Origin of the sequence: Burkholderia sp. Ac-20344, assembly GCF_017104975.1 — a bacterium.
Taxonomy (GTDB): domain Bacteria; phylum Pseudomonadota; class Gammaproteobacteria; order Burkholderiales; family Burkholderiaceae; genus Burkholderia.
In genome coordinates, this window is record NZ_JAAGPP010000006.1 from 55,214 (window position 1) to 112,884 (window position 57,671).

General features: G+C 61.2%; 46 protein-coding genes and 6 pseudogenes (2 of these 52 running past the window's edge). 23 read left to right on the top strand and 29 right to left on the bottom strand.

Features of this window, described 5'->3' with window-relative positions:
* The 5 genes and pseudogenes from G3N64_RS03765 to G3N64_RS03785 all read left to right on the top strand — a co-directional run.
* On the top strand, positions 1-496 hold the final stretch of the coding sequence (locus tag G3N64_RS03765; RefSeq protein ID WP_205782457.1) for an NAD(P)-dependent alcohol dehydrogenase. It extends 539 nt beyond the left edge of the window; 496 of the gene's 1,035 nt are visible here — the last part of the coding sequence; its start codon lies beyond the left edge, outside the window; it ends in the stop codon at positions 494-496.
* A 3-nt stretch (positions 497-499) separates the two neighbouring features.
* Positions 500-1,693, top strand: coding sequence for a sn-glycerol-3-phosphate ABC transporter ATP-binding protein UgpC (gene ugpC, locus G3N64_RS03770; RefSeq protein WP_205782458.1), 1,194 nt, complete (start codon positions 500-502; stop codon positions 1,691-1,693).
* 33 nt (positions 1,694-1,726) lie between these two features.
* Positions 1,727-2,662, top strand: a complete 936-nt coding sequence (locus G3N64_RS03775; protein WP_205782459.1) for an AraC family transcriptional regulator — start codon at positions 1,727-1,729, stop codon at positions 2,660-2,662.
* On the top strand, positions 2,659-4,125 hold the full coding sequence (xylB, locus tag G3N64_RS03780) for a xylulokinase (protein WP_205782460.1): 1,467 nt from the start codon (positions 2,659-2,661) through the stop codon (positions 4,123-4,125). Before G3N64_RS03775 ends, xylB begins: the two co-directional genes overlap by 4 nt.
* A gap of 108 nt (positions 4,126-4,233) precedes the next feature.
* Positions 4,234-4,428: pseudogene (locus G3N64_RS03785) on the top strand (MerR family transcriptional regulator); the annotation flags it as partial.
* Between the two features lie 50 nt (positions 4,429-4,478).
* Here G3N64_RS03785 and G3N64_RS03790 read toward each other — a convergent pair.
* Positions 4,479-5,294 (bottom strand): alpha/beta fold hydrolase, encoded by an 816-nt coding sequence (locus G3N64_RS03790; protein WP_205782461.1) that lies wholly within the window; start codon positions 5,292-5,294, stop codon positions 4,479-4,481.
* A gap of 13 nt (positions 5,295-5,307) precedes the next feature.
* Positions 5,308-6,603, bottom strand: a complete 1,296-nt coding sequence (locus G3N64_RS03795) for an MASE1 domain-containing protein (protein ID WP_205782462.1) — start codon at positions 6,601-6,603, stop codon at positions 5,308-5,310.
* Positions 6,604-6,821: 218 nt separating this feature from the next.
* Here G3N64_RS03795 and G3N64_RS03800 point away from each other — a divergent pair.
* Positions 6,822-7,064, top strand: a pseudogene (locus G3N64_RS03800) (hypothetical protein); the annotation flags it as partial.
* Positions 7,065-7,150: 86 nt separating this feature from the next.
* The gene (locus G3N64_RS03805) at positions 7,151-7,588 is read left to right on the top strand and encodes a GNAT family N-acetyltransferase (RefSeq protein WP_205782463.1); all 438 of its coding nucleotides are present in this window, start codon (positions 7,151-7,153) and stop codon (positions 7,586-7,588) included.
* 25 nt (positions 7,589-7,613) lie between these two features.
* Here G3N64_RS03805 and G3N64_RS03810 read toward each other — a convergent pair whose 3' ends face one another.
* The 3 genes from G3N64_RS03810 to G3N64_RS03820 form a co-directional block, all read right to left on the bottom strand.
* Entirely contained in the window at positions 7,614-8,453 is an 840-nt protein-coding gene (locus tag G3N64_RS03810; protein ID WP_205782464.1) for a peptidyl-prolyl cis-trans isomerase, read from the bottom strand.
* A 354-nt stretch (positions 8,454-8,807) separates the two neighbouring features.
* The gene (locus tag G3N64_RS03815) at positions 8,808-10,742 is read right to left on the bottom strand and encodes an SMP-30/gluconolactonase/LRE family protein (RefSeq protein ID WP_205782465.1); all 1,935 of its coding nucleotides are present in this window, start codon (positions 10,740-10,742) and stop codon (positions 8,808-8,810) included.
* A 525-nt stretch (positions 10,743-11,267) separates the two neighbouring features.
* The gene (locus G3N64_RS03820) at positions 11,268-12,572 is read right to left on the bottom strand and encodes a dicarboxylate/amino acid:cation symporter (protein ID WP_205782466.1); all 1,305 of its coding nucleotides are present in this window, start codon (positions 12,570-12,572) and stop codon (positions 11,268-11,270) included.
* Between the two features lie 553 nt (positions 12,573-13,125).
* Between G3N64_RS03820 and G3N64_RS03825 the strand changes: the two genes are divergently transcribed.
* From G3N64_RS03825 to G3N64_RS03835, 3 genes are read left to right on the top strand one after another with little or no spacing between them, the layout of a single operon-like run.
* A complete protein-coding gene (locus G3N64_RS03825; RefSeq protein WP_205782467.1) occupies positions 13,126-14,271 on the top strand; it encodes a glycosyltransferase family 4 protein in 1,146 nt (381 codons plus the stop codon).
* Positions 14,271-14,837, top strand: coding sequence for a hypothetical protein (locus tag G3N64_RS03830; protein ID WP_241020760.1), 567 nt, complete (start codon positions 14,271-14,273; stop codon positions 14,835-14,837). Before G3N64_RS03825 ends, G3N64_RS03830 begins: the two co-directional genes overlap by 1 nt.
* Before the next feature lie 23 nt (positions 14,838-14,860).
* Positions 14,861-15,595, top strand: a complete 735-nt coding sequence (locus tag G3N64_RS03835; protein WP_205782468.1) for a polysaccharide deacetylase family protein — start codon at positions 14,861-14,863, stop codon at positions 15,593-15,595.
* Positions 15,596-15,622: 27 nt separating this feature from the next.
* Here the strand turns inward: G3N64_RS03835 and G3N64_RS03840 are convergent, their stop codons facing one another.
* The 4 genes from G3N64_RS03840 to G3N64_RS03855 are packed head-to-tail and all read right to left on the bottom strand — an operon-like array spanning position 15,623 to position 18,120.
* Positions 15,623-15,793, bottom strand: coding sequence for a hypothetical protein (locus G3N64_RS03840; protein WP_205782469.1), 171 nt, complete (start codon positions 15,791-15,793; stop codon positions 15,623-15,625).
* Positions 15,794-15,823: 30 nt separating this feature from the next.
* Positions 15,824-16,252: an alpha/beta hydrolase fold domain-containing protein gene (locus G3N64_RS40365; RefSeq protein WP_346778800.1), complete on the bottom strand. Its 429-nt coding sequence runs from the start codon at positions 16,250-16,252 to the stop codon at positions 15,824-15,826.
* On the bottom strand, positions 16,149-17,033 hold the full coding sequence (locus G3N64_RS03850; RefSeq protein WP_205782470.1) for an alpha/beta hydrolase: 885 nt from the start codon (positions 17,031-17,033) through the stop codon (positions 16,149-16,151). Before G3N64_RS03850 ends, G3N64_RS40365 begins: the two co-directional genes overlap by 104 nt.
* Positions 17,034-17,064: 31 nt before the next feature.
* Positions 17,065-18,120: a sugar phosphate isomerase/epimerase family protein gene (locus tag G3N64_RS03855; RefSeq protein WP_205782471.1), complete on the bottom strand. Its 1,056-nt coding sequence runs from the start codon at positions 18,118-18,120 to the stop codon at positions 17,065-17,067.
* A gap of 110 nt (positions 18,121-18,230) precedes the next feature.
* Between G3N64_RS03855 and G3N64_RS03860 the strand changes: the two genes are divergently transcribed.
* On the top strand, positions 18,231-18,836 hold the full coding sequence (locus G3N64_RS03860) for a TetR/AcrR family transcriptional regulator (protein ID WP_205782472.1): 606 nt from the start codon (positions 18,231-18,233) through the stop codon (positions 18,834-18,836).
* Between the two features lie 298 nt (positions 18,837-19,134).
* Here G3N64_RS03860 and G3N64_RS03865 read toward each other — a convergent pair whose 3' ends face one another.
* Positions 19,135-21,216, bottom strand: coding sequence for a hypothetical protein (locus G3N64_RS03865; protein ID WP_205782473.1), 2,082 nt, complete (start codon positions 21,214-21,216; stop codon positions 19,135-19,137).
* 236 nt (positions 21,217-21,452) lie between these two features.
* Between G3N64_RS03865 and G3N64_RS03870 the strand changes: the two genes are divergently transcribed.
* From G3N64_RS03870 to G3N64_RS39575, 5 genes and pseudogenes are all read left to right on the top strand, one after another.
* Positions 21,453-22,571 carry a helix-turn-helix transcriptional regulator gene (locus tag G3N64_RS03870; protein WP_205782474.1) on the top strand — a complete coding sequence of 373 codons (1,119 nt, stop codon included), beginning with the start codon at positions 21,453-21,455 and terminating at the stop codon, positions 22,569-22,571.
* An 811-nt stretch (positions 22,572-23,382) separates the two neighbouring features.
* Entirely contained in the window at positions 23,383-29,352 is a 5,970-nt protein-coding gene (gene tssI / locus G3N64_RS40370; RefSeq protein WP_205782475.1) for a type VI secretion system tip protein TssI/VgrG, read from the top strand.
* A 17-nt stretch (positions 29,353-29,369) separates the two neighbouring features.
* Positions 29,370-29,633, top strand: coding sequence for a hypothetical protein (locus G3N64_RS03880; RefSeq protein WP_124580319.1), 264 nt, complete (start codon positions 29,370-29,372; stop codon positions 29,631-29,633).
* 137 nt (positions 29,634-29,770) lie between these two features.
* Positions 29,771-29,965 carry a PAAR domain-containing protein gene (locus tag G3N64_RS03885; protein ID WP_241020768.1) on the top strand — a complete coding sequence of 65 codons (195 nt, stop codon included), beginning with the start codon at positions 29,771-29,773 and terminating at the stop codon, positions 29,963-29,965.
* 256 nt (positions 29,966-30,221) lie between these two features.
* Positions 30,222-30,425, top strand: a pseudogene (locus G3N64_RS39575) (DUF2384 domain-containing protein); the annotation flags it as partial.
* 44 nt (positions 30,426-30,469) lie between these two features.
* Here the strand turns inward: G3N64_RS39575 and G3N64_RS03890 are convergent.
* From G3N64_RS03890 to G3N64_RS03915, 6 genes are all read right to left on the bottom strand, one after another.
* Positions 30,470-31,666 carry an MFS transporter gene (locus tag G3N64_RS03890; RefSeq protein ID WP_205782476.1) on the bottom strand — a complete coding sequence of 399 codons (1,197 nt, stop codon included), beginning with the start codon at positions 31,664-31,666 and terminating at the stop codon, positions 30,470-30,472.
* On the bottom strand, positions 31,663-32,268 hold the full coding sequence (gene purN / locus G3N64_RS03895) for a phosphoribosylglycinamide formyltransferase (protein ID WP_205782477.1): 606 nt from the start codon (positions 32,266-32,268) through the stop codon (positions 31,663-31,665). Before purN ends, G3N64_RS03890 begins: the two co-directional genes overlap by 4 nt.
* The gene (locus G3N64_RS03900; RefSeq protein ID WP_205782478.1) at positions 32,265-33,557 is read right to left on the bottom strand and encodes an amidohydrolase family protein; all 1,293 of its coding nucleotides are present in this window, start codon (positions 33,555-33,557) and stop codon (positions 32,265-32,267) included. Before G3N64_RS03900 ends, purN begins: the two co-directional genes overlap by 4 nt.
* Entirely contained in the window at positions 33,554-34,117 is a 564-nt protein-coding gene (locus tag G3N64_RS03905; RefSeq protein WP_152855882.1) for an inosine/xanthosine triphosphatase, read from the bottom strand. Before G3N64_RS03905 ends, G3N64_RS03900 begins: the two co-directional genes overlap by 4 nt.
* Entirely contained in the window at positions 34,107-34,973 is an 867-nt protein-coding gene (locus G3N64_RS03910; RefSeq protein WP_152855881.1) for a thymidylate synthase, read from the bottom strand. Before G3N64_RS03910 ends, G3N64_RS03905 begins: the two co-directional genes overlap by 11 nt.
* 62 nt (positions 34,974-35,035) lie before the next feature.
* The gene (locus tag G3N64_RS03915; RefSeq protein WP_205782479.1) at positions 35,036-35,629 is read right to left on the bottom strand and encodes a TIGR00730 family Rossman fold protein; all 594 of its coding nucleotides are present in this window, start codon (positions 35,627-35,629) and stop codon (positions 35,036-35,038) included.
* Between the two features lie 503 nt (positions 35,630-36,132).
* Here G3N64_RS03915 and G3N64_RS03920 point away from each other — a divergent pair.
* Entirely contained in the window at positions 36,133-36,984 is an 852-nt protein-coding gene (locus G3N64_RS03920; RefSeq protein ID WP_152855879.1) for a helix-turn-helix domain-containing protein, read from the top strand.
* On the opposite strand, the gene G3N64_RS03925 is transcribed toward G3N64_RS03920, so the two are convergent.
* The 6 genes from G3N64_RS03925 to G3N64_RS03950 all read right to left on the bottom strand — a co-directional run bounded on the left by G3N64_RS03925 (position 36,974) and on the right by G3N64_RS03950 (position 46,331).
* Entirely contained in the window at positions 36,974-38,812 is a 1,839-nt protein-coding gene (locus G3N64_RS03925) for an ATP-binding protein (RefSeq protein ID WP_152855878.1), read from the bottom strand. The genes G3N64_RS03920 and G3N64_RS03925 overlap by 11 nt on opposite strands.
* On the bottom strand, positions 38,809-39,291 hold the full coding sequence (locus tag G3N64_RS03930) for a molybdopterin-dependent oxidoreductase (protein WP_205782480.1): 483 nt from the start codon (positions 39,289-39,291) through the stop codon (positions 38,809-38,811). The genes G3N64_RS03925 and G3N64_RS03930 overlap by 4 nt, the downstream gene beginning before the upstream one ends.
* A gap of 1,725 nt (positions 39,292-41,016) precedes the next feature.
* A complete protein-coding gene (locus tag G3N64_RS03935; protein WP_205782481.1) occupies positions 41,017-42,066 on the bottom strand; it encodes a glucokinase in 1,050 nt (349 codons plus the stop codon).
* Between the two features lie 55 nt (positions 42,067-42,121).
* On the bottom strand, positions 42,122-43,594 hold the full coding sequence (gene zwf / locus G3N64_RS03940; protein ID WP_205782482.1) for a glucose-6-phosphate dehydrogenase: 1,473 nt from the start codon (positions 43,592-43,594) through the stop codon (positions 42,122-42,124).
* A 184-nt stretch (positions 43,595-43,778) separates the two neighbouring features.
* Entirely contained in the window at positions 43,779-45,272 is a 1,494-nt protein-coding gene (gene argH, locus G3N64_RS03945) for an argininosuccinate lyase (RefSeq protein ID WP_060317506.1), read from the bottom strand.
* A gap of 123 nt (positions 45,273-45,395) precedes the next feature.
* The gene (locus tag G3N64_RS03950; RefSeq protein WP_241020761.1) at positions 45,396-46,331 is read right to left on the bottom strand and encodes an MFS transporter; all 936 of its coding nucleotides are present in this window, start codon (positions 46,329-46,331) and stop codon (positions 45,396-45,398) included.
* Between G3N64_RS03950 and G3N64_RS39580 the strand changes: the two genes are divergently transcribed.
* On the top strand, positions 46,264-46,461 hold the full coding sequence (locus G3N64_RS39580) for a hypothetical protein (RefSeq protein WP_241020769.1): 198 nt from the start codon (positions 46,264-46,266) through the stop codon (positions 46,459-46,461). The genes G3N64_RS03950 and G3N64_RS39580 overlap by 68 nt on opposite strands.
* A gap of 15 nt (positions 46,462-46,476) precedes the next feature.
* On the opposite strand, the gene istB is transcribed toward G3N64_RS39580, so the two are convergent.
* The gene (istB, locus tag G3N64_RS03955) at positions 46,477-47,244 is read right to left on the bottom strand and encodes an IS21-like element helper ATPase IstB (protein ID WP_175007400.1); all 768 of its coding nucleotides are present in this window, start codon (positions 47,242-47,244) and stop codon (positions 46,477-46,479) included.
* A 12-nt stretch (positions 47,245-47,256) separates the two neighbouring features.
* Positions 47,257-47,781 (bottom strand): annotated as a pseudogene (locus G3N64_RS03960) (IS21 family transposase); the annotation flags it as partial.
* Positions 47,782-48,117: 336 nt separating this feature from the next.
* Between G3N64_RS03960 and G3N64_RS03965 the strand changes: the two are divergent.
* From G3N64_RS03965 to G3N64_RS03975, 3 genes are read left to right on the top strand one after another with little or no spacing between them, the layout of a single operon-like run.
* Complete coding sequence (locus G3N64_RS03965) at positions 48,118-49,206, top strand: tyrosine-type recombinase/integrase (protein WP_205782483.1); 1,089 nt, start codon at positions 48,118-48,120, stop codon at positions 49,204-49,206.
* Positions 49,203-50,144: a tyrosine-type recombinase/integrase gene (locus G3N64_RS03970; RefSeq protein ID WP_205782484.1), complete on the top strand. Its 942-nt coding sequence runs from the start codon at positions 49,203-49,205 to the stop codon at positions 50,142-50,144. Before G3N64_RS03965 ends, G3N64_RS03970 begins: the two co-directional genes overlap by 4 nt.
* The gene (locus tag G3N64_RS03975; RefSeq protein WP_205782485.1) at positions 50,141-51,145 is read left to right on the top strand and encodes a tyrosine-type recombinase/integrase; all 1,005 of its coding nucleotides are present in this window, start codon (positions 50,141-50,143) and stop codon (positions 51,143-51,145) included. Before G3N64_RS03970 ends, G3N64_RS03975 begins: the two co-directional genes overlap by 4 nt.
* An 88-nt stretch (positions 51,146-51,233) precedes the next feature.
* Here G3N64_RS03975 and istA read toward each other — a convergent pair.
* The 3 genes and pseudogenes from istA to G3N64_RS03990 form a co-directional block, all read right to left on the bottom strand.
* Positions 51,234-52,235 (bottom strand): annotated as a pseudogene (gene istA / locus G3N64_RS03980) (IS21 family transposase); the annotation flags it as partial.
* A 45-nt stretch (positions 52,236-52,280) separates the two neighbouring features.
* Positions 52,281-52,766 carry an MFS transporter gene (locus tag G3N64_RS03985; RefSeq protein WP_205782486.1) on the bottom strand — a complete coding sequence of 162 codons (486 nt, stop codon included), beginning with the start codon at positions 52,764-52,766 and terminating at the stop codon, positions 52,281-52,283.
* A gap of 18 nt (positions 52,767-52,784) precedes the next feature.
* Positions 52,785-53,990, bottom strand: coding sequence for a porin (locus tag G3N64_RS03990; RefSeq protein ID WP_205782487.1), 1,206 nt, complete (start codon positions 53,988-53,990; stop codon positions 52,785-52,787).
* A gap of 591 nt (positions 53,991-54,581) precedes the next feature.
* On the opposite strand from G3N64_RS03990, the gene G3N64_RS03995 reads away from it, so the two are divergent.
* A complete protein-coding gene (locus tag G3N64_RS03995) occupies positions 54,582-55,616 on the top strand; it encodes a substrate-binding domain-containing protein (RefSeq protein ID WP_205782488.1) in 1,035 nt (344 codons plus the stop codon).
* A gap of 120 nt (positions 55,617-55,736) precedes the next feature.
* Positions 55,737-55,931: pseudogene (locus G3N64_RS39585) on the top strand (DUF2384 domain-containing protein); the annotation flags it as partial.
* A gap of 755 nt (positions 55,932-56,686) precedes the next feature.
* Here the strand turns inward: G3N64_RS39585 and G3N64_RS04000 are convergent.
* On the bottom strand, positions 56,687-57,622 hold the full coding sequence (locus tag G3N64_RS04000; protein WP_205782489.1) for an alpha/beta hydrolase: 936 nt from the start codon (positions 57,620-57,622) through the stop codon (positions 56,687-56,689).
* A gap of 31 nt (positions 57,623-57,653) precedes the next feature.
* Positions 57,654-57,671, bottom strand: partial view of a hypothetical protein gene (locus G3N64_RS04005; protein WP_205782490.1) — the final stretch only. It continues 549 nt past the right edge of the window; the window shows 18 of its 567 coding nt (coding positions 550-567); the start codon falls outside the window, past its right edge; the stop codon is at positions 57,654-57,656.

A 57,671-nucleotide genomic window follows, 5' to 3' on the forward strand; every position in this document is an offset into this window, starting at 1 on the left:
GACGGCGCTTGCCGCACTCGCCGGCGGCGCCGCGCGCGTGATCCTCGCCGACGTCGTGCCCGACAAGCTCGCGCTGTTCGCCGACAACCGCGCCGTCACGACCGTCGACGTGCGCACACAGTCGCTCGCCGACGCGGTGGCCGAGGCAACGGACGGCTGGGGCGCGGACGTCGTGTTCGAAGCGAGCGGCAGCGCGAACGCGTATGCGGGCCTCGTCGACCTGATGTGCCCGGGTGGCTGCGCGGTGCTGATCGGGATGCCGGTCGCCCCGGTGCCGCTCGACGTAGTCGCGCTGCAGGCGAAGGAAGGCCGCATCGAATCGGTGTTCCGCTACGCGAACATCTTTCCGCGCGCGCTCGCGCTGATCGCGTCCGGCGCGATCGACGTGAAGCCGTTCATCTCGCGCACGTTCCCGTTTTCCGAAGGCGTGCACGCGTTCGAGGAAGCGGCGAGCGGCCACCCGCGCGACGTCAAGATTCAGATCGAAATGGATTGAGCGATGGCCCAGATCACCTGCAAGGCTTTGTCGAAGCACTACGACGGCGGCCCCGCCGTGCTGCACCCGCTCGACCTCGAGATCGCCGACGGCGAATTCATCGTGCTGCTCGGCCCGTCCGGCTGCGGCAAGTCGACGATGCTGCGGATGATCGCGGGCCTCGAGGCGATCACCGGCGGCGAGCTCGTGATCGGCGATGCGGTCGTCAACGACCTGCCGTCGCGCGAGCGTAACGTCGCGATGGTGTTCCAGAACTACGCGCTGTACCCGCACATGACGGTGTACGACAACATCGCGTTCGGCCTGCGGCGCCTGAAGGTGCCGGCCGGCGAGATCGACCGCCGCGTGCGCGACGTCGCGCGCATCCTGAGCCTCGATGCGCTGCTCGACCGCCGCCCGCGCGCGATGTCGGGCGGCCAGCAGCAGCGCGCGGCGATCGCACGGGCAATGATCAAGACGCCCGCCGTGTTCCTGTTCGACGAGCCGTTGTCGAACCTCGACGCGAAGCTGCGCACGCAGTTGCGCGGCGACATCAAGCGGCTGCACCAGCGGCTGAAGACGACCACGCTGTACGTCACGCACGACCAACTGGAGGCGATGACGCTGGCCGACCGCGTCGTGCTGATGCGCGGCGGCCACATCGAGCAGATCGGCACGCCGGCCGAGCTGTACGGGCAGCCGCACACGGTGTTCGCCGCAGGCTTCGTCGGCACGCCGGCGATGAACTTCGCGGACGGCACGATCGAGCGCCTCGGCGCGAACGTGCTGCTCGACTGCAACGGCGCGCGCTGGCCGCTCGCGTCGCCGCGCTTCGCCCGGCTGCAGGACGGCCAGCAGGTGAAGGCCGCGATCCGCCCGAACCACCTGCGGCTCGTCACCGAACCGGATCCGACCCCGGGCACGCTCGCGCTGACCGGCACCGTGGAACTCGTCGAGCTGCTCGGCGCCGAGGCGCTCGTCACGCTGGACTGGCGCGGCCAGCCGTGCGCGGCCCTCGTGCCGGCCCCGATGGCCCCGGCGCCGGGGGCCGTGGTAGCGTTCCGCTTCGACGAAGAAGCCCTGCATCTGTTCGACGCCGGCACCGAGCGCAACGTCACGCTGCCGGACGCGAACCCGATCGCGCACGCGGCGCCGCCGGCGGCTGCGACGCGCGCCACGCCGCCTGCCGCGACAGGCTGGTCGATGTCCCGTTCGTAGCGCGCCGGCACGCCCCCCCCGACGGAGCACACGATGAACCCGGATCTCGAGATCGTTCCCACCCATCGCGACGAGTCGTTCCGCGCGTGGATCCACGACTATCCGCATTCGGTCGCGAAGTGGCACTTCCATCCCGAGTACGAGATCCATCTGATCCAGTCGTCGCACGGCAAGATGTTCGTCGGCGATCACATCGGCGATTTCGGCCCCGGCAACCTGATCGTCACCGGGCCGAACCTGCCGCACAACTGGGTCAGCGAGCTCGCCGACGGCGAACGCGTGCCGTCGCGCGACGTCGTGCTGCAGTTCTCGCGCGATGCGATCGAGAAGATGGTCGGCGCGTTCAGCGAGCTGCAGCCGGTGATCGACCTGATCGACGAAGCGGCACGCGGCGTGCAGTTTCCCGACCGCGTCGGCCGGGACGTCGCGCCGCTGATGCTCGAACTCGCGAACGCGCACGGGTGCCGGCGCGTCGAGATCCTGATGTCGCTGTTCGACCGGCTGTCGTCGTGCCGCGAGCGGCGCGTGCTCGCGGGCCCCGGCTACCGCAGCGATGCGCAGCACTACATGTCGTCGACCATCAACCAGGTGCTGTCGTACCTGCAGCAGAACCTGCCCGGCATGCTGCGCGAGACCGACGTCGCCGCGTTCGCCGGCATGAGCGTCAGCACCTTCACGCGCTTTTTCCGCCGCCATACCGGCTCGTCGTTCGTGCGCTACCTGAACCGGCTGCGCATCAACGAGGCCTGCGAACTGCTGATGTTTTCCGACCTGACGGTGACCGACATCTGCTACCGGGTTGGCTTCAACAACCTGTCGAATTTCAACCGTCAGTTTCTCGCGATGAAGCAGGTGCCGCCGTCGAGGTTCCGCGCGCTGCACCGGCTCAACGAACCGCACGGCCGCGACGACGCGCCGCCCCTTCGGCGTGCGCCGCCGCGCGCCCCAGACAGGATGCTTCACACGTGACATTTCTCGGCATCGATCTCGGCACGTCCGAGGTCAAGGTTCTCCTCACCGATTCCCGTTCGGTGCCCCTCGCGACCGGCTCGGCCGCGCTGTCGATCAGCCGCCCGCATCCGCACTGGTCGGAACAAAGCCCGCAGGCGTGGTGGCACGCGATGCTCGATGCGATCGCGGCGGTGCGCGACGCGCATCCGGCCGGCTTCGCCGCGCTGCGCGGCATCGCGCTGTCCGGGCAGATGCACGGCGCGACGCTGATCGATCGCGCGGACCAGGTGCTGCGCCCCGCGATCCTGTGGAACGACACGCGCGCCGGCACCGAGTGCGTCGAGCTCGAGGCGCTGGTGCCGGAATCGCGCGCGATCACCGGCAACATGGCGATGCCCGGCTTCACCGCGCCGAAGCTGCTGTGGCTCGCGAAATACGAGCCCGCCGTGTTCCGCGCGGTGCACAAGGTGCTGCTGCCGAAGGATTACCTGATCTGGCGCCTGTCCGGCGAATTCGTGTCCGAGATGTCCGATGCGTCGGGCACGCTGTGGCTCGACTGCGCGCGCCGCGACTGGTCCGACCGGATGCTCGCCGCAACCGAGCTGTCGCGCGCGCAGATGCCGCGCCTCGTCGAGGGCAACGCGCCCGCCGCACAGCTGCGCGACACGCTGCGGCGCGAATGGGGCATCGCGGGGCCTGTGACGATCGCCGGCGGCGCCGGCGACAACGCGGCATCGGCAATCGGCATGGGCGTCACGGGCGCCGGCAGCGGCTTCCTGTCGCTCGGCACGTCGGGCGTGCTGTTCGCCGGCAACGACCGCTTCGCGCCGAACCCGGATGCAGCCGTGCACGCGTTCTGCCACTGCGTCGAAGGGCGCTGGCACCAGATGAGCGTGATCCTGTCGGCCGCCGCGAGCCTCGACTGGCTCGCCCGCGCGCACGGCACGACCGCCGGCGAGCTGGCCGTGCGCGCCGAACGCGCCGATCCGGCCCGCGCGCCGCTGTTCCTGCCGTATCTCGGCGGCGAACGCACGCCGCACAACGACGCGCATGCGCGCGGCGTGTTCTTCGGATTGTCCAACGAACACGCGGCGGACGATCTCGCGTATGCGGTGATGGAAGGCGTCGCGTTCGCGATGGCCGACGGCTACGACGCGCTGCGTGCGGCCGGCACGACGCTCGACGCGGTGTCGTTCATCGGCGGCGGCTCGAAGAGCGCGTTCTGGGCGCGGCTGTGCGCGAATGCGACCGGGCTCGCGATGCAGCGCCACGCGGACGGCGCAGTGGGCGCGGCACTCGGCGCGGCGCGTCTTGCACGCCTCGCCGCAACGGACGACACGCTCGCGGAAGTCTGCGTCGCGCCGCCCGTCACGGAGACGGTCGCGCCCGATTCCGCCACGGTCGATCTGCTGGCCGGCCGGCTCGCACGCTACCGGCGGCTGTATCGCGCGCTGCGGGAGGAATTCGCGGCGGCCGACTGACGCGCGGCGCGGCCGCGTCTTCGTCGATTCGCGCGCAATCGCGCTTGACCCGGCCCTTGGGATCGCCTTTATGCTGACCGCAATGAATCGACAGCGAAGAGGTGACGAATGGGTACGTCCACGCCCCGTTTGAACGCATCGGCGGCCGCCGCGCGGCTCGGCGTCTCGATCAAGGCGCTCCGGCTGTACGAACGGCATGGCCTCGTCACGCCAGGGCGTACGCCGGCCGGATATCGCGCGTACGGCCCGGACGATCTCGCCCGCGCAGCCGACATCGCGGCATTGCGCAAGCTCGGCCTCACCGGAGATCCGCGAGCGGCTCGCTCGCCGGCCGGCGGCGGCGTAGTCCGCCGTCAGGATTCCTGCCGCTTCAACCTGCGCGCCATCGCCGGGCTGACCGCATGCACCGGATCGAACCCGAAGAAGTCGAGCACGTGCCGCGCGACGTCGTCGCGATCGTTGTCCGCGCAGATCATGTGGTAGCTGTTCTCCAGCACGATACCGCGCGCGTCGGGCATCTTTTCCAGCAGGAAATCGGCCGAGCGCAGGCTCGTCAGTTCGTCCTCGCGCGCATGCAGCACGAGCGTCGGGCACGGCGTGCCGGCCGCGGCCTCGAGCGCCCAGCCGCGCATCCGGTCGACCTGCCGTACGCACGCAAGCGGCACCCACGCGTAGTGGAAACTGTCCTCGCGCTCGAACTTCTTCTTCACGATCGCGCGGATCGTCGCGTTCTTGATGCCGAACGGATCGCCTTCCTCCACACGCAACCGCTCCGCCACACCCGGCACGCGGTACAGCACATGCCGCAGCGCCCGGTACCACGGCGTCGACCAGCCGTCGATGAACACCGGCGTGGCCAGCAGCGCGAGCCGGCCGCGCGCATGCTGCACGCGATGGCAGAGCAGCAGCGCGACCAGCGCCCCCATGCACATGCCCGCGACATGCAGCGTGTCGTACTCGTTTTCCAGCGCGCGATACTGCTCGGTCACCGCGTCGAGCCACGCCTCCGCGCGCACGCCGACCAGATCCTCGGGGCGCGTACCGTGCCCGGGCAGCGTGATCATGTGCGTATCGCCGCCCGCACGCCGCATCGCCTTGTGCAGCGAACCGAGATCGTACTGCGTGCCGCCGAGCCCGTGGATCAGCAGGACGCCCGTGCGGTCCGTCATGACGTGCGTCCGCTCATTCGTCCGCCGCCGGCCACACGCGCTCGAGTTGCCAGACACCCGCCACCACCGTCACGTCGACATTCGAATCGAGCAGCGGCGCACCGTGATCGGTGACCGTCTGCGTGCCGCCGTCGCGCTGCACGATGCGCAGCGACAGCGACGCGCGATCCTCGCCCGCGATCTCCGCGTCCCAGTAGTCGCGCAGCGCATCGCGGTCGCCCGGCTGCACGCGTTCGAGCACGAGCGGCACGCTCGCGATCTGCGATGCATCCACGCCGACGCCGAACACACGCTCGACGTCGCCGCTCCACTCGATCCGCCCTGATTCCGGGTCGAGCACGTACGCGATCTGGCCGGCGCTCGCGAGCGCGAGCTCCATGTTGTTCTGCAGGACTGCCGCATGTTCGTGCACGCGTTCGCGGGTCGTCTTCAGCGTGCTCACCGCCAGCACTAGCAGCGACGCGACCGCCAGATAAAGCTGCGCCTCGAGCAGCGCACTGCCGTAGTGCTCGTGAAACGCCGCGAACGGGCCGTCGCCCTGCGCGGTCTGCGCGATCACGATCAGCGCGAGCACCAGCACCGACGACGAGCCCGCGCGGCCGCCGAGCAGCAGCGTCACCGCGACGGTGAGGAACAACGGGATATACGTCAGCGCGAAGCCCGCGCCGGTGCCGAATTTCTGCGACGTGTCGCCGTCGAAGATCACGAGCGCGACGCCCACGACCAGCACGAACGAGACCATGCCGAGCACGAGGTCGAAGCGCTCGTGGTCGCCCGAGCGGTGCGCGCGAAAGCGCGACCATGACGCGAGCACCGGCGTGACCAGCAGCACGCCGACGAAATCGGACGCGGCCCACACCGACCACACGTCGAAGAATGGCGCGCCCTTGACCACCGTGTACCACGCCGCGCCGCCGATCGCGCCGACCACGCCCGCGATCAGGCCGGCGAGGATCACCGAGCGCAGGAAATACAGCCCTTCGAGCGAGAAGCGCACGCGCTGGACGAGCCACACGGCGAGCGCGGCCGCACCGACCTCGTCGACCGTGAACAGCACCGCGTTGACCAGGCTGCCGTGTTCGATGCCGCTCAGCGCGAGCTGCCCGACCAGGAACGCGCCGGCCAGCGACAGCCATTCGCGCATCGGCCGCAGCATGAACGCGCCGACCGTCACGCCGGCCGGCAGCCAGATGTAGCCCGTCAACCGGACGGGGCCGTTGAACTGGTGCGAGATGTAGCCGGTCGCGAGATATAGCGCCGCCCAGAGCAGCGCGGCGACGAGGCCCGGCCGCGATCGTTTGGTGTCCATCGAGAATCCCTGTGTGCTGCGCCTGCGGTCGGCAGGTGCGAGATGTGCGAATGATATGCGCACGGGGCGGGCCGGGGAACACCGGGGCCGGAAGCACGTTCCGGGCGCCGGCGCGCCCGCAAGCTGGCGGTTCTGACCGGGAAGTTATCGAAAAAGTTCGGTGTGTGCCGGGTACGGCCGGGACACGTCCGAGCGTCGTCTTGGCCGGACCGCCAAAAAAAGACGACAACAAGTGGCGGCTGTACGACGGCACGTCGACGATTCACGCGGCAATCACGGATGCCGGCTTCCTGTCGCGCGTGAACAACAGTCAGATCAGCTTCAGCAAGGGTGACGTGCTCGTCTGCCATGTCCGCATGCAGCAGTGGCAAACATCGGACGGAGCAAAAACCGAATACGAAGTCACGGATGTGCTCGAACATCGTCCGTCTCGCCGGCAGATTCAGTTGCCGGGGCTTTGACCGGCCTTCCGCATTCGGCAATCATGCGCTGCGGGTTCGACCTTCCCGTCGACGATCCCGAATTCCCGAACGAACGAGCCTGCACGATGACACACGCAATCCGCCTGCGCCCGGCGTCTGCCGCCGACCTGCCGTTCCTGCTGACGCTTCGCAAGCTCACGATGACGGAGCACCTGCAACGCGCCGGCATGCCGACCGACGACGACGCGCACGACCGCCGCATTCGTGCGCATTTCGACGATGCGATGATCGTCTGCGAGGGCGATGAAGCCATCGGCTTGCTGAAGGTGACACGCGCCACCGACGAGTGGCACGTTCACCAGATCCAGATCCTCCCCGCGCACCAGGGCCGGGGCATCGGCGAAGCGGTGCTGAACGCCTTGCTGACCGACGCGGCACGCGAGCACGTGCCCGTATCGCTCAGCGTACTGCACGGCAACCCGGCGCGGCGGCTCTACGAACGGCTCGGCTTCCGCAGCGAATCGGAAACCGAAACGAGCGCGAGCATGATCTGGCGTGCGTGACGTCCGTTGCGTCGACGCCACCGCATTACTGCGTGATCTTCGCGTCCTTCAGCAAGTTGCCGATCATCTGCGCACTCGCCTTCTCCACGGCGGCCGCCTGCAACTGCTGCTGAAGCCCCGGCTTCGCGGTCGCGAAGCCCGGCACCTGCGTCGGCCGCTTCGCGTCCAGCTTCACGATCGCCCGCACGCCATCGACCGGAATCGATTCGTTCGTCGCAGCGCCGACCTTCAGTTTCTCGAGCGCCTGCGCGACCGGCAGCGGCAAGCCGGACGTCTTGCCCTCCGTCGCCGGCGTGTTGAAACTCACCCACGGCAGCTCGCCGCCGGTATCGCGGCTCGGCGCCATGCTGTACTGGCGCGCCAGCCCTTCGAACGACTTGCCCGCCTTCAGCTCGCTCAGCACCGTCGCGGCCGTCACCGGATCCTGGACGATGATCAGGCGCGGCTTGTACTCGTTCTTGCCGAGCGTGGCCACGACTTCGTCGTAGCGCGCCTTCACCTGCTCTTCGGTCACCGGCTCGGGCTTCACGTTGTCGCGCAGGTAAAGCTGCACTTCGGCATTCGCCTTCGCCTGCTGCACCGCCGCCTTGACCTCCGGCTTGTCGGCATAGTTCGCCTTCTCGGCGGCCTGCTGAATCAGCACGCGCGTGATCAACTGATTCTTGATCGCCTGGCGGATCTGCGGCGAGTCGGGTTGCCCGGACGCGCGCAGCAATGTATCGACGTCGCCCTGCGTGATCGGCGTGCCGTTGACCGTCGCAACGGTCGCGGCGGCCGGCGCCGTCTCTGCGTGGGCAGTCCCGCTCAGTGCGCCGGCCAGCGCAGCGATCAGCAACAGGCGGTTCGGGGTGGTTTTCTTCTTCATCTTTTCGTCACTTCGGCTCAAAAAACGCGGCAGAGGTTGCCACGCACATTCACCGGCGCGGCAATGCGTCGGTGCAACCATTCAGTCGATTCGGTTCATCGTCGTGCGCACGCGCAGTGTCGCCGACGCCGCTGTCATTGTGCCCTTATCGGGTTTTCCGTGTCGGGAGGTTCAGGACAGCCGCCCGGCGGGCGGTGAGGCGCGCGTTGCGCACGCCGGTCATTACGAACGCGTCGTGTGGAAATTCTGTGGACACGCGATGGAAATCCCGCGAAATCGCGATGAATCACCTCATGGCGTCGCGAGCCCGGCCGCCGACCGCCGGTCGAGGCCGCCGCGCGTGCATCGTCAAAGTCAGGGCGTCCACCGGTACACGGTGATGCTGTTGCCCTTCACGTTGTTCTTCATCACCACGTACTCGCCGTTCGATCGGCGGTATGCGCGGATGCTGTACATCGCATCGATCGCGCTGCTGGTATCCACGGTCGCCGGGCTCGCGTTGACTAGCGTGGTGTCGAGATTGCCGGTGGTGAGGTTGAACGCGTCGACGTTCGGCCACAGCGGCCCGCTGCTGCTGAACCAGTATCCGACGAACAGATGGTTGCCCACCGCGTCGATCGATTTCGCGCCGCTGTGCGGCAGCGTGATCACCGGGTCGGGCTTCGTCGTATTGCCCGCGCTCCAGCCGTGATACACCTCGATGCGCGTGCCGATCGACGTCCAGTCGTTGCTCCCGATGGCGCCCTGCGCGAGCACCATCGTGTCGCTGTCCGCGAGATAGACGATGCGCGTGAGCGGCTGGATGCTGTCGGGCACGCGGGTCGCGACGCCCGGCCCCCACGACGGCTTGCCGCTCGCGTCGAAGCCCGTCAGCGGGTAGTGGGTGATCGCGCCGGTCTTGTCGAGGCCGGCCCACACGCCGCCCTTGCTGTCGATGCTGAAGCCGCTCGACACGCGCCGTGTCGTGTTGAACGCGGGGCCCGGGATCGAGCCGTCCGGGATCGCGATATAGCCGTTCGCCGCGTTGAAGTGGAAGAAGTAGAAGACCGGCGGGTTCTGGCCGGCCGCGACGAGAATCCGGTTCGCGCCGACCGACGTGAGCAGCCCGAAGTGCTCGTCGCGCTGCGTGTCGCTCATGTTGATGCGCGGATCGGCCGGATACGTGAACGGATCGACCGTGTTCGCAATGAATTTGCCGCCCGCGCTGCCGCCGTACACGTGCGTGCCGCCATAGAACAGCGCGCCGTCCGTGACCGGGTCCGGCGCGGCGATGCCTTCGAAGTTCAGCGACTGCAGCGTCCACCGCAGGCTGCCGGTGCTGCTGTACGCATGAATGTCGGTCGCGCCGTTGCGGCCGAGATCCCAGCTGCCGCCCCACGGATTGTTGAGCACGTAGAGATTGCCGCCGGTGTCCTTGCCGATCCCGACGATGCGCGTGAAGCGCTGCGCACCGACCTGCCCCTTGATGCCCGTCGTCGTGTCCAGATAGCCGCCGCGCACGCCGAACGTGCCGGCCAGTGCGGGCCGGCCCGCCACCGTGTAGCGCTTGATGTTCTGGTCGGGGCCTTCGTCGCCCACCAGCAACTGCCCGGCCGCCGCATCGAAAACCAGCGCCGACGGCTGCGACCCGGCCGGCATCCGGATCGTGTTCAGCAACGCGCCGGCCGGGCTGAAGCCGACGATCGAGCCCGCGCTCTTCTGCGCGACCCACACGTTGCCCGCGCCGTCCACCGCGAGCGCGCCCGGTTCCGTCACGCTGATGTCCCGCTGCCACACGCCGTCGGTGGTGAACACGCGCACGCGATTGCCGTAGAAGTCGCTTGCATAGAGCAGCGAGCCGGCCGTCGCGAGCCCGGTGACGACGTCGATGCGCGGCTGGTTGGTCGCCGCGCTGACCTGGATGACGCGGTCGCGATACTTCGTCGCGCGGTTGTAGCGCCCCACCGCGCCGCTGCCGTACGTCTTGCCGGGCTGCAGCGCGACGAACAGCGAAGTCGCGTTGCCCGTGATCGCGCTGCCCTGGAACTCCGAGTGCGCGCCGATCGAGCCGACGCTCTTGCCGTTCTGGTAGATCGCGACGCCGCCTTCGTCCTCGTCCCACATCGACGCCGTATAGATCACGCCTTCGGGCGCGACCCACATCGCGCGCGCGACGTTGCCGACGTGGGCCGCAAGCGTGCCGTACGTGTTCGCCAGCCAGTCGGTGGTGTTGCTTGCGTGAACGGGAGGGGTAATCGCGGCGATCGCTGCGGCGAGAAGCGCAGCCTGAAACCGTTGTCTGGCGACCATGACGGATGCTCTCCTGAATGATGCGGACATTCGCATGAAGGGCCGGCCGGATGGCTTGAAAACCGCGATGCGTAAATTCTTCCCCTGAATCATCCGGCGCAGTCGGTATTACGTGCAGCATGCGTTCGATCATGCGCAGCGCGAGAATAGCGTTATATAAATCGAAAAAAATTGCGGAATGCCCGTGCCATTGCGCTTTTCACGGGTTCGGTTTCGATCGCATTGCTCGCGGCCCCCTGCACGCTGACGGCGAGCGCGACTGCGCGACAGTGAATGGTCACTTACGCGTCGGATTGGGAATCGGGAAAATCAGGCTCGTGCCTGCGGGAATATCGCCGCCAATTCAACGACGACCGATTGAAACGGCAAACGCCTGTTTCAGGGAATCGGGGGAAATCCGCCGCATTCAAGGCGGAATCACTGCACCAAACAAAATCGCCGGCCTGAATCCGTCTCGAATCCAGGCCGGCGATCATCGATGACCGCGGGGCAGGCGACGCGCCACTATTGCCGCACTGCCTTGCATCATGCCGATGCCGAGGTCTCCGGCACCTTCACCTGCATGGCGCGTCCGTTGTCCGGATCGTTGTCGTCGCGCGGATCGTCGAGTTGCCCTTCCCACTTCGCGACCACGGCCGCCGCGATCGAGTTGCCGACCGCGTTGGTGGCCGAGCGCCCCATGTCGAGGAACATGTCGACGCCCATGATCAGCAGCAACCCGGCTTCCGGCATGTTGAACTGGTTCAGCGTCGCCGCGATCACGACCAGCGACGCGCGCGGCACGCCCGCCATCCCCTTCGACGTGACCATCAGCATCAGCAGCATCGTGATCTGCGTGCCCAGCGGCAGATGGATGCCGTACACCTGCGCGATGAACAGCACCGCGAACGTGCAGTACATCATCGAGCCGTCGAGGTTGAACGAATAGCCGATCGGCAGCACGAAGCTCGAGATCTTGCGGTTCACGCCGAAGCGGTCGAGCGCGTCCAGCAGCTTCGGATACGCGGCTTCGGAGCTCGCCGTCGCGAACGACAGCAGGAACGGCTCGCGGATCAGCCGGATCAGCGTGAACGCGCGCTTGCCGAGGAACGTCACGCCGGCGAGCGTCAGCACGCCCCACAGCAGCGCCAGTGCCAGATAGAAGCTCGCCATGAACTTCGCGAACGTGAGCAGGATGCCGAGCCCCTGGGTGGTAATCGTCGACGCCAGCGCCGCGAACACCGCGACCGGCGCGAACCACATCACCGCGCCCGTCACCTTCAGCATCACCTGCGCGAGATCGTCGATCACGGCGGTCAGGCGCTTGCCCGATTCGCCGAGCGCGGACAGCGCGGTACCGAAGAAGATCGAGAACACGACGATCTGCAGGATTTCGTTGTTCGCCATCGCTTCGGCGATCGACTTCGGCACCAGGTGGACCACGAAGTCCTTCAGCGTGAACGCGCCCGTCTTCAGGCCGAGGGTCGCATCGGAGGCCGGCAGCGGCAGGCTCAGGTGGCTGCCCGGTTGCAGGATCGTTGCGGTCAGCAGGCCGAGCAGCAACGACGTGAACGATGCGATGAAGAACCAGCCGAACGCCTTGACGCCGACGCGGCCCACCGCGCTGCCGTCGCCCATCTGCGCAATGCCGACGGTCAGCGTCGCGAATACCAGCGGCGCGATGATCATCTTGATCAGGCGCAGGAACACGTCGGACAGCAACGACACGTAGCCGGCGACCTCCTTCGCCATGTTCGGGTCGGGAAACGCGCTATGACAAGCGTAACCCACTGCGATACCAAGCATCATCGCGACAACGATGTACTTGGTGATGTTGTGCTTCTTCTTCATTAGTAATCCAAATCACAAAGCGTATGTTGCTAACGGCTGGCACATCTTTCGCGCCCGGCTACGAATCGAAACCCACGTCTCTCTGGGTGCGACACGTCCGCCGTTGGCGGATCGCCATGGCGGACAGGGGGGGCATTCTAACGCAAATGGCACCCCGGCTTTCAATTCTGAAAGTCGGCGGGGTTGATCTGCGTCCGGATGTCGCCGAAAAAGCGGGTTTTGTCGCGATCTTGCCCGCCTCCCGTGCGGCCGGTGGGGGGCATCGGGCCGCATCGCCGGACCGCCCCCGCCTCCCCGTCGGCATCACATGGCATGACGACACCGCAAGCGATCGCGACACATTCTCACAAAGATGCGCAGACCTTGACACTACGGCACGTAATGCGTCTGTAATATTTGGAAATGATTCGCGTTGCCGCCACGCCCGGGCGTCGATGCGCAATCACGCACCGGCAACGCGGAACCGGATTCGAGTCATGGCTTTCAACGGGTTCACGCATTCATTTTCTCAGTACTCCTGTTAAATGAATGATCGAGAAAAGGCGGCATCGCGATGAACATTCTGTATACCAACTTCCACGGCGACTACGGCGGCGGCCAGGACACCTACGTCCGCGATCTCGCCGCCGCGATGAGCCGGCACCATCGCGTGACCGTCGCGTCGCCGGAAGGCAGCCGCCTGTCGCGACTGTTGAAGGACAGTCCCGACGTGGCCATCTTCGACATGGAATTCAAGCCGCGCTGGAACCGGCTGTGCCGGGAAATCCTCCGGCTGCGCCAGCGGATCGTCGCCGAGCGCTTCGACGTCATCCATGTCAACGGGTCCGCCGACCACCGGCAGGTGATGCTCGCGCTGCTCGGCTGCCGGTATCGGCCCGCGGTCGTGCTCACCAAGCACAACACCTATCGCGCCGACAGCTTCGGCAACGTGCTGCGCGCCCGGCTGGCAACCGACCACACCATCGCGGTCAGCGACTACGTGGCGGGCATGCTCGCACTCCGGTCGCCGTATGGAAACGTCACGGTCGTCAAGCACGGCGTGCGCCGGCAGGCCGCGGAACGACTGGCCGGCGACGAAATTCGCCGCCGCAAGATCGCGCTGTTCGGGCCGTCCGGCGCGGATGCGATCGTGCTCGGCAGCAGCGCCGGCACCGCACCGGAAAAAGGCTGGATGGACCTGATCGCGGCGCTGGGCCGCCTGCCCGAACGCGAGCGCGAGCGGTTTCGCGTGCTGCTGGTCGGCGCGGAGCCGACCGGCGAGCAACGTGAGCAGATCGCGCTGCACCGGATGTCGACGCGTACCGTGTTCACCGGGCGCCTCGACGACGTGCGGACGCCGTTCTCGATCATCGACGTGTCGTTCGTGCTGTCGTACCACGAGAGCCTGTCGTATGCGTGCCGCGAAGCGATGTCGCTTGGCTGCCCCGCGATCGTGACGCGCGTGGGCGGGTTGCCCGAGAACGTCGAACCGGGCGTGGACGGCTGGGTCGTCCCGCCGCGCGAACCCGAAGCGATCGGGGAAATCCTGCGCGCGATCGTGCGCGAGCCCGCGTGCGTGCGCGCGATGGGACGCAGCGCGCGGCTGAAAGGCAAGCGCGAGTTCTCGTTCGAGCGATTCGTCGACGCGACGCTGTCCGTCTATCAGAAATCGATTCGACACAACCCCTATCGTCGGGTCACATCCATGAGCTCCGTTTAATGGCAATGAACATCTGGAAGAAGTACTGGGACCTGCGCACGCAGGAGTGCCCGTGCGACGTGCACTTCGTCGAATGGCTGGAATCCGCGCGCCTCAACGGCATCCGCATCTATCACTTCGGCACCGGCGGCCATCATCACGTCGGCGTGGAATGCGCGCGGCCGCACCTGAACAACACCGTCTTCGGCGTGACGGCGTCGCCGAAGGAATACAAGTCGTACGTCGATCTCGTCACGCGGCAACCGGAGGTGAGCAAGACCTACCTGGCCTATTTCGGCGACATCTACACGAGCAATTCGGACCTGCTGCCGGCGTTCGACGTCGTCACGCTGTTCCATCTGTGCGAATTTCGCGACGAGACGAACAGCCGCTACGGCGCGAAGACCGACGCCGAAGTGCTCGAGCTGTTCGCTCGCCATACCGCGCGCGACGGCCACCTGCTGTTCTACAAGGGCTCGTCGGCGTACCGGAAAGCCGAGCCGATCATCGAGCAATGGGCGGCGAATGCCGATTTCGTCGAAATCGGCGACTTCAAGACCCTGCGGATTTTCCGCAAGGCCGCGTAATGCCCCGTTCTCGCGATCCGCTCATGCTGCTGCCCGCCACGCGCTATCCGATCCTGATGTATCACCAGATCCGCACGCTGCCGCCGCCGCCCGACCGGCTGCGCGGCCTGAGCGTCGCGCCCGACGCGTTCCGCCGCCAGATGACGCTGTTCCGGCGGCTCGGCTACCGCGGCCTGAGCGTGCGCGAACTGCAGCCGTACCTGCGCGGCGAGCGCCGCGGGAAGGTGTTCGGCATTACGTTCGACGACGGCTTTCTCAACGTGCTGACGCATGCGATGCCCGTGCTCGACGCGCTCGGCTTCACCGCGACCTGCTACTTCGTCGCCGGCCGGTTCGGCGGCGAGAACGACTGGGATGCGGGTGCCGATACCGCACGCTCGCCGCTCATGACGTGCGCGGACATGCTCGCATGGCGCGACCACGGCCATGAAATCGGCTCGCATACGCTCGATCACGTCGCGCTGTCGTACGTACCACCGCACGTGTCGGAGGTTCAAGTCGCCGAATCGAAACGGCGGCTCGAAGCGTTGGGCGGCCAGCCCGTCGAATCGTTCTGCTACCCGTACGGCGATCTGGATCCGCGCGTCCGCGACCAGGTCGCCGCCGCCGGCTACCGCAATGCGACGACGACCCGGCGCGGTTGTGCCGATGCGTCCGACGATCCGTTCCTGTTGCCGCGGATTCCGGTGGCGGGCGGTGTCGGTGCGGTGCGGCTGTGGTTCAAGTGTGTGAAGGCGCGGGTTCAGAGGCGCAGGTAGTTCACGCTGCATCGACCGTCGCGCCGGCTATTCCGGCCGCTGCCCGCAGAATGCGAGCAGACCTGTCAGCGCGATTCCCATAAAAAGGAGCCATCCCGGCCCGCGCACCGTCCAGCCCGCGACGATGCTGCCGATGAAGTTGCCGAGCATCCCGCCGATCGCCCACGAAATCGCGCGGCCGCCGGACCGTACGACCACCCACACAAGTCGCCCCCTTCGGCCATGCACTCACCGCTGGAAAGCCCTGCGCATCTGCGCTCCGGCCACGTCGAACGCCTGGCGGGCTGCCGACGTCACGCCGATCATATGGATGCAGGCATGGATCATCCCCGGCAACACGACGAACTCGACCGGCACGCCGGCCTCCCGCAATCGCTCCGCATACGCCTGCGCGTCGTCGCGAAGGTGTCCATACGATCGACCGCTTCCAGCGGACCATGCCAGCCCCGCAATGTCGTATCGGTCGCCTGCCGCAACGCGTCCAGCGACGAAGGCGGCTCGACCTGGGCCAATTGCTCCAGCAGCGCGGCGATGCTTGCGTCGATCGGCATGTTCAGCGGCTCCGTTCCAGGAACGGCAGCAGATGGCCGATGAAGGCGTCGGGCGCCTCTTCCATGATGAAGTGGCCGCAATCGGGCACGACGGCGCCCTGCAGATCCGTCGCGTTGTCGCGCATCGTGACCAGCGGCGCATCGCCGGTGGCGTGTTCGGCACCGATCGCGAGCACCGGCATCGTCAGCTTGCGCTGCGCCCGCTCCTGGTTCTGCCGGATCGTCTCCGGAATCGCGCGGTAATAGGAGAAGCCGCCGCGCAAGCCGCCCGGCGCCGCATACGCGTCGATATACACATCGACGGCCACGCAATCGCGCCGGAACGACCAGCGGTTGAACATGAACTCCAGGTAGGCCCGTTCACGTCCGGCAATCAGCGTCTCGGGCAGGTCGGCCAGCTGGTTGAACATGAAATGCCACAGGAAGATGTTCTCCTCCGGCGGAGCGAAGATCGACGGCGCGGGCGCCAGCCCGGGGATCACCGCCTCCGTGAGCGCCAGCGACTTCACCGCGTCGGGCCGATCGCTCGCCAGCGCATAGGCCACCCACATGCCGACATCGTGGCCCACCACCTGGTACACATCGAAGCCAAGCTGAGCCATCACGCGATGCAATGTGGCCGCCGTGTGCCCCGTGTCGTAACCCGCATGCGGCCGGTCGGAATAGCCGGTGCCGGGCGGATCGACCGCGACGGCCATGAAGCCGTGCGCGGCGAGCGCCTGCATCACATGACGCCATGCGTACCAGGTTTGCGGCCACCCCGGAATCAGCAGGACCGGGTTGCCTGCGCCGGCCGTGACGCAATGGATGCGCTGGCCGTCGATGCGCACGTATTGATGGGCAAGACCATGAGCGCCGGCCGAAGTCGACTGAAGTTGAGCGGACATATCGATTGTTCCTCGCAATGGGGGGGCCGGCTCAGGCGATGCCGAGCATGTCGTGGATTTGCTGTTGATTGACCGCGGCACCGGCGAAGTCGTCGAAGATGCGCTCCGTCACCCGGATGATGTGGTCGTTGATGAACGCAACGCCTTCTCGTGCGCCGTCCTCCTGGTTCTTGAGGCAGCATTCCCATTCGAGGGCGGCCCATCCTGTGTAGTCGTACTGAGCAAATTTCGAAAAAATCGCCTTGAAGTCGACCTGACCGTCGCCGAGCGACCGGAAGCGGCCGGCACGCTCGAGCCACGAACTGTAGCCGCCGTAAATCCCCTGACGGCCCGAAGGCAGAAACTCCGCATCCTTCACATGGAACATGCGGATGTGCTCGCGGTAGATGTCGATGTACGCAAGATAGTCCAGTTGCTGCAGCACGAAATGGCTGGGATCGAACAGCATCTTGCAGCGCGCGTGCTGGCCGACCCGCGCATGGAAACGCTCGAAACTGACGCCGTCGTGCAGGTCTTCGCTCGGGTGGATCTCGTAGCAGAGGTTGACGCCGTTTTCATCGCAGACGTCGAGAATCGGCCGCCAGCGGCGCGCCAGCTCGTCGAACGCCGTCTCGATCAGGCCGGCGGGCCGTTGCGGGAACGGAAACAGGTAGGGCCATGCGAACGAGCCCGAAAAGGTGCCCATGTCGGTCAGCCCCAGGCGGCGTGAAGCCCGCGCCGCCCGCTCGAGCCGATCCAGCGCCCATGCGGTGCGCGCGGCCGGGTTGCCGCGCACGGCCTCGGGCGCGAAGTTGTCGCACATCGCGTCGTACGCCGGATGCACGGCAACCAGTTGCCCGAAGATATGCGTGGTCAGCTCGCTGATCTCCAGCCCGTGCTCGGCCAGCATGCCCTTCACGTCATCGCAATAGGCCTGGCTTTCCGCGGCGGTCTCCACGTCGAACAGCCGAGCGTCCCACGCGGGAATCTGCAACGCCTTGAAGCCGATGCCGGCCGCCCAGTGCGCAATGTTCGGCAAGCTGTCGAACGGCACCGCATCGTCGGCGAACTGCGCAAGATGGAGACTGGGGCCCTTGAGGGTACGCATGATCAACTCCTATTGTTTGTTGATCGACAAAGAATAGAATACGGGAACGGCGCGTGTCAACACGGCGCGCGATAGAATCGGCGCACGATGTGACGACGGACGAAAGGGAAATGGCGGGACGACCGAGAGAATTCGATCGCGACATGGCGCTGAAACGCGCGATGCTTGCGTTCTGGCGACGCGGCTACGAAGGCACGTCGATGTCCGACCTGGTCGAAGCGATGGGCATCGCGTCAGCGCGCATCTATGCCGCCTTCGGCAGCAAGGAAGCCCTGTTCCAGGAAGCCGTGGCGCTTTACGAGCAAGGCGAAGGCGGGTTCGCCGATCGTGCGCTCGGCGAGGAAACCGATGTCCGCGCGGCCGTCGAACGGATGCTGCGCGATGCCGTCGCCGCCTATACCCGGCGTGGCCAGCCACACGGCTGCATGGTGGTCTCCGCCGCGACCAACTACTCGGCCGAGAACGAAGGTGTGATGGAATGGCTGGCCACCCATCGGCGCGCACGCACGCAGTCGATCGCCGAGCGCCTGCAGCTTGCCGCCGAGCAGGGGCAGCTCGCGCGGGGCACCGACATCAAGGCGCTGGCCGATTTCTATGCGACGCAGCTGCACGGCATTTCCGTTCAATCCCGCGACGGGGTATCGAAAGAGCGCCTGCTCGCCTCGATCGGGCCGGCGATGATGCCGCTTGAGATGGCCGTGCGTGACGAAGTCTGACTTGGCTCAACCTCGACAATCGCCGCTTCGTGCAGTGTCCGGGATGGATTGACCACTACACTGCAACGTCTCTGACGCGCATCGCCAATCGACCGTACGCATCGAATCTGTCGGGCAAGCGCGCTTGATCGACTGCTTGCAAACCCGCCACGGCGTGACGTAGTCCGGCCGTGCGATGCCAACATCTCCGCGCTTGCGACCCGCACTGTCTCAGCGCGTCGTCATGCGAACGAGCCGACGGGACGGCGAACCGTCCCGTCGGCCATGCGCTCGCCGGGCGCATCCGCCCGGCTACCCGTTACCGGTCATACTCGAAGGACTCGGTGAAGAGCGTGTCGGCCGGGTCGGACCAGCTCAGGTTCACGAACGAGAAGTCCGTGCTGCCCGCCCAGCCGGCCACCGACGGGAACGCGACGCCCTGATCGCCCGGCACGTTGAGCGTCACCGCGGCGCCCGGCTGAACCGGCGTCGCCGATGCCGAACCGTTGACGAACACCGCCGCTGTCTGCCCGGCCGCGGTTGCGCGAATCTGCACGTTGCCGCGCTTGACGAACGACAGCCCCGTTTTCGACGTCCAGGCCAGCGGGAAGGTCGTGCCGCCCGCGAACGTGCCGGCGGAGCCCGGCGTCAGCTTGTCGCGTGTGGACTGCGCCAGATCGTGCCACGCGTACTGGCGCAGCGCGTCGGGCGACGGCGACGGCGCACGCAGCCGGACCGTGTAGTGCCTGGCCGGCGTCGACGTGTTGCCGTTCTGGTAGACGTCGATCGTATAGGCGCTGAACGGCTTGATGTCGGCCAGCTCGGCGGCGCTCAGTTGCGGCTTCGCCCATGCGGTATTGTTGCGCGGCGCGTCGCCGGGCCACGTGAACAGGCCCTGGTTGGCCGGGTCCTGCGCGACGCCGGCCAGGCGGAAGTTGTTGCGGCACTGCGCATTCTTCGCCAGTGCGGCGAGCTGCGCCGGCGTCTGCCCGCTTGCGATCTGTGCACGGATGTTCAGCGTGTCGCAGGTGCCGCTCGACGGCTGGAGGAACACGCCGTTACGCAAGCCGGGGCCGTTGACGATCGCGAAGTCCACCGCGGTGCCACCTGCGTCGACGGCCCCCACCTGCAGGTTGAGCGAATCGACGAACGCGTTGGTCCCGGTCGACGGATTGGCCGGATTCAGCCAGTCCCACTTCTGCGCGTTCGCATTGACCTTGCTCAGTACCGCGCGCTGATTGCCGACCACGCGCCAGCCGGTATCGCCGTTTGCGAGACTGCCCGCCTTCACCGCAAGCTGTACATGCTGCTGCATGCCGTCGCGAATGCCGTCGCTGCGCGTCCACGCGAGCTTGACCCACATCGTGTCGCTGGCAACGACACGGATGACTTCCGGCAAGCTGAAGCTGGCGTTGTTCATTGCATCGTCGGCCACGATGCCCGGCGTGCCGCCGGCCGGCGCCCCGAACTCCTGGTCGACCGACATCCCGTTGTTGAGGTACGCGGCAGGCACGCCTGCGTTCAACGCGCCAGACCCGACGTCGTCGACAAAGATCTGACCGCACGCCGATACGCTGCCGCCCGTGCGCGCGGCACCGGTCGAACCGGCGAAACACTGGTTGAGCGCGCGCTGCAATGCCGCCAGATCGCTGGCGCTCGGCAGGTTCGACACGACCGCGCCGTTGATGGTCGCGGCGGCCGGCAGGCTGGCCTTGTCGCTCGCCTGCGGCGCGACGCCGGGCGCGAGCTGAAGCTGCACCGGCGTATCGCTGGACGCGCCCGCCACCGAGCTGATCTGGACGCCGCCGTCCGGCAGGACGTTGATCTTCACCTGGTCGAGCAACCGGTCGAGACCCGGCGCGCCCGCGGTCAACGGGCCGGAAATCAGGTCGACGCCCGTATTGCCGGTGGCGGCCAGCAGGTCGGCCAACGCCGACGAATAGGCCTGCACCGTGCTGGCAACCGCCTGGGCCGTGACCTTGCTTTGCAGCAAACCGGTGTCGGCCAGCAGCTTGGTCGGATTGTCGCCGATGATCGTGGCGGCGATCGCGTTCGTGATCGGCGTGATGTTGATCGTCTGCGTGCCGCCCGTGGCGCTGAGCGCGATCAGCGTGGCCTGCGAATCGGCGACGTTGCCGTATGCGGACAAAGCGAACGGCGCGGTCAGGCCAGTCACCGTGCAATGAAACGCGCCGGTTGACGCATCGGCCGGGCAGTCCACCGCTTTACCGGTCGCATCGACCAGTTTCACGGTGGCGGCCTGCATTGCAGCGCCGGCGGCCGCGACCCCACTGACCGTCTGCGCGGCGGGTTCCGACGGCGGCGAGGAGGAACTGCTGCCACCACCGCAAGCCGACAGGACGAGCACAGCAATACCGGATACGACAGGTGTAAGTTTCATTGCGTTTCCCCGAGGTCCTTCTGGTTGATGCGTGTCATATGCACCGCTCATGCACGCTTGATGGCGAGGATTCTCGCAAAGCCGATTTTTGCGATCATCATTCAGGTGGATGAAAATCGGGAAATAACACGGCACGAAACGCAAATAACCTGTGTTAGCCTGAAAAAAATTCGGTATTCGAATCAATATCGTCAGACAAAATCCACATACGAAGATCGCGAAGCGACGGGGGAAGCATGCAACGGGACCAACTCATCGGGGACCTCTACGAGGCCGCGCTGCAGCCGGACGGTTTTCTTGAAGTGTTTCATCGGGTATCCGAATCGCTGGGCGCAAACGTTTTTCACATGTTCAGTTGGGATGCCGCGCGCAATGCCCCGAAATTCTCGATCTACTCGCCGCGCGCGGAGTTCGACGAAATCATCGCGCGCTACGAGCAGTATTACGGCGCGCTCGATCCGCGCCGCGGCTTCGTCGAGAACGCACCGCTCGGCGAATTCGTTTGCTGCCAGGATCACCTCACCGACCGCGACGTCGAGCGCAGCGAGTTCTTCCAGGACTATCAGATTCCGGCGGGATTTCGCTACCTGATGGGGATTCGCTTCGCGCGCCCCGGCAGCGACAACATTCTGCTCGGGTTATTGCGAGCGCACGGCCGAACGCCGTATTCGTCGGAAGAACGCGCGGCCCTGACCGGTATGGCCGGGCATCTGCAACGCTCGATCAACCTGTGGCGAGACGCGAGCGTGCTGCATCGCGACGCCACGCTCGGTACCGAACTGATGGAGGAGCTGGGCCTGTCCGTCTTTGCACTGGACAGGCACGCGCGCGTCCTGTTCGTCAACCACGCGGCGGAGTCGATGCTGCGTGCCACCACCTGCCTCAAGCTCGAGAACGGGCACCTGAGCGCGACGAGCGCGCCGCAGAACGATGCGCTCAAGGCGGCGTTGACGCGCGTCGCGAAGACCCGAAAGAGCGAGAGCCTTGCCCTTTCCGGCACGTCGGTCGCAGCGCACGAAATTTTTCTCAGCATCGCGGTATTGTCCGGACAAGCGCTCCATGGCACTTTCGGCGATGCGACGATGCTGATTACGGTCAGGCGGCGCAGCGGGGCTCCGCTCGTCGTCGCACAACAGCTGCGGCAATCGTTCGGCTTGTCGAGCGCCGAAGCCGCGGTCGCTGAAGCGTTGATCAGCGGCAAGACGCCCGACGAATGTGCGGCCAGCGCGGGTGTGTCGCTTGCGACGGTTCGTAGCCAGTTGCGTGCCATCTATGAAAAGACACACTCGCGGAATCAGGCGGAAGCGGTCGGACGGATGCTGTGGGTGCTTCCTCAGCACAAGCGGGGAGATTGACACTTCGATGCTGCGAGCAGCGTCAGCGGTGAAAGCGCAATTGCTTGCTGCACCGGGTTTGGTATGGCGGCGGAGCAATGACCTCGCCGCAAGTTCATGTGGACAAGCCTCGGAGGTGAAATGGCCGTTGAGTGACGCCAATGCGACCGCAGCGATAGATCGCGCATTGGCGATAAGCCCAGCCTTGAATCCTAGCGAGCTAGTGGCCGCGAGCGCTGCCGGTGCTGGCCTATTCAGTTTTGGTTCTAATGCAGGGACACCCACGTCGCTGGCGGATTTTTTAATAGGCGATGAGCGGCAAATAATATGGAGTCCGCATGTATGATGCCAGTACTGTATTGGTCGCGTTTTTTTGGTGTTGGGTATGGTTTTCCACTATTTTTGTGGGTCTGGTTGCATTTGATTTTGATTTTGTCGGGAAGCATGGGAGTGCGAGTTGGTTCAAGCGGTCACCTCTATGGTGGGCAATACGGGTACTGTGGCTGGTCTCTTTGACCCAATAAAGTTCGCAGTTCGATTTTTTTCGAGGTAAATGAGCAAGCACCACAGCGGCGCAAATGATCATTGCACATCGGACGATATCATCGCGAGCTGCGGCGATACGTTAATTCACAATTCGTCAACAATATGACGCACATGCCGCCAGTTCAGCATCAATAGGAAACAATAGCCAGAAAATCGTGCCTGTCGAAAACGACTTTGCTACGATCATACGATCGGGCAGCATGCCTGACGAGAGAGGACCGATATATGGGAGGAGGCTGTCTCCCGGTCCGATAGAAGAACCAACAACGACAGGACGTTATCGCCTATGTCGCCCATTTCCCTTCAAGAGATCGCAAAGCAATTCTTTGCGCTGCAAAACAATCGGCTGTTCACGATCGACACGCCGTTGTCCGGTCGCTCGGCGCTCGTGCTGACCGAGTTCGTCTGCGAAGAGGGGTTGGGCGAACTGTTTGAAATGAAGTTCATGCTCGCGTCCCAGGACCCGAACATCGAGCTTAAGCAACTGATCGGCAAGCCAGTGACGGTCACCCTGCAACTGACTGACGCGCTTGCCAGTACGGACGTGCGCTATTTTCACGGCTACGTCACTGATTTTATACACACCGGCACAGATGGTGGCCTTGCTACCTACGAGGCCGTCGCCCGACCGTGGCTCGCCTTCATGGATCGCCGTCAGGATATCCGGATTTTTCAGGAACAGACGGTCGGCGATATCCTCAACGACGTGATGCATCGATACCGGAGATTCGGTGACGTCGTGTTTCGTTTGTCCGCGCCAACGATTAATCGCAGCTACTGTACCCAGTACAAGGAGACTGATCTCGCTTTCGCGCTGCGCCTGATGCAGGAAGAAGGGCTGTTCTTCTATTTCGAGCACAAGAAGGACGGCCATACATTGATCATCACGGACTCGTCGATCAACGCCGATCCCATTGCCGGGTACAGTCCGGTACTGCGCTATTCGACCGACGAGATCCTAGAAAGCAACCAGATCGTTACATCGTTCGTATCGCGTCGCAAATTCACGTCAGGTAGCGTCGCGCTCAAGACAGGAGACTATAAAGCGCCTGGTGCGCGGCGTTACGTCGAACGAGACACGGCTGTCGATCAGGGCGAAGTCGACAACTATGAGCTCTACGACTATCTCGGTGCCCACGGTTTTCCCGATTCCGATCGAGGCGAACAACTCGCCCGATTCCGAACCGAGGCGCTGGCTGCCCACAGCAAGATCTTCGTCGGCAAGAGTCACTATCGCAGGCTCGAGCTTGAGCGGTACTTCGAGCTCGACGCGCACTACGATCACGAGCAGGCGAAGCCCGAGGACCGGCAATTTCTATTGACGTCGATCCGGCACCATGGAACGAACAACTACCAGGCAAAGCCGGAGTCGCAAGCCCTAACCGTGCCGGGCAGCGCAATCTATACAGCCGAATTCCGCTGCATCCGCAAGAAGATTCCGTATCGACCGCTGCTGACGAATCCGCGGCCGACGATCCATGGCGTGCAGACGGCAGTGGTAGTCGGGCCGAAAGGCGAGGAAATTTACACCGACAGGCTTGGTCGCGTGAAAATCCAGTTGCCATGGGATCGGCTCGGCAAGCAGGATCAGGCGAGTTCGTGTTGGGTGCGCGTCGCGCAACCCTGGGCCAGTAGCGGATTCGGGATGATCCAGCTTCCTCGCATTGGGGACGAGGTCGTCGTGACCTTCACCGACGGCAACCCTGATCGCCCCCTAATTATTGCATCTGTCTACAACGCGGCGAACATGCCACCGTGGGCGCTGCCGGACAACGCGACCCAGAGCGGCATCCTGACACGCTCAACGACAGGCGGCGACAACGGAACGGCGAACGCACTGCGCTTCGAAGACCGAAAGGGGCAAGAAGAAGTCTGGTTGCATGCGGAGAAAGATCAGCGCATCGAAGTCGAGAACGATGAATCGCACTCGGTCGGCAACGATCGCGAAAAATCGGTTGGGAACGACGAGAAGGCCAGCATTGGCCAGAACTGGACCTTATCGACTGGTGGCGTCAAGTTTGAGACCGTCGGTCTGGCCTCGGTGCAATCGGTCGGACTTGGCAAAATGCTCAACGTCGGTCTGGCCTACAACGTCAACGTCGGCGGCCTGTATCTACGCAATGTCGTACTGCAGATGGCCAGCACGGTCGGCATGGATCGCGTTGATCGCGTGGTGCAGGACTGGACCGCGCACGTCGGGCATACCTATGAGGTAACGGTACGAGGCAAAGCCGTCGGCGATGCGGTCAAGAAAGACCAGGAGACGCCGCTCGACATTTCCCCCAGCTTCAGCCCGCAAATCCCTGATCCGGTCCAGAGTGCGAACAGCAATCAGATTCGAATCACCGACTCGGGCCAGGCAAGCCTCTCAGGCGCGAAGACGGCGCAACTGATCGGTCCGGGCGGCATGATTACGATCGACGCGGCCGGTATTCACCTGAAGGGCAAGGGAATCTATCTCGAGGGACCGGTCACGCAGAGCGGCGGCAGTGCAAAAGGTCTCGCGCCCGTCACGGAGGCCGATTGCGCGGAATGCGCTAAGAAGACCACTAGCGCGCATCCAGTGGACGTTGCAACTGGCCAGAAGTTGCTCACGCACGACGATTTCACATTGCCAGGAAGAGTGCCGATCCGCTGGAATCGGCGTTATCGCAGCGCCGATCAGCGAACCGGCAGTTTCGGCATCGCATGGAAGCTTCAGTACGCGACCGAAGTACGTCGCGTGACGATCGCTGATATACCGAAGCTCGTCTATATCGACTTCGACGGCCGACAGCTGCAATTTCCGTTGCTCGATTCGGGTCAGGAACACTTTCATCCGATCGAGAAATACACGCTTCAGCGGCTTGACAGTATCGAGAGGCTCACGAGGTACGCGGTACGCTTTCCGAATGGCATCGTCGAGACGTATAGCCCGCATCCGAGCGAATCCGATCGTTGGCTGTTGGAGCGCTACGAGACCCGCGACAAGCAATCGCTGTCGTTTAGGTATACGCCGAGCGGCAACCTGCATCAGATCCAGAACAACTGCCATACGGTCTCGTGCCAGCACGACAGTGAAGGCCGCATCATCGAGGTCCATCTGCTCGACGAGCATGGCACTTCGACGCAGAAACTTGCCGCGTATCGATACGACGATCACGGCGATCTCGTTCACGCGATCGACAGCGGCAATCTAACCTGGACATACGCGTATCACACGCACCTGCTGACGCGCTACGAGACGCCGGCCGGCGCAACGTTCGTCGCCGAGTGGGACGGCGAGACGCCACAGGCGCGCTGCATCAGAACCTACGCGTACACACTCGACGCCGACGGCCAGCCAGTCGTGACGCGCGAGGCACGCTTCTCGTACCAGCCGACCGCCCGGATGACGCAGGTGACGGATGCACTCGGGAACACGACGACGTACCGCTACAACGGCCTATGGGCAGTCGACCAGATCGTTCATTCGGACGGCAGCGCGGACCAGACCGAGTTCGATGAGACGGGTAATGTCGCGGCGCGCATCGACGCGCTCGGCCGCAAGACGCAATCAGTCAGCGACACAACCGGGAATCCGATCGCGATCCGTGACGCCGCAGGCCAGCTGACGCGCATTGAATACAACGACCAGAACTTGCCGACGCGAATTACCGATCCCGCTGGGCATATCTGGCAGCGCGAATACGACACCGACGGCCATCTGGTCAAGGAGATCGACCCGCTCGGCAACACATCTAGTACCACGTTTGAAAATGGCTTGGCTGTCGCACACACCGACGCGCTCGGTAACGTTACGAAAACACAATTCAACGACGCCGGTCAGATGATCGCACGCACCGACTGCTCGGGCTTCACGACGCAGTACGGTTACGACGAGCGCGGGCGGCAAACCCACCAGACGAATGCACTCGGGCAGACGAGCAAATTTTACGGCAATGCTGCCGGACTGCCCACGGCGATCGCCCCGGCTGGGCTCGGCGTCTGGAAAACGGCATACGATCGGACGGGACAGGCGATTGCCTATACCGATCCGCTTGGGCGCACGACGCAGGTGACACGGGACGCCTACGGCCAGATCGTCCGGGTTGAAGCGCCTGATGGCAGCACCACCGGTTACGGTTACGACGTGCTCGGGCGGGTCGTGGCGCTGACCAATGCAAAAGGCGAGCGCTGCACGTTCGAGTATGACGCGCAGGGTCGCATGGTTGCACAAACGGGATTCGATGGCCGACGCCAGCAAGTCGAATGCAATGCTGCTGGCGAACAGATCGCACAAGTCGATTACGGCAATGATGGCCAATTGCGCACGACGCTGCTTTACGACAATCTGGGACGGCCGATCGAGAGACGACTCGGGGATGGAACACACACTACGTTTGGTTACGACGCTCGTGGCCTGCTTACGCAAATCCGCCATGAACCGAAAGACAGCGAATCATCGCAGATCACGTACGAATACGATGCGGCCGGACGGCGCACGGCCGAGGTTCAATCGCACCACGGGCGAGTTTGGCGGCTCCAGCACACGTTCGATGCAGCCAGCAACCGCAGCGGGATGCAGTTGCCTAGCGTCGGCACGCTGACTTGGCAACGTTACGGCAGTGGTCATATCCACGGGCTACTGCTCGACGGCGAACCGCTGGCGAGTTTCGAGCGCGATGCGTTGCATCGGACGATTCATGCAGTTCAAGGCCCCATCGCGCAGCTGTTTGCGTACAACGAAGCCGGATTTCTGCAAACGCAGCGCTTGCAGGATCTCGATGAGCGGGGGCAGCCACGTGCGGAACCGCGTCCGTGGCGCGCGTGGGACTACGATGCGGCCGGGCAGATCACGCGACTAGCCGATACGTGGCGAGGCGAGCGTCACTTCCAATACGATCCGCTCGCGCGGTTGGCCAGTGTGAACCGGCTGGGCGGCGAAGCTGTCCAGCACCCGTCAGGTGAAATATATCGGTACGATTTGGCAGGTAACCTGCTCTCGAGGCTAGACCACGGATCGGAAGACGACAGCGCAGCTATGTCGATGACCGATGCGACCGCCGTCCCGGAGGCGCCTGGCGATCGGTTGAAGCGATTCATTGCAGTCGCCGGGCTGACGCGCTCTCAACTTGATTTCAGCTACGATGGGCACGGCAACCGGATCGGACGCGTCGCGCGAGCGCTGCAGGATGTGCCTGAGCCGGATCACAATCCCGGGCTGCTCGACAGGTTGCTGACCCGCAGGGATGTCGTCGCACCTGTAACAACACCGGAATCCGTGGAAACGCGCTACCGTTACGACAACGGGCATCAACTCAGCAGCATAGAACAGGCCGATGGCAGCCGCACCGAATACCGCTACGACGCGCTCGGTCGACGGATCGCAAAGGTTCATACGCCCGCCGGTGCTGCGCCGTCTACAACGCTATTCGTCTGGGACGGCGACTGGATGTTGCAAGAGGTCCACGCGGGGCAGACTCCGCGCAACGATGAGTCCGTGACCTACGTTGCCCATCCGGACCATGCCGGGCCGGTGGCTCGTCTCGAGCGCAGCAAACGATACTTCTACATTACCGATCATCTTGGTGCGCCGCAGGAACTCTACGACGAGACGCGTCGGGTCGTGTGGGCGGCAGACTGCGACGGCTATGGGCAGACGAAGTCGATGATCGCCGACGAGGTCGACAATCCGATCCGGTTCCCGGGGCAATTCAGGGACAGAGAGTCCGGGCTGTACTACAACCGGCACCGGTACTACGATCCAGCTATAGGCCGATATATCAATCAGGATCCGATCGGCTTGCGTGGCGGGCCAAATTTTTATGCCTATGCGGATGGCATTCCGACACAGAAGATCGATCCGAGTGGTCTTGGCACGATAGCAATTGGTGCTGGTATCGGAAGTGTCGTTCCCGGGCCCGGAACACTGATCGGTGCAGGAGTTGGCGCCCTGGTCATGATCGGAGCGGGCATCTGGTACATGACGAGGTCCACGGACAGTACGCAAGAAAAGGTCAAGGAAAAAGATGACTGCCCGAACAAATGCAATCCATGCAAAACCGTGTCGGGGAAGATCATCGCAGTTGGCACATTTGGGTACAGGCCGCTCGACGTGATACCTGATAATGAAATGCAACATGGCGTGTACGGGTCGCATCACAATATATTTCAGGCCAATCAGTCACCATATCCGAAATGCATTTGCTTCTGGGCGAAGCAAAAATATGTGCTTAAGCCGGAGCAATTAACGTCAAGCATGGTGCCGATTGAGCCATTTCTCAACTCACCTTGATAGGAAGGAGGCGCATCGTGAAATACGTTTCATCTGGACTAGATATCCACATCGGCGATCATGTTATCGTCGAAGGGGACGTTGCTGGCCTTGTCGTGTGTGATTTCGACAAGCGCCAATGTGTAGATGGGTATGACGACTGGCTTATCGATCAAGAGTTGGTCGGAGGCGGAAAAATGTCAGAAGGTATTCTTGTGGAAACAAAGGCGCTCGGATTTCTTTACTACTCTAGTGAAGATGATGAGATAGTTAAGGACCCGAAATTTACCGATGCGAAATGATATTTTCGAAATATCACGACAACAGTCGATCAATAATTGATAAATAATGACGTATTGAGTTGGCAAAAATGCAACCCATCGTTCGCAAGGGTGACATGACCGATCACGGCGGTGTCGTGCTCGATGGCTTCGGAGGCATGGATCTCAGTGGTCAGCCAGCGGCTGGCGTTGGCCATATGGTCAGTTGCCCGAAATGTAAAGGCATATTCCCGATCATTCAGGGATCGAGCCAGTATTCGATTGAAGGTCGCGCTGTCGCCTTGCATGGTATGAAAACCGCCTGCGGCGCATCATTAATCGCCAGTCAGCAGCAGTTTCTTGCGGATCAGTAGAACGCGTTCCCAGACCAGGTTTCCCCAACTGCCAGCCTTATCCGCCGTTACGTGACGAAATAGCACTGCATTATCAACGACAGGCTGCATGTCTTTTCCCTCTTCAATAAACAATACTGCGACATATTGGATGTGGGTTCAAGCAATGGCAACTGCGCGACGTGACCAATCAGCGAGTGCATTCGGTTATCGGACTGGCCCCCACGATTCTTTTAGAGCAACGAAAACGAGCTTGCTCACACGATATACGACGGGCCGCTTGGCCGGCTTCGAAAGCGTGCAGAAATTCCTTCGAGTGGCACTTCGGGTCGTCTGAGCTGCAACCGATATCTCCGACGACCTGCAGAGCACGCGCTTCTGGTATCGCAATGAGCCTTTGCCCACATTCGACTACAAGACTGCCGAACAACGCATATCAGAAGGACGCACCGAAGACCTGCTGCACTACATCGCCTCTTTAGCCGGAGATGCCATTCACCTCCGGCCTTCGAAGTCAGCGCGTCATCATGCTGTCGCCCTGACTTCGCTGAACAACTGTAGATAGGCAAGGTACGCGCACACGATCGACAGCAGCGCGCAGACGAATGCAAAGAGAAAGATCGACGGATAACCCAGATGCGAGGCAATCACACCGCCTGCAGCGCCGGCCATCAGGATACCGATATCGAAGCAGGATTCGTAAGTACTCAGTGCCAGTCCGATGTTTTTTTCCGGGAGGCTCTTGATGGCCGGCAATGCCAGCAGCGGGTAGACCATCGACAACCCGAAGCCCGCGAGGAAAGAGCCGACGGAGGCCTGAACCGGGGTCTTTGCATAGGCAAGCAACAGCAATCCGATCGCCTCGACAATCAGCGAAACGATCACCGTGTTCAACCCGGATGAATCCGCCCGCCATCCCAACAACAACCGGGCGGAAACGTAGCCGATTCCGAACAGGGCGAGCGCGATAGCCGCATAGGCATTCCATCCGTTTCCAAGAAAAAGCAACGCCAGGAACGACGTGACCGACGCATATCCAACGTTGGCCAGTGCAAAACCCGCCCCTGCCTTCCAGATGCGCTTTATCGCATAGCTGAGCGGAAGGTGGCTGTGATCGTCGTGTACGCTGACTTCCTTGATGAACCATACGACGAAGGTTCCGAGTAGCGGTAGCGCCGTCATCACGGCGGCGCCGACCAGCAATCCAGCGGCCTGATATGACCACACGCCCAGGTAATTGCCGATTGCTAGACCCAGGAACATCGCAATACCGACCCAGGACATGATCTTGCCGGCGTGCTCACGTCCCACCAATCCGATGGGCCAAGTTCCGCTGCAAGTGAAGATCAGACTCTCACCGATACCCATCAGAATCCGGCTGGCGAACACGACGGCGAATGCGAGGTAGCGACCGGGCTCGCCTGCCCCGATCACTGCGATGCACAGCACTCCGGCAACGAACATCAGCAGCAGACCGCGGATCATCCCGGTCTTCGGACCGCGCGTATCGGAGAAGCGACCGGCATAGGCGCGCGACAGCAGAGTCGACACGGACTCCGCTGCGACGACTGCTCCGACGAAGTACGGCGACAGGCCAAGCACTTTGTTCACGTAAATGGGCAAGATTGCAAGCGACGTACCCAAGCTGACAATCGCCACGAATAGAATCAACGCAACGACCACCGCCACCGCGAAGTTTCCGGATTTTTCGTTATCTTTCATTGAATGACCCTCACGATTCCGTTCTCGACAGCAATCCGCTCGTCGAGAATATTTCTCACCGCGTCCGCAATGATGATTTCCTCGACCTTGATTATTTCGTCCTTCAGCTCCGGCTCGGTCATACCCGCCGAGATACGCACGACGCCCTGATCGATGATCGGCCCCGCGTCGACCTCGTCGTTGATGAAATGCACCGTCGCGCCTGTCACCTTCACGCCGGCATCGAGTGCGCGCCGCTGCGCCTTGTCACCTGGAAACGCGGGAAGAATCGAGGGATGCGTATTGATCGTCCGGGTCCCGTACTTGTTGACGAAAGCCGGCGAGAATATCCGGCGGAATCCTCCGAGGACGATCAGGTCGACACCGTGCGCGTCGAGTTGACACGCGATAGCCGCTTCGAACAGATCGCGGTCGGCGAATTCGGAGTGCAGGATTCGCGTAACGTCGAAGCGATCGATCAGCGTCCCGCCGGTGGCCGGAAAATCCTTGTTATTGGTGATCACCAGTGCGATTTCCGCCGGCACGGATGCACGATCGACGCCTTTCATGACCGACCGGATCAGGGAACCCCGACCGGAAAACAAAAATGCGATCTTCTTCATGCCGTGATTCCTTCTTTGAGTGTCGCGAACCGTGCCTGCCATGCGTCGCCGTCGCAGCACAAGAAAGTGCCATCGGCGAAAATCTTCGTTCCGCCGACGAAAACTTCATCCGGACTTTCGTTCCGCAGCAATCGGAGATTGCCGATCGGCGTGTCGCTATACGCTTCGCTCAACCGCGCGCGCCGGTAGATCAGGAAATCGGCCAGCCAGCCAGCGCGGATTGCGCCAAGGCGCCGCAGGCCGATCGCTTCTGCACCCGATACCGTCAACATTCGGAACACGTCCCGCGCGCCCGGCTTTTCCGTCAAGTCGTGTACGCCATGGTGGTACAGGCAGAACATCGCGTCATTCGTCAGGCGGTTTTCCGGATTCACCATCGCAGCGTCGGTCCCGAGACCGACGTGCTGGCCATCAAGAAATTTCCTGACCGGCATCCGGCCCGCACCGACAAAGCTGTTGCTGATCGGGCAATGAATCAGGTTCGCTCTCGTCCGTTGCAAGATCTCGATGTCGGAGTCGTCCACACTACTGGCATGTACCAGTGTGGCGTGTTCGTCCAGCACACCCAGCGATTCGAGATGGTGAAGCGCACGGGTGCCGCGCACCTCCCTGAACGATGCGACCTGTGTGGGTCCTTCGTGGATGTGCATTGCGAACTTCTTGCCAGAGCGCTTCGCGACCGCATGCAACTGTCGCACGAGGTCATCGCTTGCAGACAACTCGGAGGCGGTCGCAGGCGATAAGTGGATCCGTGAAGATTCGTACCCTGCAACGGACCGCTCGTATCTGCTCAGGATTTCGTCGATTCCATATGCGGCCGGCTTGCTACCGGTGCCCAGCCACTGGTCACTCTGGCAGAACTGAATCGACGCGCGTACCCCCACTGCCTCGCAAGCGTGCGCATCGGTCTCGAAGCGGCTCGTAAAGATCCCAAAGCTCGTCACCCCCGCCCGCACATTACGCAGGATGCTGTACAGTGCCGACGTCCGTTGAGTTTGCTCGCTCTCGAGCGCGTTGTTTTTATGTACGGTGTCCAGCACGACCTGGATCGGCGAAAAATCGTGCAGGTCGCCGTAGAGTTCCTTGCTCGGATGCAGATGTGCGTTGACCAACCCGGGAAACATCAGGCAGCCCGCGCCGTCGATCACCTGGTTTCCGGTGCGCGGTCCTTCCCCTGGGGGATAGATGTCACGAATCACGCCTTCGCCGATGAGGATGTCGGCCTTCACGCGCCCGCAGGTTTCGGGTTCGAAGTATTCGATGTTTGCGTACAGAACATCATCGCTCATGGCAACACACGCTCCGCGTTGTCGACATGCAGAGACGAACCGAGCGCACAGCGTATGGCAGTCTCGAACTCCATGGTCCGGTCATAGAGTCCGCGAGTGAGGAATCCATTTGTTCCGAGCACATCGATCCAGCTATCGCCGTCCGCGTCCAGCGTATCCTTCACGTACGTCGACAATCGAGCACCGGCAGGCATGGCGTCGATCAGCCCGGTCGGAAGCATGACTTTTCCGCTGCATCCATAGGTTGGTCGCGTCCGCCCCGTCTTGAGAACCGCCGCCCAACCGTAGACGAAGTCACCGAATGCGGTCCGTTCGACCAGCCCTTCGAGCGCAACCCAATAGTCGACGGCTTCTTTGCACGACGACTGCATTGCGGCGAGTCGGTTCGCACATCCCCGGATTGCCTCGACGTCGCTGGCTGGCGTTTCGGACACGCCCGATTCAGCTGCGATGGCGACAATTCGGTACGATCCGAAAACCGCGTCCGCCACGCCGCGAAGTGCGTTGATCTTCGCCGCGTTCTCCGATGCAATCGCGATCACTGTTGTTTCATTCGGCATTGTCGTAGATCCATTTCATGATGTCCGTCTTCGCCGATCCCTTGTAGATGTCGTCAAGCGTTTCGCTGGCAGAAAGGATCAGCGGCATTACCTCCGATTCGCCGCGCCCGTCGATCGCGTCTTTGGCTTTCGACATCGTATGGTCGTAGATCTGGGTAAACGTGGTCTTCATGATCGTCGATCCCAGTTTGAGCTGATTGCACCCGCGCGACACGAGATCGCTGTAGATCAGCTCATGTATGAACGAGAAGAAGCCCATGTCATACGGCAAACCGGTAATGACGTCCGTGCTTCGTGAAATCGTTTCGCAATACAGATGATTTTCTCGAATGAAAAACTGCATCCCGATCGTGCAAGGAAAGTCCTTTGTGTCCGATTTGTGATAGTTCTGGTTGATGTTGATGATTGCGCGGCGGGAATCCTGGTTCGCAGTGAGCATGCTGACGATCCAGTTGTACTGGTTACCGTATTTCTCGACGGGCTCGTAGAATACGTAATAGCCGTAGTTCGAGTTGACGTTGCCATCCTTGTCCATCAGGGTCATCCAGAATTTCGATGCATTGGCTAGTCCGCTCTCTGCCTTGAGACTGCCGCTGAAGTATGCGATCAGCTCGCGACAAAAGTACTTCTTTGCCCCGTTGCGAAGCGAATGGACGCGATTGCGCGGATTGTTCAGGACATAGTTGACGCCGTAAGCCTGGGTCGCGTCTCCGGCCCGCGACTTGATGGGCCGCCCTTCCTGGACGATGTTGCGAATGCCTTGCCTCACCAGATCATCGACAGTGTCGCCGTAGATGTTGGTGAATCCATGATGGACGTCGGCCCTCGGATTGGTTTTCAGAAGTAAATTTTCCATGATTATTTTTGAATGGTTAAATTTCGACTTCCCGACTTCTACAAACGGAACTACAACAGCAATCAGCTCTCACCCCAACGGGGAAGCGGTGGACTCCATTGCTTCAGCCCGACCAACAGCTCTGCGTTGCTGTTGATCCGCATCAAGAGCTTTCCTTCAAGCGCATTGGCAAATCCTGCCTCTACGACATGGGCGACCAGATCCAGCAGACGATCCCAATAGTGGTTGACGTTCAGCAGGAAGATCGGCTTCTTGTGATTTCCAAGGATCAGGTTCGACAGAACCTCGATGGTTTCTTCGATCGTTCCGATGCCACCGGGCAGCGCGACGAAGCAGTTGCCCAGATCCTCCATCAGCTTCTTGCGTGTTGCCATCGAATCGACAATGTGCAGGGTGCTCAATGATGTATGGGAAATCTCCGCGCTGGTCAGCGCTCGCGGGATGACACCCGTGACCTTGCCCCCGGCGTTCAGTGCCGCCTTGGCCACCACGCCCATCAAGCCGACCTTTCCGCCGCCATACACAATCTCCGCGCCTGACGACACCATGTCCGTAATGAACCGCTCTGCCTCGCGGGAGAACGCCGGACTGGCGCCAAACGACGATCCTGCGTAGACGGTTACTCTGAAACCGGTGGGATACCGATCGATTGTCATTAGCTATCCTGATTAGCTGCTTGTGTCGAGCATCTGCATGGTTGGCCGATGCTTTTTTCTGGGGACTACGAGACGCTTGGTGAAACAGGACGCAGGTCGTGTTGGATACCTTCGATCGCACGGATGCAGAGCACGATTTGGGGCGACACGACTGTTACTTGACACACATCGAAAGCGAAGAGGGTGCGGGTCGCCAAAAAACATGGCATCTCGCGCAACAAAAACATCGCATGGAAAGGCATTTTAGACGGCGGGAATCGCGTGTCAAGGGTTTTTATAGAAAACAACCTCACATGTTATGCAACATTAGAGAGGGAAGAGGTGGCGGTGCGGCGTTTATGGTATGAAACGCGATGTTTTGTGCTCGTGATAGCGTCCCCGGAGGCCGGTCATGCGTGTAATACTTAGCGTGAATCGCAACGTTCACACTGCCAGCCTGCGGCGCCCCTCTGCCGGACGGCCCGTAACACCGGCACGCCTCGACTCATCATCCACTATTGAAAATGGAAAGTTCTGAACACGACGTCAGCGCGGCTCTGATCGCCCAACGGATCAGGGAAATTCTGACAAAGAACGGCATCGGCAGACGTCAACACGCTGGCACCATCAGTCGGATCCTGAACCTGAGTTTCTCGCAGGCTCATCGAAAGCTGAAAGGCCAGAGCCCCTGGGCGATTCACCAAGTCAATCAGATTACCGCGGAGTTCGGCGAGGACGTCGGCCAACTGTTTGGCGAGTCTCAAGCAGACTCTGCCCCCGTGGAGGGAGACCCAACCGCCGCGTCGCTCGTTATCGGTAACACAGCGATTCCGTGCCAAGCGCATATCGGCCTGGCCTTGTCTGCGGACCAGCGCGGCGATCTGGTCGCACTGGAAACCGACGGTCGTTGGTTCATCCATACAGCAGACAATGCACCTGACGGTCAACTGCACAGCGTGCGCCTGGTCACGATCAGGCCAACTGTCGAGGAGATCCGCCGCTTAAGCATCGCGATTCTCGACGACTCGGCCGAGGCGGCCGACGAGTTATCCAAGTACTTGCGTAATCAGGGTTTCAACACGCAGGCCTATTACGATATCCAGTCCTTCAACGATGCGGTCCGCGATCAGATGTTCGACGGTTTCGTCGTGGACTGGATCATCGGTCAGGACACCTCGGAGAGCTGCATGACGAAGATAAGGCAATCCGAGAATCCCGATGCTCCTATTCTTGTGCTGACCGGACAACTCAACACCTCGGAGCGCGAGTCGCAAATCGCTCGCGCAATGCGGACCTTCGACATCCTCGGGCCCTATGAGAAACCGATCAGGCTATCGGTAATCAAGGCTGCATTCGATCGTTACTTCAATCGCTGACGGATGTCAGGCGCACCAGCGTGCGCAACAGTACCTCCCGGCGGACCGGCTTCATCAGATAGTCATCGAACAATGCCGTCTGTTCCTTCGTCAGCAACTCGGGCGCGTGCGCACTGACGCCGATTACCGGAATCCGGTGGTTCGGGCCGCGTGTCAGACGTAATTCACGTACGACCGAGATGCCATCGCGCTCGGGCATGTTCAAGTCGAGCATGAGCGCGTCGTACGGGCGCCTCATGAGCTTCTGTATCGCCCGTTCCGCCGACTCGCATGGCTCGTGCGTACAGCCGATCTGATCCAGTAGCGACGCGAATGCCCTGAGTGCTGAAGGATTGTCGTCGACAACCAGCACGTGAGGAGGCGACGCGAACGTAGACGGTTCGGGCGATTCCTGTCGGCCCGGCACCGGTAGCAACGCATTGTCGCCACGGGACACTTTCACGGGCAGGTTCACTGTGAATGCACTGCCTCGGCCAACTTCGCTCTTCACGCGAATCTCGCCACCGAACAGGTCGACCAACCCCTTCACGACGGACAGTCCCATGCCCGCGCCGTCATGAATGTTCGACTGTCGCTGACCGATCTGTGTAAATGGCTGAAAAATAAATTCAAGCTTGTCCGCAGGGATGCCGGCGCCCGTATCCTCAACCTTCAGAATCAGACGTCCGGCGCTTCCGGCAGACTGTAGCTCGCACGACAGCTTGACGTCCCCATCCCTCGTGTTCTTGATCGCGTTCGACAGCAGGTTCGTCATGATCTGCCGGATCCTGACCGCATCCGAATACAGATAGACGCCGTCCAGCCCCTGACTTTCGCAGATCAGCCTGACTGGCTTCTTGCCAATCAGCGCGACCGCCTCGGAACCCGTTGCACGAAGGATCGGTTCAAGTTCGAAATCGCTGTTTCGCAATTCGAGCTTTCCGCTGTCGAGCCGGGCATAGTCCGCAAGATCGCGCATCTGCGATTCGATCTGATCTACGGCAAGCTCCAGGCGCTTGATGGTGTCGGTATGCTCGAGTCCGATCCTCGATCCGGCGATCACATCGATCGCGGACATGATGCTCTGCAGCGGTGTTCTGAGTTCGTGGCCAATCGCGCCCAGGAACGCGTTCTTGGCCCGAATCGCCTCGCCCGCAGCAGCAGTCGCCCGGCGCTCCGCGTCCAGCGCACGCGCTTGTTGCCGGATCGTCTTCATTTGCTGCCTGATGTTGAAGATCGTGACGAGTCCGATAATCGCGGCCGACATGATAATGATCGATACACCGATCAGGATAATCTGACGATTCAACAGGAACATCTGGTAGGTGCGATCGCGTTGCTTCGCCTCGGCATGCGCGGCGAGCGTCGACAGGTTCCGTGCCTCGAGCCGCACCCGCCGTATCTTCAGTGCCGCCGCCTCCAGTTGCACCGAAGGGACCTTGGGCCGAGCCAGAATTTGCTCCACGTCCGAGAACAACGCTCGGATCCGGTCCACCTGTTCCGCGTAGCCCGGTTCCACATAAAGTAACCGGGTAGATTCCGAGTGATTCGATAGAACAAAGAACTTTGACTCAAGGATCTTGAATTCCGTCGTCACATCCTTGCACTGGCTCAGGCAACCCCAATCCTTCCTGTCGAGAAGCAATTCAAAGTCGGCAAGACGGGATTCGAACTGTGCTGTGGATGATGCGTAATTTTCCTGCGTCCCGACGAGCGAGAGGAAATTTCGCTCGGAGAACAGGTTGTTGTAGCAATAGACGGCAGACGACATTGCCGCCAACATCAGGAGCGTCAGCACCAGAAAGTAGCCGTACACGCCGCTCGCACGCGGCAATTTGTCCAATTTCATTTCACGATGATTTTGTATATTTGCCAGATGAATCGTGTACTGTACAGCGGGCCACTCAACTCCCCCCCACCCGTGTCTCTAGGATAAACAATAAATAACGGCCCGAAATTCTCTATGGAAAGATATTTGCCGTTCATTTTGTAGGCAAGAATGGCGCCATATTTTTCAAAATCCGATATTGGAATATCTCCATAGTAGTCATCCAGCGTGTATGCAGTGATATATTTCCCCTTGCCGCCGACTTTCTTCAAGATATCCAGTACCGAAACACCTTCAAACAGACTGACTGGCGTCCAAGCTGTGGACGTTCGGATCGTCCTGACCGGAAGTCGCATCAGATCGGCTTCCGTAAATACATATTCCTTGGCCTCGGGGTCGGTAAAATTACTGATATCCCCCGATATTGTTAAGTTGTAGCAATACCCACTGTTACACCAAGCCATCGACCATATTGCCATTACCACAAAAGCGCTTTTCATTTTATCACCTGCCATCTCCAAAAAATGACGCTTGTTTGGTGAAATGCAATTCTTTTTATTTAGTCAAACCTGCAAAAACATGAGACGCCCGTCATACCGAACTCGATTGTGACTAGGAACGGTCACACCCGGAGTCGCGAGATCAATGTCAGCGGTGAGCCAGCACGAGTGAAGCGAACGTATGAAGCATACCGTAGCCAACGATAGCACGGGTGATGCGGTTGATCGCCATGTCGAGGCGAGAGCGTTACGGTGCGTTATTGCAGCAGGTAACACCGATGAGTCCGTGTTTCTCGCACATAAGTCTCAGAGCGACGCTTTATTAGCTCGAAGGGACTGACATCCAACACCGCTCTATCTTGATCGTCTCGATAGCAAGAAGTAGCAAAGTAACGAATCTCACAAAATTTACGTCACCAAGAAGTGAGAATGTCAGTCCATTCGGGGAGAAGATAGACAGTACGTCCGAATGCAAATCCTCCGGCAGGTGCAACTTCTTCTGAGAATCTCGGGCGGCGTCGAGCAATGACGTCGCATCTGCATCGCTGAGTTCAAGTGCCAGGGCAACCGTCTTACCTCGAAGTCGGACTCACTTTTTTTGAAGATTTTTTGAAGAATGACGCAGATCCAGCCATCAGCCCGTGTGATGTTACTTTTTCTTCAAAAGCAACATATCGGGACCTCGGACAGCCGTTTCGAATAGGATCCCGCCATACGTCGACGCTTTGGAACGACGAGTACATCGAATCTCCAAGCAAGACCAATCTCGGCTATACGTCCGAGTCTTGCGCACGTATCCGAAGTGAAGTGGTGGTCGAGCGCTCTCAACGCGGCAACAAAGATATGACGTCGCCGATCGAACATTGTGTCGAAAACATCTTCCGAGAAATATCGACCCGCGATTCATTACAAGGCGACGCAGATCGCATCCTTGGTTCGTAAAATGTCGCCTTTTATTCAAAGACAACTTATTGAGACTGCGGACATCTTTTCTGAGAGACAACAACGTGTTGTGGGCTCTCAGAAAAGATGTCTTTGCCCCTCTTGAAAAATCAAGGACTTGGACATCTTTTCTGAGACGAGTGCACGCTGCTCGTCTCAGAAAAAGTGTCCTTGGGCACGAAAATTCTCAGAAAAGCTGTCTTTGGACAGTTGTCCGGCTCCCTCGGTACATCTCGTGCAGAAAGCGGCGAGCGCGCCGGTGTGACTCTTATCGGCGGTGGCCACACTCGGTCCTTGAATAGGATCTTGGCTGAATCCGATGAGAATTCGACGGAACTCGGCGTGCATCTCGATCGTTCGTGGCTATACGATGGACGCGATATTTCCTCGTCCCATGCAGTTCGCACGGCTCGTTAGTCCGGGCAAGTCTCACGGCTCCTTGTCGTGGCCCCATTTATTTCACTTCCCGTCCCGGGTGATCACCGATGCGTTACGGGGCCCGTGATCATCGTGGCGTGGGAACGCAAGCGTGGCATGTGCTGCTCAGAGCATGCAATTCAGCAGCAAAAAGCCGGGAGTCTGGAGTACTCCATGCGCCGCCATATGCGGCTGCACGCCTAGCAAGCTGAAGCTCGGTAGAGCCGTGCCCGCCTCAGCGGAGTGTCGTGCAACGGGCGCCCATGGAAATGCTAAGGCGAAGCAGAACAGATCGACCATTCGTTGATGGAGTTCAAGCGGGCCGGAGAATAAATCTGCGCCCGCCCGAAAACTTCGCAATCGGGCTTAAATCGAACCCCTGTCTTGACCTGCATGTCCGGGGCGTGCGCCGCTCTTGAGGTACGTTTCCAGAATGGCAGACACGCCCAAAAACGTAGGGTACTCGTCGGTAATCACAAACGTCGGAATATTGCGCAGATACGCGTTGAATCGCCCTTTTTCTTCGTAGCGCTGCCGGAATGGCGAACGTTCGAAAAACTCCCCTAATCGAGGCACAACACCTCCTCCGACATAGATACCGCCGGTCGCGCCGAGCGTCAGCGCGAGATTGCCGGCGACCGTTCCGAGCATGCCGCAAAAACAATCAAGGACCTCGGCGCACAGAGGATCAAGATTGAGTGCGCGGCGGACAATTTCCTCCGTCGGCAAATCACCGTCGTGGCCATCGGATCGTGCCTTGAGCGCGCGATAAATGACTGCGATGCCAGGGCCGGACGCAAGACGCTCAAACGATACGTGAGGCCAGACCTTCCATGCATACCGCAGGACGGCGACTTCGCGTTCGTCTGAAGGCGCAAAGGTTGCGTGTCCGCCTTCGCCGGCGAGCGGTATCCATTGTCCACTGGCTGGTATCAGACCCGAGACGCCCAATCCGGTACCAGCGCCGATGAGACCGACGACCCCGCCGGAACGAACCACGCCGCTACCGATTTGGCGGAGCTGAGACTCACGCAGATACGGCAATGCCATTGCCAACGCAGTGAAGTCGTTGACGACGCAAAGGTCATCGAGGCCTAGCGCTTGCTTTGTCGCGTCGATCGAGAAACGCCAACCATGATTGGTCATTGCTACCCAGTCACCATCAACGGGATTCGCGATTGCCACAGCCGCGTGACGAACACGCGCGACGGCCACCTCTTGCAGGTATCTGTGAATGGCTTCGCAAATGCCTGGAAAGCCGCTGCATTGATAGACGCGAACATGATCGAATCGGCCGCGGCGCGTCTCGAGCGCAAAGCGCGCGTTGGTTCCGCCGACGTCGGCAAGTAATCGCGGTTCATCGACGCAGTACTCCACGTTGCTACTGTCGTCGGCTTGCAAGTTCAAATCGCTCATCTCGCATCTCATACAAGGTACAAATTCGTCGAAACTTTGGGGCAGCGTGAGTTCGTCAGTTTTCTTCTTCCCGCCAGCATGTCCTTGCAGCGGCAAGTAGTGAACTGGCTGCAGCCGGCCCCCACGTTCCCGCCGCATACGGCCTCGGGTGTAGATCACGCGCCGGCGCCTCGAGGATCGGTTGTACCCACTGCCACGCTTGTTCTTGTTCGTCTCGTCGCACGAAGAGTGAGAGGCGCCCATCGATTACATCGAGCAGCAGTCGCTCGTACGCGTCCATGCTGCGCCCCGGAAACACACGATCGAATGCGAGATCGAGTGACACGCGCTGTAGCCGCATACCGTCGCCAGGTTGCTTTGCAAGACAGTAGAGACGAATCGATTCATCGGGCTGCAGACGAATCACCAATTGATTCGCACCCGCAGCGAAAACAGACGGCCCGAGAACAGAAAGCGGAACGGGCTTGAAATTGACGACAATCTCGGTAACTCGTTCGGGCATTCGCTTTCCCGTCCGGAGGAAGAACGGGACTCCAGCCCAGCGCCAATTTTCGATCTCAACCCTCAACGCAACGTAGGTTTCGGTCTGGGTATTGGTCGGTACGCCCGTCTCGGCCGCATAGGCCGGCACGGGTTCGCCCTTCCAGTAGCCGCGTTGATACTGACCAAATACCACTTGACGGTGCATGTCATCGACATTGATGGGCTTCAGGGCACGCAGGACTTGCAACTTCTCGTTGCGAACCGCGTCCGCGGACATATTCTGTGGCGGCTCCATCGCGGTGATCGCGAGCAATTGCAGAAGATGGTTCTGCACCATGTCCCTTAGGGCACCGGTCTGATCGTAAAAGGCGCCGCGCGCTTCGACACCGAGATTCTCGGCGATAGTAATCTGGATATTGTCGATCCATTCGCGACGCCATAGCGGCTCGAACAATGCGTTCGCGAAGCGAAGGGCCAACAGGTTCTGAACTGATTCCTTTCCAAGGTAATGATCGATCCGGAAGATCTGGTCGTCATGGAAGACTTCGCCTACCGTGTCGTTGATCGATCTAGAGGAAGCCAAGTCATGGCCGAGTGGCTTCTCCAATACGATTCGAGCGCCAGCATTCAAGCCGGTCGCGGCAAGACCTCGACAAATCGGGACGAACAGCGACGGAGCCGTGGCGAGATAATGCACACGAACTGCATCCTGCGCATTCTCGGCATTCAGCACTTCACTCAGTTTTTCGAATTGACGCTCGCTGCCGAGGTCCAGGCTGACGTAGGACAACCGCGCAAGAAAGCTGGACCACGTTGCTTCATCACCGCACGCGATGAACGCATGCGGGCGCACGCGCTCATTGACCCATTCCGAGAACGCATGGCTGTCCAATTCGGGTTTGGCGACGGCGACGATTCTGCCATTCGTGGCGAGCTTACCGTCGCGATGTGCCTGATAGAGCGCCGGCAGGATCTTCCGCATCGCGAGATCGCCGGTGCCGCCATAGAGAATGAACGTGAAGGCGCGAGTGAGGCTGTGTTGCATAGAGAGCGTGATTGAGAAAACCAACGAGGCATCTGTGCGCTGTGCTCGCCCAACGATGGACCGGAAAACGCATATCGGGTATCGCGTCGGCTGATCGCGGAGAACATCGCGCGCTGCGACTGCCCCGTGGCAAGAGCGCCTCGGACAGAACAGCGGGCGATGCAGGTGGATAGTCGATCCGAATCTAAGCTTCGACGACGCTCGCAAAGGCGGTTCGCAGATTGGCGGTGGCATGGCCCTCGCGCTCGGACGTCGCCGCGGCGACCTCGTCGAATTCAGTTAGCCTGCTGGCATATGCCTCCAGGGCTGCGTTGAGTGCGGCTGGAGCCGGGCCGCCGAAACGGTCACGAACCGAGATGAAATGCTCGGGCGAGACGATTTCCTGGAACATTGACTCGTCGATGCTCGGCACGCGATCACATGTTTCCACGAATGCTTCTCGGAAAAACGGGTAACCGCGCTCGGCAAGACTGCTTTCGATCGATACAACGGCTTTAGCCGTATGGGCGGCGATTTCATGGGCTTGCCGGAACGAAAGTCCCTCGGTCCGTACCAGCGTATCCGCCAGCTCCGTGACCGTGATGCAACTCCTTCCAATGTTCGCGCGGACCTTGTCTTCATTCACCGTCAGTACCTTCACGAATCCGGCGAGCAGATCCAGCACCCGACCGGCGAGAGCGAATGCAGTGTGGCCTTGCGTGTGGGTTTCGCCCTCGCTGTCGTTCATATCGGTGAACGGCGTGTTGTGCATGACGGTCAGCATCGCGTGCGAGCGCGTCATCGCATGCGATGCCAACAGTCGAAGATGTTCGATCGGTACCGGATTGCGCTTCTGCGGCATGATCGAGCTGATTTGGACGAACGCATTCGGAACGTAGAGTTGGCCGACTTCGAAGCTCGACCAGAACTGGAAGTCCTGCACCAGTCGGCCAAGGTGCAGCATCATCAGTTCAATTGCAGAATACGTCGACGTCACATAGTCGGCGGCCGCGATGCAGCTATAGGAATTTCTGAGCGGTGCGGAGAATCCGAGAAGCTCTGCCACGCGATGTCGATCGATCGGAAACCCGGTCGTCGTGATCGCCGCAGCCCCCATCGGACACAAGTCGACGAGTTCACGCGCCCCCTGAAGGCGGTCAATGTCGCGCAACAGTACCTCGATTGCTGCTGCCAGATAGTGTCCGAACGTGGTCGGTTGTGCCGGCTGCCCATGCGTATAGGCAACGATCAGTGTTGCTTGCTCACGCTGCGCCGTCTCCAGCAGGGACCGCGCGAGCAGGCGACCCTTTACCAGCAGCGTGTCGATCTGGGGTTTCATGGCGAGCTTGAACAGGGTGTGATCCATGTCATTGCGCGACCGCGCGGTATGGAGCCGCCCTGCGATATCGACGCCGAGCCGCTTCTTCAGCTCTCCTTCAATCAGGAAGAAGTAGTCTTCGAACTCTCCCGTGTACGTCAACGCGTCGACATCGAGTTCGCGCTCGATATCCAGCAGCGCACGGCCGATCGACGATGCCGTCTCGCGGTCGATCACGCCCGTTTCCTTCAGCATGACCAGATGCGCGCGGTCGACACGTTGAAAATTTCGATGGTGCTGTTTGGCGCCTTCGAAGAGGGGGGAGAGGACAGTCTCGGTATAGACCGGTGCGGGAAAACGACTGGAGTCTTGAATTTTCATGATGGTGCCTCTTGCGAGCTGCGGCCCGCAGCTCGCTCTATTGGATGAATATGGGGAGACGAACACGAGGTTCGTCTGCCGGTTGCGGAGTCTCGATACAGAAACTGAATCGTTTGGAGAACGTCAGGATGCGGTGCTGCGCACCCGTTCGACGTCCTGTCGGATCGCACCGAGTCGCGTCAGAATCAGCACGCCACCGATGAAAAACAGACTCGAGAAGATCGCGAAGCAGTTGCCGAGTCCGAACGGTTTCGCGAGTGCGCCAAACGTGATTGACGACACACTTGCGCCGACAACGCCAATCGCGAGCATCGTGCCAGTCGCTGTCGCTCGAGCGTATGACGGAATTACATCGTGCAGCGCAGCGTAGATGTTCGCGTCATACGCACCCTTGAAGAAGCCCGCACCGACGAGGCACAAGACGGCGACTGTGACATTGCTCGATAATCCCGCCCCGAGAACGAAGCCTGTTGCGATCAGCAGGCTCGCGCCGAGGACAATGAATCGTCCTTGGACGAAGCGTCGAGAGATGAGGTCGCCCATCACTCCGCCGAGAAGCACCGCGGCGAGTGCCGAGATGTTCTGGATGCTCCCGAAGAATGCGGATACGGTCAGCGACGTATTGAACTGACGGTAGAAATAGGTCGGCGCCCAGGTCCACAACGCGTCCGCCACGAAGTTCCCGCAGAAGAAAACGACGATGAGCAAGACCGCCGACGGAATTCCGAGCACGACACGATAAGTATTGACCCGCGCTCCGCCATTCGTTGTGGCCCGTGCTGGCGTCGCCTTGCCGCTTTTCATGTAGCGCCGGATGGCGAAATAGAGAACGCCGGCCCAGATGATGCCGAACGTGCCGTATCCGTAGAACGCCAGGTGCCAGGTGTAATGTTCAGCCAGATAGGCGACCGACACGGCGCCCACGAGCCCGCCGATGAATGTTGCGGCCTGGTGAATCGACAGGGCAGTCGACCGCGAGCGATCGTTGTGGATGCCGCTGATCAATGCCGTTCCGGAAGGGAAATACGACCCTTCGCCAAATCCGGTCAGCGCCCGCATCGTCAGAAAGCCGATGAACGACGCCTGGATCGGGCTGACGAGAATACAGATGCTGCGTATTTCGGCGAACGTGACCGCCGATTTCGGGAACGTGACCGATTCGGCGGGCTTGGGCGTTGCGCGGTGTTGATTGTAGATTTCCTTGTCAGTTCTGGTCGAGTTCGGGCTCCAGGATGTTCGGTTTGAGGGATGCTTTTCTGAGCGATTCGCCGGTCAGCGTGATCCGGTGATGACGCTGCATGAGACGGTCGAGCATCGCATCGGCGATGGTCTCGTCACCGATCCAGCCATGCCAGTGCTCGATCGGCAACTGGCTGGTCACGATGGTGGCTTTGCCCGCCGCGCGGTCATCGATCATCTCGAGCAGATCGTTTCGAACCATCGCATCGAGGGGAGCCATTCCCCAATCGTCCAGCAGGAGCACATCAACGCGGGCGACCTGCAGCAGCCATTTGGTGAAGCCGCCGTTGCCGTGCAGCACGCGCAGTTCCTCGCCGAGTCGCGGCACACGCAAGTACAGCGCCGAATGCCCGCGCCGGCAGGCGTACTGCGCCAAGGCGCAGGCGAGCCACGATTTCCCCGCGCCGGTTGGGCCGCTGATGAGCAGGCTGTAGCCGGCTTCGACCCAGTCGCCGAGAGCCAGGCTCGTGAGCGAGCGCGGGTCCACGCCGCGACCGGAACGGGTGTCGAGGTCTTCGATGGCGGCCTGCGGATACTTGAGGCGCGCCTGCTTGAGCAGCCGGGTCCGGCGCCGATCATCACGCCAACTAGCTTCCCGGTCGACCAGTAGCGACAGGCGTTCCTCGAAGCTCAGGCTGGCCGCGCCGGGCTGCGTCAACTGTTCTTCCAATCCATCAGCGAAGCCGTCCAGCTTCAGGGTGCGCAGTTGGGTCAGGGTCTGTTGCATCATCATCGCGGGTTCTCTTTATTGGTAGTAGCTGGGGCCGCGTACATGCGCGTGGTTCGGGCTGATCCAGTCGGCAGGCGTTGTCGCTGCGGCGCGATCGCGGTTGTTGACCAGAATGTCGCGCACGTGGCGGTAACGGTGCACGCCCAGTTCCAGCGCCAGCGCACACGCCGCTTCGAGACGTTCGCGGCCATAGCGACGGGAGAGCGAGAGCAATCCGAGGCACGCCCGATAGCCGTGTTCAGGGTGGCGCTGCTCCTGCAGCAGCCGGGTGACGAGGGCGCCAGTTGCCGCGCCGATCTGCTGGCCCCAGTGAATCAACCGCTGCGGCGTCCATTCCAGATGGGCGCGGTGTGCGGCCGGCATGTGCTCGACGACGGTGGTGTAGCCACCTGCGCGGTCATTGCGGGCGTGGCTGGCAACACGGCGGCCGCGATGCAACAACTCGACAGCGCCCGCCGTGATGCGCGCATCGAGCTTGAGGCCAACTAACGCGTGCGGGACGCTGTAGCGGTGTTTGTTGATCTCGACGTGATAGTCGATGCCTTCTGTGGTCGACCACAGAACACATCTTGTGTGGCGAAGAGATTTCTGTGGCCTTGGCGCTGAGGAGCGGCGTTCAGTGAAGCCCCTCGAAGTCTGAAGGCCACAGAAGCATGGCCCAATTTGAGGAGCAACATTACCTTTCCGCCTTTTTTTGCGGAAGGAGGTCTCCTCATGTTCGATCGACTTTTCAAACACCCGGCTGCAGTTGCTCGTCACACCACAGCGCCGCTCTATCGTGAGCGAGTCCGGTACCTCGAGTACATGCAGCATCAGCGGGTTTCCCGCAAGACATTGATTCGCCATGCAGCGTACCTGATACGGATAGGAGAGGCGTTGAGATGGAAGTTACCGGATTCCTTCACCGCTGCTCAACTTAACAAGCTCGCAGATCGATGGCGTAACCGTCAAGCGGCTCATCCCACCCGCACCGATGGCGAAGCTTCCCGGACGGCGTATGTATCGACAGCGACGAGCTGGTTGCGTTTTCTCGGACGACTGCAAGCGCCGACCAGCGAACAGCATGGCTCGGAACAGATCGCGGCCTACGCTCGCTTCATGCGCGACGAGCGTAACCTCTCCGCACTAACAATCCGCACGCGTTGCGGGCGCGCCTCCGAGTTTCTTCGACTCGCCGATGCCGAGGGCTATGACATACATCAACTCGACTGGAGAGCCATCGACCTTATTCTTGCCTCGAAGGGAAGCCGCGATGGTTTGACGCGCGCGTCGATGCAAACCTATGGCTACAGCATCCGCAGTTTTATTCGCTATTTGGAAGAGCACGGGCATTGCCGACTCGGTTTATCGTCGTCAATACAACCGCCCCGGGTATATCAAGGCGAGGCACTACCTGCTGGGCCGTCCTGGCCGGAAGTCCTTCGCGTTCTTGAGAAGCTTGTAGGGGACCGACCTGGAGCGATTCGTGATCGCGCGGTCATGATGATGTTCGCGGTGTACGGATTGCGTGTGGCCGAAGTGCGCCGACTGCGCCTCGACGATTTTGACTGGCAGCAAGCCCTTGTTCGCATACATCGCTCCAAGCAAAGCCCACATGTTGCTGTATTTCCGTTGGCCGGCGACGTAGCAGATGCTCTTGCGAGGTATCTTCGTTTTGTTCGAGTGAAGTCCGATCGGCGGGAGGTGTTTCTACAGTTGCGGAGTCCATATCAACCACTCGGCAGCAGCGCGCTCTGGCAGATTGTGAATCGTCAGCTAAGGCCAATGGATTTGTCGATCAAACACACGGGGCCACATGCCTTGCGGCACGCGTGTGCGACCCAGCTTCTAGGACGAGGTCTAACCATGAAGGAGATTGGCGATTTCCTCGGACACTGCCATCCCGCGACCACGGCGATATACGCGAAGGTCGACATCGAAGGCTTACGCCGAGTGGCTGACGTTGATCTCGGGAGGTTTCTATGAAGCTCGTTGACGCAATCTCACTGTACATCCAGGTTATCCACACCAATGGATGCAAAGGTGACAGTATTCACGGCGTGCTTTCCTTGTTTGCGAAGTGCGTGGGCGATAACCGGGAACTCATTTCGATCTCACAGACGGAGGTGCGAGCATTCCTCGATGGGAATCTACCGCTCAGCCATTATTGGCATCGCAAGCACTCTGCTCTCATGGGATTCTTCCGTTTCGCGCTCGCGCGCGGCTTGGTGCCTACCATTCCGCTACCTGCCAGGACACCACGTTGCTATCAGGATTACCAGCCCTATGTGTATTCCGAGGACGACGTCGCCAGACTGATCGCTGCGCTTGACAGTGTCCGCGCGACGCTGATTGAAGCTCGTACCCTTCGGGCCCTCGTACTGCTTTTATATGGGACGGGCCTGCGACTGGGCGAAGCACTACATTTATGCCTCGCGGATGTGGATCTGCCGCAGCAGATGCTCACGGTTCGCGACACGAAGTTCTACAAGACACGATGGGTTCCAATTGGAACGCAGCTCGTCCACATCCTGCACGAATACGTGGTGGCCGTTCATACTTCCCTCAGCATCGAAACTCGCGACGACACGCCACTGTTTATCCGTCGTGACGGTGGTCGGCCAACCGCGGGCGGCGTCCGACGCGCATTTGCAAGGCTCAGGTCAAAGGCTGGCGTTCGGCGTAACGACGGCGCCCGGTATCAGCCGCGTTTGCACGATATGCGGGCAACGTTCGCCGTACATCGTTTGACCACCTGGTACCAGCAGGGCGCTGACGTGCAGCAACTTCTTCCTCTGCTATCGACCTATCTCGGACACGCGAGCATAGCGGCCACCCAGGCCTATCTGCCCATGTCACCGGAACTTCTTGTGGAAGCATCGACCCGTCTCGAGCACTACGTCGCGTTGGAGAAACAGTCATGAACGATCTGAATCTGTTGGCCCCGTGGGTCAAACGCTTCCTGGCCGATTACCTCGTCACGGTAAGAAGTGTCGCGCGAAGCACGCAGTTGAGCTATCGCGACACTCTAGCCAGGCTCATTCGCTACGCAGCGAACGAACTACGAACGCGTCCTGATCTGCTCAAGGTCGACGACATCAACAGGGACCTGATCAACCAGTTTCTACCAACCGCGACGACGAGTAAAGCTGTGGGCGCGAGAACCGTCAACCAACGTCTCTCGGCCATACATAGCTTCGCGCGATTCGTCGGCGAATACGGACCAGAGCACCTGGAATGGTCTGGGCGTGTCGTGGCGATCCCATTCCGTAAGTTTGCACGCCCCGAGATCCCCTACCTTGAGAAGCCCGAGATGGACGCACTTCTTGCTGCTGCAGACTTGCGAACGGCACAGGGAGTGCGTGACCACGCGCTGCTAATGTTCCTGTACAACACAGGCGCACGAGCGACAGAGGTTGCACAGGTTAGGGTTGAGGACCTGCAATTGCAGTCGCGGGATGGCAACAGCAACGCGTTTGTCAGATTGCTGGGCAAAGGCAACAAGGTTCGATTATGTCCCCTCTGGCCGCAAACGGCAGCGGAGATCTCGGCGCTGATTGTCGGTCGGCCAGTGGACCAGCATGTATTCCTGAACCGGTGTGGTATGTCGATTACGAGATTCGGAGTCCACTCGTTGGTGGAGCGCTGCGCGAAGCGCATCGAGGCGAGGTTCCCTGCGGTCGGTGCGAAGCGGGTCAGCCCGCACACGATTCGGCATACAACGGCCACCTACCTACTACGCTCGGGTGTCGACATCAACACTATCCGCGCGTGGCTCGGCCACGTGTCGCTCAACACCACCAACATTTACGCGCAGATCGACCTGGAGATGAAGTCGCGTGCCTTGGCGCAACTGCAGCCATCCGGCGAGACACCGCGGCGGCGAATGGAATCCGATCTGCTGCGATTCCTGCGATCACTGTAACTGGATTTCTGTGGCCTTTAGATTGCGGGGATCTCCGCAGGACGCTGCTCCTCAGCGCCAAGGCCACAGAAATCGCTTCGCCACACAAGATGTGCACCGTCACCGCCTTGAAGCGCGCGAGCTCATAGGGTTGGAGTGGCAGCGGCTGCAGTGCCGGCGCGTCCAGTTCGGCGAACGCACTGGCGCGGCATCCCGGCAGCTTCTGGAACGGGCGCTCGTTCAGGTTCTTCAACAGCGGCCGGATCGCGTCATCGACCGATTGGACCGACGCAAATCGATGATGACGCAGACGCGCCATGATCCAGCGTTCGACCACCTGGACCGCCACCTCTACTTTCGGCTTGTCCTGCGGGCGATATACGCGAGCAGGCAGGAATGACGTACCGTAATGCCGTGCGAAGTCCAGCACGGTGTCGCCTGCGCGCGGTTCGTAACGGTCGGGATCGGCAATCATCGCGCGCGGGTTGTCCGGCACGATCAGCTGCGGCACGCCCCCATAGAAGGTCAGCGCACGTGCAATGCCGCCCAACCAGTCCTCCATCGTTTCGGCCGGCGTCGCGCATGCGAACGTGTAGCTCGACGCGCCCATGGCGGCCACGAAGATGTGCGCGCGGCGTCCGGTGGTCAGCGGCAACGTCGGGCCCGCGAAGTCGACGAACAGCTTCTCGCCGGCGCGATGGATCTGCCGCATCGAACGCTTCAGGCGTTTGGTGAATGTCTTGTAGTGCTCGCAGAACTGCGTGTAGCGATAGGTCTGCCGGTCCGCAAACTCGGCCTGGTACTCCTCCCAGAGCAACGTGAGCGTCACGCCCTTGCGGCGCAGCTCCTGATGGATGCGCCCGTAGTCCGGCTGGGCGTAGGCTGCTGGCCCCGTGGGCTTGCCGAGCAGCCGGCGCTCGAGCTCGCCTTCATCCATGTCGCAGGCACTCGCCCAATCCAGCCCAGCGGCGCCCGCCAGTCCGACGTACTTCGTGACCACGCCCTTGGAAATGCCCAGCGACGCGGCGATCCGATCGTGCGAGAAGCCGCCATCGAATTTAAGTCGTAAAACGTCCTTGATCATGCGCATGTTCATCCGGTGCGCGGGCATGCTGTCTCCGGCCAAAGCCGGCGAGCATAGCCCGCGTGGTTGATGTCATGCGCAACGCCAATCCTGCCTTCCGGTCCGCTCGGTCACGTTCCCGAAATGTCCGGTCACGTTGCCGAAATCGCCGGTCACGATCCCGAAACGGCCGGTCACGTTCGTCCGAAATACGCAGATGCTCCAGAACACGAGCCCGAACAGGATCGTATAGCCTCGCCCCAGACGGTCGGCGATATAGCCGGTCGAGATACATCCGACGCCGTACAACATCTTGAACGCGACGTTGAGCCAGCCGAGCTGCAGGTCGGTCAGATTGAAGGTGTGCTGCAGGGTCGGCATGATCGCCGTGACGACGGTCCGATCGGCGTAGTTGAGAAACGAAACGACCGAGAGGAGGGCGAGAACGAACCACGCATAGGCGCCGCCCCGCTTCGATTGCAGCCCTTGATAGCTCGCGTCATGCCCCGCCGAGGGAGCGGCAATCTGTGCCGTTTCGATTGATCCCGTGCGACGGGATTGTGAGTTGGTCGAGTTCATGTTCGTGACCCTTCCCAATCAAAACCGGTGAACGATGCCTACGCCAGCCGCAAACACGCGACGGCCGGACGAAGGGGTGCTCTGGGTCCCGTCGCCGACGGTCGCCGTTGCATCGATGACATGACCGGCTCCCGCCGTGCCAAGCGTTTGCCCGCTCGCGGTCTGGAAGGCCTGGAGGGCATAGATGGCGGTGCGCTTCGACAAACTGTAATACTCGCCGAGACTGAACTGCTGATATTGCGCCGCATGAGTCATGCCGTTTGCCTTCGTGGCGCGCGTGAAGCTATATCCGGCGGCCAAGTCCCACTGCAACACCGGCTTGAAATGAAGGACTGCCCCGGCGGTGTTGAAGGTGGCCGTGTTCGCGAAGCTGGAGTGCACGCCGGGAATGTACTGAACGTTCGAATACGACGCCGATACGTCCCACCGCGGCGAGAACGCGTAGCCGGCTGTCACCGCAATGCGCTGCTGCGCGGCGGCCGTCTGATAACCGTTCGTCACCGAAGAAACGCCGACCTGTCCGCCCGACGTTGTGGTCGAGTCGGCTCCCCATACGCCGCCACCCGGCGTCGAATTGTTCACGCGCTGAACAGCAGCAGCAATTCCCATCGGACCTGCCTGATACTGCGCACCGACGCTCCAGGTGGAGCCGCTATTCAAGCTGCCCGGAACGCCGCCGATCGAATACGAGCCGCTGAAAGTGAATCCGTGAAGCTTGGGCGACGTATAAACCAGCGAGTTGTTGGCGCGATAGCTTGTGTCAAGTGAATCGAGATCGCCGGGGTGTGCGCCAAAGTAACCAGTCAGCCAGGTGGTCGGACTATAGGGGGAAAGCATCGTGTAGTACGACGTGTACTGACGCCCCGCGGTCAGGGTACCGAAACTCGTATTCGCTACACCCACGTAGGATTGCCGCCCGAACAGCGCGTTTGCATATTGCTGGCCACCGGTATTGAGATTGAAGCCGGATTCGAGCTTGAAGATGACCTTCGTGCCGCCACCCAGATCCTCGGAACCCAGCAGGCCGAATCGATTGCCGTTCCAGATGCCGGAGGCGAATTTGACAGCCGAGTGGCCACCGGACGTCGCGCCGAGCGAACTTTGATTGTTCTGGTACACGATGCCCGTGTCCACGACACCGTAAAGGGTCACGCTACTTTGCGCGTACACGGGCAATGCAGCGAGGACGCTCGCCGTTGCCACAGTCGATTTGAGGAATTGCATCGAGATGTCTCCGTATGTGATTCGTTCGGCTCGTTGCGCTTGACGTCGAGCCTGGCGCGACCAATCGACGTCGCCGCAGTCTGCTCAGTTGGCACTACTAAGCTGATATCTGGTTGGTGCACGGCTTTGACACCAATTGCACCCGCGGCTCGTTGAGCCTCGGTCACGCACAATAATTTAAAGCGCTTGCGTATACTGTTCCCAACGAATCACGCTGTCAACAGCGGCAAACTACCTGAAACATAGGGGTTTACGCCTGCGCTTCCTGGCTAGGCGCCTCCGATGGCAGTCACAAAAATTAAAGCGCTTATCCTTTGGGCCGGCCAGGATGAAGGCTGTTTGGATTTTTATGCTGCTCTTCGCATCTTTGTTCGAATCTCCTTCGCTATTTCGGCCAGTCAGCGCATCCATCGTTACTTCGACTCAACCCTACTTGGCCGACTCCACAACCTATGGGCACGTCGAAGGTTGGGGTCGCACCGCGAATGGGGCGCTGGGGTTGCCGGGGATCGGGTGGAAGACTCAGGCGCGAGCATTCGATAGATTTAAAGCGGTTACAATGGATAACCAGACGAACGGAGCGCGGTCCTCATGAGCAAAGGGAGAGTTGATCTCAAGACGCTTGCGAACCATTTGGGCGTGTCCCAGGCGACAGTGAGCCGAGCTCTGGCGGGCCATACGCAGATCAGCGCAAAGACTCGCCAGCGCGTGACCGAAGCGGCTGAAGCGCTGGGTTACCGGCCAAACGAGGCAGCACGGCGATTGGCAACGGGACGGACAAATGCGGCGGGGCTGGTCTTTCCGTTGCAACGGCTGTTGCTCGCGCAGACGAACTTCGTGGACGTCCTGGCCGGTATTACGGAAGCACTCAATCGCAAGCACTTCGACCTGGTGCTTGCTCCATTTGGCGAAGAAGGCGAGGAGGCAGTCATTCGCCGTCTTGCTGCAGCGCGCTCGATTGACGGGATCATCATTACCCGCGCGAGGGTTGATGACCCCCGGGTTCCGCTACTCAAATCGCTGGGCATACCTTTCGTTGTTCACGGTCGCACGTCAACGTCTGAGGACTACGCGTTCGTCGACATCGACAACGAGGCCGTCTTTTTCAAATCAGCATCGCTACTGCTGAGCCTTGGGCATCGACGAATCGTAATGCTGAACGGGCTGCCCGAATTCAGTTACGCCGCGGCGCGGGCTCGAGGTTTTTTGCGGGCCTACGAGGAACACGGGTTACGGCCCGATCCCGCATATCAATTCGGTGTTCCGATGACTGAGGAATCCGGGTATGCCGTCGCAAGCGAGATGCTCGCAGCGCATTCGCCCCCCACGGCATTTCTATGCGGATCGGTGTTTCTCGCACAGGGTGTTTATCGAGCGGTGCATGACCGAGGACTCAAAATTGGTCGGGATGTCTCGGTGATCGCGCACGACGACAAACTTCGGGGAATTCAAGCGTCGTCGTTCACGCCTCAATTGACCGCAACGGAAGTCGCGATCCGCCGATCCGGCGAGCTCCTTGGGGAAATACTCGTGGATCAAATCGTCAGCCCCTCTGCGCCGAGCACGTCGTGGCATCAGGTAGCCTCCGTCGAATTGGTTGTCCGCGAGTCGATCTCACGAGCTTAGGAACGAAGCGCGCGACTTGGCAGATGGGCTGTCCGCAAGTCCTTCGGGCGTCGAACGAGAAGGATGAACTTTTGCCCCTACGGGATGATCGTTCGTTCAAACTCAGGTTCGCACAACGCGTACCTTCGAGACGCGCTCCGGGTCATCCGAGCTGCAACCGATATCTCCGGAGACGTACGAAGCACGCTGTTTTGGTATCTTAATGAACCGCTGCCGACCTTTGATTACAAGACTGCTGAGCAGCTCGTTTCTGAAGGGCGCACTGAAGACCTGCTGCGATACGTCACATCACTCGGGGCTGGCGCGGCTGGATAGGTCGGGGGTGCACGTTGCGAATCTGCAAATTCACGGCTACTCTCATGTCGTAGTCGACAGATGCGCGGTACTAGAAAATAGGGAGCGGGACTTACCGGATTGGGCGTGTTCCCGCGGTATGTTCCTGCCCCACCTCCTCAAATGCCTGCCTGATGAGCGGGCATTTTCTTTTTCGCGCTCACTTGACCGTAGGTCTACTTGGAAATTGCGTATCTCGGATCCGCGCACTACGAGCGTAGTTCGTGGACCTCCATGTCGACTGCAGCGCGCAATTCCGACAGCGTCGTGAGCCGGCACCCGTTTCCGGCAGGTATCGGCCATCAACGGACACTGGCGCGCAGATTAGTGCGGACGCCTGAGAGGCAGCTCCACACCAGATTACGGGCAGTCCCTGCGCTGATCATGGCGGTCGTATCGGCCGATCCTGCGCTTTGCTGTGTTGACGCCCGCTGAAGGAGGGGCACCCATGCTCGCGAATGCACCTAACCGGATGGCAAGGTGTTGCACTTCAGATTTGAGAACGCCCAGAAATCTAGTTTGGGCAAAGCTTTGTCACTAGTTGATCCAGGCAGCCACACTCTCGCGAGTCAGAGTCGACTTCCCGTCCTCCAACACCCCTCCACACTGGAACTGAGCCTCCTACCGCGCGAGCGGCTTCGTCCGATCGACCGCTACAGCCGACCTGACACTGACAGTTGACCTCACGTCAGCCATGGTCGACGACTGTCGCGGAAGAAGGCCGCCCGGCGCAGAGTTCATCTCTCGCCGTCGCGAGAGGTCCTGACGAGAAAATCGTGAATGTAGTCGGAAATAAGTTCGGGGTGTTGGTGCTGTGGTGCGTGCCCCGCCTCGGAGAAGAAGATGAATTGCGCTTGTCGCATCTTCCCGATCAAAGGAAACCAGTTCTGCCCAGCGGCGCTCGTATCGTGGTCTCCTGCGATTACCAGGATCGGCACATTCACTTGCCCCATGCGATCGCGCCGGTGCTCCTCATCCTTGTGGAAGCCCTCTGCCGCCGTGAAGTACGGCGCCAACTCGTCGGGCCTGGAGGGTATCTTGGAGGTAACGTCAGCCCTAGCATAGATGCGTTCGTGAGATGCCTTGGCCTCGGCACGGCTTGCCTTGGAGGCGGGCTCGAAAAACAAAACCTCCTCATCCGCCAGATCGTTCACAGGCTTGAACGCGCGATCGAGAAACACCTGCTGCAGTGGGATATCGTTATGTCCCGGTGGGTTGGTTCCGATGAGGATCGCCTGAGTAACTCGTTGCGCGTGGTCCAGAAGATAGGTCTGAGCCACAAGTCCTCCCCACGACCAGCCCAGGATGACGAAACGATCGGCCTCGATCGCGTTGGCGAACTCATCGACGAACGTCGACGCCGATGCCATGGAGTCGGGCAGTTTGCCGTTCGAGTATCCGATGCCGGGATAGTCGACGGTTACGACGGTGTACCGCGACGCTAGTCCGTCAAGAAACAACGGATCCCATGTATCGAGCGTCCCCCGTAAGCGGTTGGCGAGAATGATCGTAGGTCCCTGCCCTATCTTGCGGTAGGCAATTCTGTCGCCCTCGACCGTCACGTAGGACGTCGGGGCGGTACCCGCGGAGACCGCGGCATCGGCGGCAGCCGCGTGGCCCGCAGTGGGCAGAACGCCGAAGGTTGGCATGCATCTGGCGAAAAAACGCTTCATGACTGCATCTCCTGGAAAGTTGGTGGCTATCTCACCACCGGATCATTGG

Excerpts from the sequence above, each read along its gene's own strand:
- G3N64_RS03905 (WP_152855882.1), bottom strand. The coding sequence starts at position 34,117 with ATGCCGAATGAAACAACAGTGATCGCGATTGCATCGGAGAACGCGGCG.
- G3N64_RS03865 (WP_205782473.1), bottom strand. The coding sequence starts at position 21,216 with ATGAAACTTACACCTGTCGTATCCGGTATTGCTGTGCTCGTCCTGTCG.
- G3N64_RS03835 (WP_205782468.1), top strand. The coding sequence starts at position 14,861 with ATGCTGCTGCCCGCCACGCGCTATCCGATCCTGATGTATCACCAGATC.
- G3N64_RS03805 (WP_205782463.1), top strand. The coding sequence starts at position 7,151 with ATGACACACGCAATCCGCCTGCGCCCGGCGTCTGCCGCCGACCTGCCG.
- G3N64_RS03815 (WP_205782465.1), bottom strand. The coding sequence starts at position 10,742 with ATGGTCGCCAGACAACGGTTTCAGGCTGCGCTTCTCGCCGCAGCGATC.
- G3N64_RS03870 (WP_205782474.1), top strand. The coding sequence starts at position 21,453 with ATGCAACGGGACCAACTCATCGGGGACCTCTACGAGGCCGCGCTGCAG.
- G3N64_RS03830 (WP_241020760.1), top strand. The coding sequence starts at position 14,271 with ATGGCAATGAACATCTGGAAGAAGTACTGGGACCTGCGCACGCAGGAG.
- G3N64_RS03935 (WP_205782481.1), bottom strand. The coding sequence starts at position 42,066 with ATGAGCGATTTGAACTTGCAAGCCGACGACAGTAGCAACGTGGAGTAC.
- G3N64_RS03810 (WP_205782464.1), bottom strand. The coding sequence starts at position 8,453 with ATGAAGAAGAAAACCACCCCGAACCGCCTGTTGCTGATCGCTGCGCTG.
- purN (WP_205782477.1), bottom strand. The coding sequence starts at position 32,268 with ATGAAGAAGATCGCATTTTTGTTTTCCGGTCGGGGTTCCCTGATCCGG.
- G3N64_RS03995 (WP_205782488.1), top strand. The coding sequence starts at position 54,582 with ATGAGCAAAGGGAGAGTTGATCTCAAGACGCTTGCGAACCATTTGGGC.
- G3N64_RS03910 (WP_152855881.1), bottom strand. The coding sequence starts at position 34,973 with ATGGAAAATTTACTTCTGAAAACCAATCCGAGGGCCGACGTCCATCAT.
- G3N64_RS03795 (WP_205782462.1), bottom strand. The coding sequence starts at position 6,603 with ATGGACACCAAACGATCGCGGCCGGGCCTCGTCGCCGCGCTGCTCTGG.
- G3N64_RS03990 (WP_205782487.1), bottom strand. The coding sequence starts at position 53,990 with ATGCAATTCCTCAAATCGACTGTGGCAACGGCGAGCGTCCTCGCTGCA.
- G3N64_RS04000 (WP_205782489.1), bottom strand. The coding sequence starts at position 57,622 with ATGAAGCGTTTTTTCGCCAGATGCATGCCAACCTTCGGCGTTCTGCCC.
- G3N64_RS03925 (WP_152855878.1), bottom strand. The coding sequence starts at position 38,812 with ATGAAATTGGACAAATTGCCGCGTGCGAGCGGCGTGTACGGCTACTTT.
- G3N64_RS03885 (WP_241020768.1), top strand. The coding sequence starts at position 29,771 with ATGGATCTCAGTGGTCAGCCAGCGGCTGGCGTTGGCCATATGGTCAGT.
- G3N64_RS03920 (WP_152855879.1), top strand. The coding sequence starts at position 36,133 with ATGGAAAGTTCTGAACACGACGTCAGCGCGGCTCTGATCGCCCAACGG.
- ugpC (WP_205782458.1), top strand. The coding sequence starts at position 500 with ATGGCCCAGATCACCTGCAAGGCTTTGTCGAAGCACTACGACGGCGGC.
- G3N64_RS03790 (WP_205782461.1), bottom strand. The coding sequence starts at position 5,294 with ATGACGGACCGCACGGGCGTCCTGCTGATCCACGGGCTCGGCGGCACG.
- G3N64_RS03915 (WP_205782479.1), bottom strand. The coding sequence starts at position 35,629 with ATGACAATCGATCGGTATCCCACCGGTTTCAGAGTAACCGTCTACGCA.
- G3N64_RS03820 (WP_205782466.1), bottom strand. The coding sequence starts at position 12,572 with ATGAAGAAGAAGCACAACATCACCAAGTACATCGTTGTCGCGATGATG.
- G3N64_RS03900 (WP_205782478.1), bottom strand. The coding sequence starts at position 33,557 with ATGAGCGATGATGTTCTGTACGCAAACATCGAATACTTCGAACCCGAA.
- zwf (WP_205782482.1), bottom strand. The coding sequence starts at position 43,594 with ATGCAACACAGCCTCACTCGCGCCTTCACGTTCATTCTCTATGGCGGC.
- G3N64_RS03855 (WP_205782471.1), bottom strand. The coding sequence starts at position 18,120 with ATGCGTACCCTCAAGGGCCCCAGTCTCCATCTTGCGCAGTTCGCCGAC.
- tssI (WP_205782475.1), top strand. The coding sequence starts at position 23,383 with ATGTCGCCCATTTCCCTTCAAGAGATCGCAAAGCAATTCTTTGCGCTG.
- G3N64_RS03825 (WP_205782467.1), top strand. The coding sequence starts at position 13,126 with ATGAACATTCTGTATACCAACTTCCACGGCGACTACGGCGGCGGCCAG.
- G3N64_RS03890 (WP_205782476.1), bottom strand. The coding sequence starts at position 31,666 with ATGAAAGATAACGAAAAATCCGGAAACTTCGCGGTGGCGGTGGTCGTT.
- G3N64_RS03985 (WP_205782486.1), bottom strand. The coding sequence starts at position 52,766 with ATGAACTCGACCAACTCACAATCCCGTCGCACGGGATCAATCGAAACG.
- G3N64_RS03970 (WP_205782484.1), top strand. The coding sequence starts at position 49,203 with ATGAAGCTCGTTGACGCAATCTCACTGTACATCCAGGTTATCCACACC.
- G3N64_RS03930 (WP_205782480.1), bottom strand. The coding sequence starts at position 39,291 with ATGAAAAGCGCTTTTGTGGTAATGGCAATATGGTCGATGGCTTGGTGT.
- G3N64_RS03850 (WP_205782470.1), bottom strand. The coding sequence starts at position 17,033 with ATGTCCGCTCAACTTCAGTCGACTTCGGCCGGCGCTCATGGTCTTGCC.
- G3N64_RS03950 (WP_241020761.1), bottom strand. The coding sequence starts at position 46,331 with ATGCGGGCGCTGACCGGATTTGGCGAAGGGTCGTATTTCCCTTCCGGA.
- G3N64_RS03860 (WP_205782472.1), top strand. The coding sequence starts at position 18,231 with ATGGCGGGACGACCGAGAGAATTCGATCGCGACATGGCGCTGAAACGC.
- istB (WP_175007400.1), bottom strand. The coding sequence starts at position 47,244 with ATGATGATGCAACAGACCCTGACCCAACTGCGCACCCTGAAGCTGGAC.
- G3N64_RS39580 (WP_241020769.1), top strand. The coding sequence starts at position 46,264 with ATGCCGCTGATCAATGCCGTTCCGGAAGGGAAATACGACCCTTCGCCA.
- argH (WP_060317506.1), bottom strand. The coding sequence starts at position 45,272 with ATGAAAATTCAAGACTCCAGTCGTTTTCCCGCACCGGTCTATACCGAG.
- G3N64_RS03975 (WP_205782485.1), top strand. The coding sequence starts at position 50,141 with ATGAACGATCTGAATCTGTTGGCCCCGTGGGTCAAACGCTTCCTGGCC.
- G3N64_RS03775 (WP_205782459.1), top strand. The coding sequence starts at position 1,727 with ATGAACCCGGATCTCGAGATCGTTCCCACCCATCGCGACGAGTCGTTC.